The sequence below is a fragment of the Bradyrhizobium sp. BR14999 genome, assembly GCF_056106085.1.
Window position 1 is genome coordinate 1,240,847 of the sequence record NZ_CM148536.1, and the last position, 54,303, is coordinate 1,295,149.

58 protein-coding genes and 1 pseudogene (2 of these 59 only partly in view) are annotated in these 54,303 nt (G+C 61.8%); 23 read left to right on the forward strand and 36 right to left on the reverse strand.

What is annotated here, in order from left to right; genetic code table 11:
• From ACR9YP_RS05820 to ACR9YP_RS05830, 3 genes are all read left to right on the forward strand, one after another.
• Positions 1-236, forward strand: the 3' end of a protein-coding gene (locus ACR9YP_RS05820; RefSeq protein ID WP_474220999.1) for a papain-like cysteine protease family protein. The gene continues 244 nt to the left of window position 1, outside the view; the window shows 236 of its 480 coding nt (coding positions 245-480); its start codon lies off the left edge, out of view; it ends in the stop codon at positions 234-236.
• Between the two features lie 30 nt (positions 237-266).
• Positions 267-878 (forward strand): hypothetical protein, encoded by a 612-nt coding sequence (locus ACR9YP_RS05825; RefSeq protein ID WP_474219188.1) that lies wholly within the window; start codon positions 267-269, stop codon positions 876-878.
• Between the two features lie 489 nt (positions 879-1,367).
• Positions 1,368-1,658, forward strand: a complete 291-nt coding sequence (locus tag ACR9YP_RS05830; protein ID WP_474219189.1) for a hypothetical protein — start codon at positions 1,368-1,370, stop codon at positions 1,656-1,658.
• A gap of 131 nt (positions 1,659-1,789) precedes the next feature.
• Here the strand turns inward: ACR9YP_RS05830 and ACR9YP_RS05835 are convergent, their stop codons facing one another.
• Positions 1,790-2,056, reverse strand: a complete 267-nt coding sequence (locus ACR9YP_RS05835; RefSeq protein ID WP_234685091.1) for a hypothetical protein — start codon at positions 2,054-2,056, stop codon at positions 1,790-1,792.
• Positions 2,057-2,084: 28 nt separating this feature from the next.
• Positions 2,085-2,663, reverse strand: coding sequence for a hypothetical protein (locus ACR9YP_RS05840; RefSeq protein WP_474219191.1), 579 nt, complete (start codon positions 2,661-2,663; stop codon positions 2,085-2,087).
• Positions 2,664-2,979: 316 nt separating this feature from the next.
• Between ACR9YP_RS05840 and ACR9YP_RS05845 the strand changes: the two genes are divergently transcribed.
• Both ACR9YP_RS05845 and ACR9YP_RS05850 read left to right on the forward strand, forming a co-directional pair.
• Positions 2,980-3,771 carry a TnsD family Tn7-like transposition protein gene (locus tag ACR9YP_RS05845; RefSeq protein WP_474219192.1) on the forward strand — a complete coding sequence of 264 codons (792 nt, stop codon included), beginning with the start codon at positions 2,980-2,982 and terminating at the stop codon, positions 3,769-3,771.
• Positions 3,772-3,892: 121 nt separating this feature from the next.
• On the forward strand, positions 3,893-5,566 hold the full coding sequence (locus tag ACR9YP_RS05850; protein WP_474219194.1) for a TnsD family Tn7-like transposition protein: 1,674 nt from the start codon (positions 3,893-3,895) through the stop codon (positions 5,564-5,566).
• A gap of 593 nt (positions 5,567-6,159) precedes the next feature.
• Here the strand turns inward: ACR9YP_RS05850 and ACR9YP_RS05855 are convergent.
• The 4 genes and pseudogenes from ACR9YP_RS05855 to ACR9YP_RS05870 form a co-directional block, all read right to left on the reverse strand.
• Positions 6,160-7,446, reverse strand: coding sequence for a hypothetical protein (locus ACR9YP_RS05855; protein WP_474221220.1), 1,287 nt, complete (start codon positions 7,444-7,446; stop codon positions 6,160-6,162).
• A 54-nt stretch (positions 7,447-7,500) separates the two neighbouring features.
• Positions 7,501-7,962: pseudogene (locus ACR9YP_RS05860) on the reverse strand (TniQ family protein); the annotation flags it as partial.
• Positions 7,959-8,249, reverse strand: a complete 291-nt coding sequence (locus ACR9YP_RS05865; RefSeq protein ID WP_474219195.1) for a hypothetical protein — start codon at positions 8,247-8,249, stop codon at positions 7,959-7,961. The gene ACR9YP_RS05865 and the pseudogene ACR9YP_RS05860, both read right to left, overlap by 4 nt.
• Positions 8,250-8,309: 60 nt before the next feature.
• Positions 8,310-9,035 carry a TnsA endonuclease N-terminal domain-containing protein gene (locus ACR9YP_RS05870; protein ID WP_474219196.1) on the reverse strand — a complete coding sequence of 242 codons (726 nt, stop codon included), beginning with the start codon at positions 9,033-9,035 and terminating at the stop codon, positions 8,310-8,312.
• 376 nt (positions 9,036-9,411) lie between these two features.
• Here ACR9YP_RS05870 and ACR9YP_RS05875 point away from each other — a divergent pair, with 376 nt between their 5' ends.
• Complete coding sequence (locus tag ACR9YP_RS05875; RefSeq protein WP_474219198.1) at positions 9,412-10,059, forward strand: hypothetical protein; 648 nt, start codon at positions 9,412-9,414, stop codon at positions 10,057-10,059.
• An 89-nt stretch (positions 10,060-10,148) separates the two neighbouring features.
• On the opposite strand, the gene ACR9YP_RS05880 is transcribed toward ACR9YP_RS05875, so the two are convergent.
• Both ACR9YP_RS05880 and ACR9YP_RS05885 read right to left on the reverse strand, forming a co-directional pair.
• Positions 10,149-11,501, reverse strand: coding sequence for a transposase (locus ACR9YP_RS05880; RefSeq protein ID WP_091880269.1), 1,353 nt, complete (start codon positions 11,499-11,501; stop codon positions 10,149-10,151).
• Between the two features lie 132 nt (positions 11,502-11,633).
• Positions 11,634-12,266 carry a tyrosine-type recombinase/integrase gene (locus tag ACR9YP_RS05885; RefSeq protein ID WP_474219199.1) on the reverse strand — a complete coding sequence of 211 codons (633 nt, stop codon included), beginning with the start codon at positions 12,264-12,266 and terminating at the stop codon, positions 11,634-11,636.
• A 255-nt stretch (positions 12,267-12,521) separates the two neighbouring features.
• Between ACR9YP_RS05885 and ACR9YP_RS05890 the strand changes: the two genes are divergently transcribed.
• Complete coding sequence (locus ACR9YP_RS05890; protein ID WP_474219200.1) at positions 12,522-13,262, forward strand: hypothetical protein; 741 nt, start codon at positions 12,522-12,524, stop codon at positions 13,260-13,262.
• 154 nt (positions 13,263-13,416) lie between these two features.
• On the forward strand, positions 13,417-14,769 hold the full coding sequence (locus ACR9YP_RS05895; protein WP_091880269.1) for a transposase: 1,353 nt from the start codon (positions 13,417-13,419) through the stop codon (positions 14,767-14,769).
• A 251-nt stretch (positions 14,770-15,020) separates the two neighbouring features.
• On the opposite strand, the gene ACR9YP_RS05900 is transcribed toward ACR9YP_RS05895, so the two are convergent.
• The 3 genes from ACR9YP_RS05900 to ACR9YP_RS05910 form a co-directional block, all read right to left on the reverse strand.
• Positions 15,021-15,221 (reverse strand): DUF6494 family protein, encoded by a 201-nt coding sequence (locus tag ACR9YP_RS05900; protein ID WP_130220955.1) that lies wholly within the window; start codon positions 15,219-15,221, stop codon positions 15,021-15,023.
• Positions 15,222-15,453: 232 nt separating this feature from the next.
• Positions 15,454-15,831: a hypothetical protein gene (locus tag ACR9YP_RS05905; RefSeq protein WP_474219201.1), complete on the reverse strand. Its 378-nt coding sequence runs from the start codon at positions 15,829-15,831 to the stop codon at positions 15,454-15,456.
• Between the two features lie 114 nt (positions 15,832-15,945).
• Positions 15,946-16,155, reverse strand: coding sequence for a hypothetical protein (locus ACR9YP_RS05910; RefSeq protein ID WP_474219202.1), 210 nt, complete (start codon positions 16,153-16,155; stop codon positions 15,946-15,948).
• A gap of 182 nt (positions 16,156-16,337) precedes the next feature.
• Between ACR9YP_RS05910 and ACR9YP_RS05915 the strand changes: the two genes are divergently transcribed.
• A complete protein-coding gene (locus ACR9YP_RS05915) occupies positions 16,338-16,760 on the forward strand; it encodes a hypothetical protein (RefSeq protein ID WP_474219203.1) in 423 nt (140 codons plus the stop codon).
• 118 nt (positions 16,761-16,878) lie between these two features.
• Here ACR9YP_RS05915 and ACR9YP_RS05920 read toward each other — a convergent pair whose 3' ends face one another.
• From ACR9YP_RS05920 to sdhC, 6 genes are all read right to left on the reverse strand, one after another.
• Positions 16,879-18,231: a transposase gene (locus tag ACR9YP_RS05920; RefSeq protein WP_438111506.1), complete on the reverse strand. Its 1,353-nt coding sequence runs from the start codon at positions 18,229-18,231 to the stop codon at positions 16,879-16,881.
• Positions 18,232-18,298: 67 nt separating this feature from the next.
• A complete protein-coding gene (ku, locus tag ACR9YP_RS05925) occupies positions 18,299-19,171 on the reverse strand; it encodes a non-homologous end joining protein Ku (RefSeq protein WP_474219204.1) in 873 nt (290 codons plus the stop codon).
• A 483-nt stretch (positions 19,172-19,654) separates the two neighbouring features.
• Positions 19,655-20,437, reverse strand: coding sequence for a succinate dehydrogenase iron-sulfur subunit (locus ACR9YP_RS05930; protein ID WP_060734471.1), 783 nt, complete (start codon positions 20,435-20,437; stop codon positions 19,655-19,657).
• A gap of 24 nt (positions 20,438-20,461) precedes the next feature.
• Entirely contained in the window at positions 20,462-22,297 is a 1,836-nt protein-coding gene (gene sdhA / locus ACR9YP_RS05935; RefSeq protein ID WP_091882929.1) for a succinate dehydrogenase flavoprotein subunit, read from the reverse strand.
• Between the two features lie 3 nt (positions 22,298-22,300).
• Positions 22,301-22,705 carry a succinate dehydrogenase, hydrophobic membrane anchor protein gene (gene sdhD / locus ACR9YP_RS05940; RefSeq protein WP_128930603.1) on the reverse strand — a complete coding sequence of 135 codons (405 nt, stop codon included), beginning with the start codon at positions 22,703-22,705 and terminating at the stop codon, positions 22,301-22,303.
• Positions 22,702-23,100 (reverse strand): succinate dehydrogenase, cytochrome b556 subunit, encoded by a 399-nt coding sequence (gene sdhC / locus ACR9YP_RS05945; protein WP_128930604.1) that lies wholly within the window; start codon positions 23,098-23,100, stop codon positions 22,702-22,704. Before sdhC ends, sdhD begins: the two co-directional genes overlap by 4 nt.
• A gap of 507 nt (positions 23,101-23,607) precedes the next feature.
• Here sdhC and ACR9YP_RS05950 point away from each other — a divergent pair.
• Entirely contained in the window at positions 23,608-24,468 is an 861-nt protein-coding gene (locus tag ACR9YP_RS05950) for a sulfite exporter TauE/SafE family protein (protein WP_474219207.1), read from the forward strand.
• A gap of 277 nt (positions 24,469-24,745) precedes the next feature.
• On the opposite strand, the gene ACR9YP_RS05955 is transcribed toward ACR9YP_RS05950, so the two are convergent.
• On the reverse strand, positions 24,746-26,275 hold the full coding sequence (locus ACR9YP_RS05955; RefSeq protein ID WP_474219208.1) for a malonate--CoA ligase: 1,530 nt from the start codon (positions 26,273-26,275) through the stop codon (positions 24,746-24,748).
• An 86-nt stretch (positions 26,276-26,361) separates the two neighbouring features.
• Between ACR9YP_RS05955 and ACR9YP_RS05960 the strand changes: the two genes are divergently transcribed.
• The 4 genes from ACR9YP_RS05960 to ACR9YP_RS05975 all read left to right on the forward strand — a co-directional run bounded on the left by ACR9YP_RS05960 (position 26,362) and on the right by ACR9YP_RS05975 (position 29,626).
• Complete coding sequence (locus tag ACR9YP_RS05960; RefSeq protein ID WP_438103626.1) at positions 26,362-27,123, forward strand: SDR family oxidoreductase; 762 nt, start codon at positions 26,362-26,364, stop codon at positions 27,121-27,123.
• 342 nt (positions 27,124-27,465) lie between these two features.
• Positions 27,466-28,020 (forward strand): fasciclin domain-containing protein, encoded by a 555-nt coding sequence (locus tag ACR9YP_RS05965; RefSeq protein ID WP_091882949.1) that lies wholly within the window; start codon positions 27,466-27,468, stop codon positions 28,018-28,020.
• Positions 28,021-28,203: 183 nt separating this feature from the next.
• Positions 28,204-28,833, forward strand: coding sequence for a cytochrome b/b6 domain-containing protein (locus tag ACR9YP_RS05970; RefSeq protein WP_438103625.1), 630 nt, complete (start codon positions 28,204-28,206; stop codon positions 28,831-28,833).
• A 10-nt stretch (positions 28,834-28,843) separates the two neighbouring features.
• Entirely contained in the window at positions 28,844-29,626 is a 783-nt protein-coding gene (locus tag ACR9YP_RS05975; RefSeq protein WP_438103624.1) for a molybdopterin-binding protein, read from the forward strand.
• A gap of 98 nt (positions 29,627-29,724) precedes the next feature.
• Here ACR9YP_RS05975 and ACR9YP_RS05980 read toward each other — a convergent pair whose 3' ends face one another.
• A complete protein-coding gene (locus ACR9YP_RS05980; protein ID WP_438103623.1) occupies positions 29,725-30,924 on the reverse strand; it encodes a YbfB/YjiJ family MFS transporter in 1,200 nt (399 codons plus the stop codon).
• A gap of 131 nt (positions 30,925-31,055) precedes the next feature.
• Between ACR9YP_RS05980 and leuB the strand changes: the two genes are divergently transcribed.
• Entirely contained in the window at positions 31,056-32,168 is a 1,113-nt protein-coding gene (leuB, locus tag ACR9YP_RS05985) for a 3-isopropylmalate dehydrogenase (protein WP_091882962.1), read from the forward strand.
• A gap of 147 nt (positions 32,169-32,315) precedes the next feature.
• Here the strand turns inward: leuB and ACR9YP_RS05990 are convergent, their stop codons facing one another.
• Positions 32,316-32,699 carry a hypothetical protein gene (locus ACR9YP_RS05990; RefSeq protein WP_438103622.1) on the reverse strand — a complete coding sequence of 128 codons (384 nt, stop codon included), beginning with the start codon at positions 32,697-32,699 and terminating at the stop codon, positions 32,316-32,318.
• Between the two features lie 156 nt (positions 32,700-32,855).
• A complete protein-coding gene (locus ACR9YP_RS05995) occupies positions 32,856-33,653 on the reverse strand; it encodes a hypothetical protein (RefSeq protein ID WP_438103621.1) in 798 nt (265 codons plus the stop codon).
• Between the two features lie 116 nt (positions 33,654-33,769).
• Here ACR9YP_RS05995 and ACR9YP_RS06000 point away from each other — a divergent pair, with 116 nt between their 5' ends.
• Entirely contained in the window at positions 33,770-34,804 is a 1,035-nt protein-coding gene (locus ACR9YP_RS06000; protein WP_438103620.1) for an aspartate-semialdehyde dehydrogenase, read from the forward strand.
• Positions 34,805-34,954: 150 nt separating this feature from the next.
• On the opposite strand, the gene ACR9YP_RS06005 is transcribed toward ACR9YP_RS06000, so the two are convergent.
• Positions 34,955-35,599: a carbonic anhydrase gene (locus tag ACR9YP_RS06005; RefSeq protein ID WP_438110459.1), complete on the reverse strand. Its 645-nt coding sequence runs from the start codon at positions 35,597-35,599 to the stop codon at positions 34,955-34,957.
• Positions 35,600-35,702: 103 nt separating this feature from the next.
• Between ACR9YP_RS06005 and ACR9YP_RS06010 the strand changes: the two genes are divergently transcribed.
• Complete coding sequence (locus ACR9YP_RS06010; protein WP_370990641.1) at positions 35,703-36,584, forward strand: HpcH/HpaI aldolase/citrate lyase family protein; 882 nt, start codon at positions 35,703-35,705, stop codon at positions 36,582-36,584.
• Positions 36,585-36,772: 188 nt separating this feature from the next.
• On the forward strand, positions 36,773-39,565 hold the full coding sequence (locus ACR9YP_RS06015) for a UPF0182 family membrane protein (protein WP_474219211.1): 2,793 nt from the start codon (positions 36,773-36,775) through the stop codon (positions 39,563-39,565).
• Between the two features lie 191 nt (positions 39,566-39,756).
• Here ACR9YP_RS06015 and ACR9YP_RS06020 read toward each other — a convergent pair whose 3' ends face one another.
• From ACR9YP_RS06020 to ACR9YP_RS06035, 4 genes are all read right to left on the reverse strand, one after another.
• Positions 39,757-40,176, reverse strand: a complete 420-nt coding sequence (locus tag ACR9YP_RS06020; RefSeq protein ID WP_438103619.1) for a DUF6455 family protein — start codon at positions 40,174-40,176, stop codon at positions 39,757-39,759.
• A 227-nt stretch (positions 40,177-40,403) separates the two neighbouring features.
• Complete coding sequence (locus ACR9YP_RS06025) at positions 40,404-41,189, reverse strand: glycosyltransferase family 32 protein (protein ID WP_370990638.1); 786 nt, start codon at positions 41,187-41,189, stop codon at positions 40,404-40,406.
• Positions 41,190-41,268: 79 nt separating this feature from the next.
• Positions 41,269-41,874 carry a 3-isopropylmalate dehydratase small subunit gene (leuD, locus tag ACR9YP_RS06030; RefSeq protein ID WP_028174900.1) on the reverse strand — a complete coding sequence of 202 codons (606 nt, stop codon included), beginning with the start codon at positions 41,872-41,874 and terminating at the stop codon, positions 41,269-41,271.
• Positions 41,875-42,150: 276 nt separating this feature from the next.
• A complete protein-coding gene (locus ACR9YP_RS06035; protein ID WP_438103618.1) occupies positions 42,151-42,549 on the reverse strand; it encodes a metallopeptidase family protein in 399 nt (132 codons plus the stop codon).
• Between the two features lie 197 nt (positions 42,550-42,746).
• Between ACR9YP_RS06035 and ACR9YP_RS06040 the strand changes: the two genes are divergently transcribed.
• Together ACR9YP_RS06040 and ACR9YP_RS06045 are read left to right on the forward strand one after the other, a co-directional pair.
• A complete protein-coding gene (locus ACR9YP_RS06040; RefSeq protein ID WP_249761976.1) occupies positions 42,747-43,040 on the forward strand; it encodes a hypothetical protein in 294 nt (97 codons plus the stop codon).
• Positions 43,041-43,081: 41 nt separating this feature from the next.
• Complete coding sequence (locus tag ACR9YP_RS06045; protein WP_438103617.1) at positions 43,082-43,342, forward strand: hypothetical protein; 261 nt, start codon at positions 43,082-43,084, stop codon at positions 43,340-43,342.
• A gap of 10 nt (positions 43,343-43,352) precedes the next feature.
• On the opposite strand, the gene ACR9YP_RS06050 is transcribed toward ACR9YP_RS06045, so the two are convergent.
• Entirely contained in the window at positions 43,353-43,652 is a 300-nt protein-coding gene (locus tag ACR9YP_RS06050; RefSeq protein ID WP_474219212.1) for a DUF1330 domain-containing protein, read from the reverse strand.
• Positions 43,653-43,830: 178 nt separating this feature from the next.
• Here ACR9YP_RS06050 and ACR9YP_RS06055 point away from each other — a divergent pair, with 178 nt between their 5' ends.
• On the forward strand, positions 43,831-44,352 hold the full coding sequence (locus ACR9YP_RS06055; RefSeq protein ID WP_438103615.1) for a hypothetical protein: 522 nt from the start codon (positions 43,831-43,833) through the stop codon (positions 44,350-44,352).
• A gap of 38 nt (positions 44,353-44,390) precedes the next feature.
• Here the strand turns inward: ACR9YP_RS06055 and ACR9YP_RS06060 are convergent, their stop codons facing one another.
• From ACR9YP_RS06060 to ffh, 7 genes are all read right to left on the reverse strand, one after another.
• Positions 44,391-44,600: a hypothetical protein gene (locus ACR9YP_RS06060; protein ID WP_438103614.1), complete on the reverse strand. Its 210-nt coding sequence runs from the start codon at positions 44,598-44,600 to the stop codon at positions 44,391-44,393.
• Between the two features lie 95 nt (positions 44,601-44,695).
• Positions 44,696-46,102: a 3-isopropylmalate dehydratase large subunit gene (gene leuC / locus ACR9YP_RS06065; RefSeq protein ID WP_370990633.1), complete on the reverse strand. Its 1,407-nt coding sequence runs from the start codon at positions 46,100-46,102 to the stop codon at positions 44,696-44,698.
• A gap of 409 nt (positions 46,103-46,511) precedes the next feature.
• Entirely contained in the window at positions 46,512-46,892 is a 381-nt protein-coding gene (gene rplS, locus ACR9YP_RS06070) for a 50S ribosomal protein L19 (protein ID WP_091893038.1), read from the reverse strand.
• A gap of 109 nt (positions 46,893-47,001) precedes the next feature.
• The gene (trmD, locus tag ACR9YP_RS06075) at positions 47,002-47,757 is read right to left on the reverse strand and encodes a tRNA (guanosine(37)-N1)-methyltransferase TrmD (protein ID WP_438103613.1); all 756 of its coding nucleotides are present in this window, start codon (positions 47,755-47,757) and stop codon (positions 47,002-47,004) included.
• A 106-nt stretch (positions 47,758-47,863) separates the two neighbouring features.
• Positions 47,864-48,439 carry a ribosome maturation factor RimM gene (gene rimM / locus ACR9YP_RS06080; RefSeq protein WP_438103612.1) on the reverse strand — a complete coding sequence of 192 codons (576 nt, stop codon included), beginning with the start codon at positions 48,437-48,439 and terminating at the stop codon, positions 47,864-47,866.
• Between the two features lie 9 nt (positions 48,440-48,448).
• Positions 48,449-48,781: a 30S ribosomal protein S16 gene (rpsP, locus tag ACR9YP_RS06085; protein WP_035702960.1), complete on the reverse strand. Its 333-nt coding sequence runs from the start codon at positions 48,779-48,781 to the stop codon at positions 48,449-48,451.
• 85 nt (positions 48,782-48,866) lie between these two features.
• Entirely contained in the window at positions 48,867-50,414 is a 1,548-nt protein-coding gene (ffh, locus tag ACR9YP_RS06090) for a signal recognition particle protein (protein WP_438103611.1), read from the reverse strand.
• A gap of 436 nt (positions 50,415-50,850) precedes the next feature.
• Between ffh and ACR9YP_RS06095 the strand changes: the two genes are divergently transcribed.
• Positions 50,851-51,915 (forward strand): MBL fold metallo-hydrolase, encoded by a 1,065-nt coding sequence (locus tag ACR9YP_RS06095; protein ID WP_438103610.1) that lies wholly within the window; start codon positions 50,851-50,853, stop codon positions 51,913-51,915.
• 201 nt (positions 51,916-52,116) lie between these two features.
• Here the strand turns inward: ACR9YP_RS06095 and ACR9YP_RS06100 are convergent, their stop codons facing one another.
• Complete coding sequence (locus ACR9YP_RS06100) at positions 52,117-52,830, reverse strand: SIMPL domain-containing protein (protein ID WP_438103609.1); 714 nt, start codon at positions 52,828-52,830, stop codon at positions 52,117-52,119.
• Between the two features lie 5 nt (positions 52,831-52,835).
• Positions 52,836-53,603 (reverse strand): GyrI-like domain-containing protein, encoded by a 768-nt coding sequence (locus tag ACR9YP_RS06105; protein WP_438103608.1) that lies wholly within the window; start codon positions 53,601-53,603, stop codon positions 52,836-52,838.
• 215 nt (positions 53,604-53,818) lie between these two features.
• On the opposite strand from ACR9YP_RS06105, the gene dapF reads away from it, so the two are divergent.
• Positions 53,819-54,303, forward strand: the 5' portion of a protein-coding gene (gene dapF, locus ACR9YP_RS06110) for a diaminopimelate epimerase (RefSeq protein WP_091893052.1). Its footprint extends 391 nt past the window's final position; only the first 485 of its 876 coding nucleotides appear in the window; its start codon is at positions 53,819-53,821; the stop codon falls past the right edge of the window.

The window sequence follows — 54,303 nt, forward strand, 5'->3', positions numbered from 1 at the left end:
CAGCAGAAGTTCAACAGGAGACCGAGGCCGGGCGACCGCTTTGCGTACGTGTCGTTTGGCGTGGAGGAGGCGGGCATTTCCTGGCGATTGCTGGTTACGTCCGGGAAAGTCGCAGGCTTGTCATCAAGGACCCATTCTTTCAGTCAACCGAAATTGATTATGATCAATTTTGTACTCAGTACCAGAACGGGAGCGGGGTCTGGACGGACACATACTATACGACAGCCGCCAGTTAGAACCTATCTCGCGTACGCGGGGGCAATGAGATGCCAATCGAGTTGTGCGATATTCCTCCGAGCGCGTTGGAGGTAGTGAAGCAAGCGCTGTTGAATCCTGACGCCAGACCAAGATTGCCCAATCTTTCGCGCGCAGACATGGGGAAGGTTTCGCTGTCGATGCCGCACAAAATTGCTTTTCTCCAGCTAGACAGCCTTCGTCTTGGGGGACTCCTCCTCCGAGAGGCGGCGCACATCACCGGTTGGCGCTTTCTTGTGTATGAGTCCCGGAATGGGGACAAAGCCGCTAATGGCGTCCCTACCAGAACATCGGTGCCAATCGCGGTGGCAACGGCGATCAAAGACGGGGAAATGCAATACAAACTGGGCGAGTTGAACGAGGGGCCGCTGATAGAGCAAACCGCGGAGGGGATTCGGTATGCCGAAAATCTAGTGGTGGTCCAGAGAGGCACCTTTGAGATTCTCTTTCTCATGGCGCCGGCAGTCTACGTGGCAGCTCTGTGGCTGAAGAATCGCGAAGGCAATGCTGATCTCGTGATGGCGTTGCCGTGCTCGAATCCGCGCCTGCGCCCTTACGATCCGATCACGGCAGGTCGCTTCACAGAGATACTGAGAGAATTGGCCAGAGAAGTGACTATCTAACTGCTCGCATGTTTGGACGCTGCTCGCAGAAGGGAGGCGCGAGCAGTCGAAAAGGTGCGGATACCTGGTGACAGCCCTGGGACCCGGCACCGGCGCCCCTTCAGGCGGTCCGGAGAGATGGCCGAGTGGCTTAAGGGGCACGCTTGGAAAGGGTGTGCGGGAAGCCGCCCGTCCCCTGACGACCGAGGATCTCAGGACGGTCGTCGTCGGCGGCGGCGAAATGTCGCCCGAACTGCGCCGGCGGGTCGCAATCCACGAAGGCTCACATATTCTCATGGATGTCGTCCCCCACGGCGGTCAGAATATCGTCGCCACCATGACGCCATCCGGCGCGCGGGCAGGCGCCTCGTTCCGCTACGGCACGGCTTCGGGGCAGGGAACCGACCGCGATCTTGCGAAGCGGTTGGATGTCCTCCTTGCCGGGCGAGCCGGCGAGTGCTCATGCTCGGTGAGGCTTGCGACGGAGCGGGGGGACAGAAGGGCTCCGACTTGGCTATCGCGACCGCCACGGCAGCCACCATGGTCGGGTCCTTCGGACTGGCTGGCGACACGCCGCTCCTCTACCTCGATGCCGCGACCGACACCTCGCACCTTCTCTCGTTCGAGAGCGTGCGTGGTCAGGTGAACACGGAATTGGAGAAATCTCTCGCGCGGAGCACGCGCATTCTCCGTCGGCACAGGAACGCACTCGCCGCCATCGCCGGTCGGCTCATGCGCGATGGACGCATCGAAGGGCGGGAGGTCGAGGCCTTCATCGACAACCCGCCGACGCCGGAATGATATCCGGGTTCCAAACATTGATCGCTCCACTCGCGCGGACTTCATCGCATCCGCGAGGGCAAGGGAGCCGCCAGCCCGACTTCGGAACGTTGAATGACTTCTCTCCAAATGGACGACGCGGCCGGGGCTCCTCAGTGGTCTACCGGTGCGGTCTTCAGCACATCGACCCAAGTACACATGCCGGAGTCGTCCTTATAGCACACGGAGATATAGCCCGGTTTCGAGGATGGAGCATGTCCGCAAACCGAACCCGCGCGGGCACCGTGCTGCGCAAACTGCACGAAGTTCTCCTCCACATCGGAGAACTTGACCCGACGCTTCTTGTAGCCGAGTGCGAGCGCCGTCTTGAGGGTCCGCGGGATGCCGCGGTGCCGAACGGGAATATCGTCTTCCTTCATGAAATCTGCTCCTTGCAAAAGGCTTCGGTCAAGGCGTGCGTCCGCTGATCGCGTTGGCAACGGCGATGCCGATCGCGGCGGCGAGATCCTGGTTCTGTTGGTGCACAGCCGCGGCAGCCGCGGCGTCGTTAGGCGCAGGTCCAAGAGTCAGAACGAGATCCTGCGTGCGCGTGCGTTGCGCGTTGAAGAAGTTGCTACCCTGGTTGGCCGAAACGCGCACCAGCTTCCAGCCCGGCGTGGCGTTCCCACTGTACGACACCACGAAGGTAATCTGATTTTGCAGTACGTCCTTCTTGGCGACCTTTATTTCGTTCTGAAGGTTCTTGGCGAAGTCGCCCGTCACGCCGTTGTCGACGAAAGCAGTGCGCAATGACATGATCAGCCACTGTCGTATTTTCAGGTCGCCCTCGATGAGAACGCCGCCGGGATACTTGCATATCGACGGCAGCGTATCGCTTCCCGCAGCGACCGCCTGTCTCTGGAGCTCATCGTAGGTCCTCTTCGCCACGGCGAGTTCTGGAGTCAACTTCCTCAGAAGATCGGTGACTGGCTTCGCGGGCGGCTTCGCTCCTGTCCGGGCCAAGAAGGACGGCTTTTCGACGTCCACCTTCGTGAACTCTCTAAAGTCGACGAACCAGGAGACTACGGCCTTCCGCGTGGCGTCCGCGGAGCCAGTGGCGCCCAAGGAAACCGGAAAGCACGCATGCAAGTCCGATCGTTGCAGCTGCAACCTGCAATCTCCCCATAGCTCCGCTCCCCCGCAGTTGGCGGATTAAAGCCGTAAAACTCTACGTTGTGAAGTGGCGTCCGACAATTTATCTTCGGGAGCCGCTTTCATTGCCGACGAACTCGAGCTTCTTTGAAGGGAAGCCGAGCGGGCTTCGGGAGTGATGGCGACGTTGGCTTGCAGACTGGAGGGCAGGATGACCTCAAACATTTGCTCGCAGTATCAAAAAGCTGCAATGGCGATGGGCTATAGGGTAGGCATCGCAAAACTCAAGACAAACAAGTTGGCGAAGGAATTTGTCGGATTTTACGGAACTGCTTTTCTCGAGAAACTTGGCTGCCACTTATCAGAACGATCGATAAGCCTTCAGCGGGCTTTCTATCCAGCGGGCACACACCATCCACTGGTCCACATTCTGATCCAAATATTTCTCGAAAGCAAAATGGTGTCATCTCGATCGGTAGTGACGTCTCCGGGAATAGACCACGTACCTCGACGAGATTGGAAATGCCCTAACACTTACGCGAGGCACCACGAGAGCTTCAGAATCCCGAACATCTCCCTCCGGAAGAGTAGAGAAGGTACGACTTACTATCACGGAAGATGCACTTGCGGTTTCAATTTTGCTTTCGCGGAAAGCCAAAAAGGCGATCCCAGCAGACCGAAGGTCAAAAAGATTAGTGGCTATGGGATAGCCATGGAGAATGAAGCTAGACGCCTCTACAAGAGAAGGCGGTCAGTTAGGTATGTGGCAGACACCATGGGACTCTCTCACAGAGTTGCGGACCGACTCGTCAAGCGCCAAAAAAGCGGAAACGAACTCAACCGAGCGCGGATCGGCCGCATGCGAGCCGAATGGAGCAAAACAAAGTCAAGATCCGCCTATCAAGCGTTGATGAAATGGGATCGCGATTGGATACGGGCGTCCAGGCAAAAGACCAGCGGGCGGTCCATTAGAGCAGTCAAAACGACTGCCGAAGGCGCGTAAGGCAATCCAATGGCGTACCTTTCTCTTCCGCGCCCTTAAGGGCTGCAGATAGAGCCGGGTCCGATCCCGTGGATGCTCTTGGGTCCGCCGGACTGATCGACGTTTTTGCTGCGGTAGCTTTATGAACCTTGCCCTGCCCAAGCCCTATCCAGACGAATTGATCTACTCGGTTATTGCGAGACATTTTGCATACGTTCAACCGGAGATGCGATCTACAGCCCGGAAGTCAATCGACGGCTCCGCATGGTTCTCGACTAGGTATGTCAGGAATGCGGCCGAACTTTCTGAACGCACACGCCTGACTTGGCGGATGTCCGCCATGGAAATCCTTGATCGACACACGTTGCTTCCCTTCAACGGTGCCTACCTTAAACCAGACGTCCACCTGAGATGCATCGAATGTTTCGGGTCACTAAATCCGCACGGAGGTTCGGTTGCCCTCGGTATGGGAAACTCGAATGTGGACGAGCCAAAGTTCTTTCGGTTTTGCGTTTCCTGCCTCAATGAGGATCTACAGGAATTCGGGGAGACCTACTGGCGCCGAAAGCACCAACTTTCGGGCACGCTTTTTTGCGTCAAGCATGAAGAGATATTGCGTGACTCAACTGCTTTGATGTCGCCGCTTGATTTATCGACGCAGGATGCGACCCTGCATTGCAGCGTAGACGCTCAACCTGTTGCTTCGCTCACCAACGACGAAGCAGCCATCGCATACAAGATCGCGGCGCGCGCTGCCGAGATACTCGACGGAGGTCTTTCGCCATGGCTCAGTCCAAACACAGGAGATCGGTATCTTAAGGCTGCTGTCGAAGCGGGATATGGCTCAGGCGTCTGTAAACTTCAGACGCGGGTGATCGGCAGCGACTTCATAAAATACTTTGGCGATCCACTACTGAAGAAGCTCGGGTGCTTGGTGAACGAGCGCTCACGGCCCTTCCGCAAGATATTCTATAAGGATGGATGCAACCATCCACTGTTGCATATCTTACTCCAGATCTTTCTGAAGGAGGGACCGTCAACAACTCGCTCAAGGCCAAGCCGCGATGGTTTAGACGGTTCGTTCCGAAGAGCGTGGAAATGTCCAAATCCCTATGCCAAGCACGAAGAAGGGTTTCGAATTCCGGATGTCTATCTGAGGCGCTCCAAAGCGGATGACCAATACTTCCACGCAAGATGCCCTTGCGGGCACGTGTTCAACTTTTGGCAGGCACGGGAAGATGATCCGGCGATGCCGCTCGTTAAAAGAGTGAGTCTGTATGGCCCAGCCTTTGAAGCCGAAATGCTGAGGCTTTATCAACGTCATGGTACGATTGACCAAGTTTGCAAAGATCTGAATGTACACTGGAGGGTTGTCAGGCGCGTCATCGATGGCGTGCAATCGAAGTATCATCCCTCACCAGAGAAGATCGCTACTCTGCGGAAACGTTGGATTGAGGAGCAGAAGCAGAGAAAGGCGGGAGGGGTTTACCAAGCTCTGCTGAAGTATGACCGCGCCTGGGTGACCGATCGCCCCAGCCTTCGGGGAAAACGAGGATCACCACAAAAGCGCTCAGCGCGAGCGCAGGACTTCAGCTTAGCGAAGCGTATCAAGGCCGCCGCGCAACAACTTCGCAAGAGTGGCCAACGCGTGACAGTCTTGGGTCTTAGCCGGCAGTTGGATCAAAAGCTTAACGTGCGCGGCCTAAGATTGATGCCCAAGACGGCCGCGACTTTGGCGACGGTACTTGACGTCCACAGTCGAGCTTTGGAGCGCGAACGCAGGCAGGTCCTGGCTAACGGAACTCTGATCCAATAACCGACCCGCGGTCGGCGATAAACTGTGAGCCAATCAGGGAGCATCTTTGAGAGCCATTCTGGGTGGGTCTCTGGAAAGCACGGCATGAAGGGCGCCGATGCGCCGAGAGGGGGATCGAAAGAAGCGTTCTGCCGCCCGCAACGCCGGGGCCATCGCAAAGTTTGAATGGCACCGCAATCCCGTCGAACGGACAGACCGAAGGTCAGATTACGCGCCTCAAGATTGTTCGACGTCAAATGTACGGTCGCGGGAAAATCGATCTGCTTCAAGCCAGGTTGATCGGCTCAGAATTGTCGGCGCTGCACCAAACTTGCGTCAGAGCCCTTATTCCACGCCGAAACACACCTCGCCCCCCGCATCGACGGGCCGGACGAGCGGCCAAGGACTCTGACGTTTCGCCGACACGACCGAGCGGGACGATGTCGCCGTCGTCGGACGTGCTGCTTCAATGACGTGACCTCAAGAGTGTAGTGCATGACCCTGAGCTTTCGACGTTTCGTTCGGCCGCAGATCGGTCGTCCTATCCTCAAGATCCGTCGAAACGAGTTCTACGCCTTAATTGGCGCTACTTGTCCAACGGCAACGTGGTGGGTCTAGAGCACCGGCCAGGAAAGTAGCGACCCTTTCGCCGTCTCAGGGGAGCCTTCCGTGTTCACGAGGTCGGGGTCTTTGGCATGACGACCCCTCTTTTCGGCAATCGCGTCATTGTCGGCTTTCTTCTGCAAACCGACTGTCAGGTACATCGAATAACCAGCATACCAGCACATGAGCGCACCCAAGACGCACGTTGCGATCGACCAGAAGTTCCAGCCCCACGGATCGAGACCGCTCGAAACAGACCAGAAACGGTATCCCCGAAACACTTCGTGGAGCAGCAGAGACAGGACGACGATCTGCGCAAGGCCTCCGAAGAGGGTAACAGCGCATGAGAGTAGGAACGTCCAGAGGTAGCCGTGGTATCCGACGGAGTAGACTTTCGACGCGACGTCCTTTTCGAAGCTACCCCTCCTTAGAGCGACGTAGATGAACGGGGCAACCACGACGACCAACGAAAGCAAAAGGGCCGCGGCCGAATAGCCTGACCTGCTCGCATATAGAGTAAGATCCGGAAGGGCGCTCAAGCTAAGCGCGGTCGCAAGGACCCCACCTACGAGGGTCGTGGTCGATGTCCAGCTTTTGGCAAATTCCCACGCGGGGGAGCCCAGTTTGAACCACGGTGGTATCCAGGCGACGAAGAGGCCGATTGCGATTCCGGCAAAAATCGCGGTGCCGATGGAAAGCCAAAAACAGTACCACAGCGGAGTGACCACGGCCGATGTCACGTAACGCTGAACGAGCTTCAACTGTTTGAGTACGGTGTCGCCACCGTCGGTGCGCAGTTCGAGATAGCACGTCGCCGGCAGCATCACGTCGGCAACAGACAGGTGAACCACGGACATATTTCCCTGCGGAAGCTTGGCGATCGCCTGGGGCGGGACCTTGCCGCATCCGTTGTCCTTCTCGTCCAGAAGCTTCAACGAACCCGCTGCATCCACGCTTGCGGCGCTTCTGATCGGAATGTCGAATTCAAACCCGCCTGAACTGTTCGGCGACAGCGTGGCTGCGGCTCCGTCCACGAATACGAGGCTCGGCTTCGGGGTATCGCCGTATGCAGGGCACCTCCCGGCGACCAACATCAGCAGAATGACGGCAAGGGCCCTGCCTGGAATCGACACGGCGTGGTCGAAGGCGCTCGTTCTCACGTCCAGCCAAGAGGTGGGCGTGCCGGTCAATACAACAGCCGCTCGCTGAGCTATCAATCGCGCGAGATGAAATTCGTTTGCGCTCAACAAAACGTGCGGCCCAAACGCGGGGGTGCAATGTGCGGTCGCATCCAGCATGGTCGTTTCGTTTCTTTTTCCAAATCGGGCAGTCGAGTCTCTCAACAATTCACCATGGCGGATGCAAATAAGTGTTCCACTGAGTTGATGTTCTCGTCTCCAATAGGTTTCCCCAAGGCTCTCGATATCTTCACGCAAGCAAGAGGGACAAAATCTCAGAAATTGAGGTTGAGACACATTGGAATTACTCAGCCCAAGCGTAGTCGCCCCACCACGAGGGCTTTCGGCCATAAAACACAGGGTGCATCGCAAGTATGTTTCCGGATCGAGAAATGCTCCATAGAAGGGAAGCATTGTATGGCGCTCGATGATTTCCAGCCCCGACAACCCCCAACTGAGACGTGTCTTTTCAGCGAGGTTCGCAGCACCTCTCACGTATCGTGTTGAGAACCGCCTGTGACCGTCAATGGACCGATGCGCAGAAGCTATCTTCGTCGGCTGCAGATACGCGAAGTGCCGAGCGAACACCGAATAAATCAACTCATCGGGATAGGGCCGAGGCAGACCGAGATTCATACTGCCTCCTCTTCAAAGTCTGCAAAATAGCCTGCGGAAGACAACGCTTCGATCGGGTCGTGATTCTCTGCCTGTGCTTCTTGGAAAATCGCGACAAGCTTACTCGCTGTCGACGGTGACCGAGCCTTCCTATTAAGCGCCTCCAATTGTCTAGAGGCTATGTTGTCGATCTGAGGGCTCGAGAACAGTTTCTCGACAAGAGCCCCTACACATTTGGGGTCTTGGCCGACATGAAGCAGGTTGGACGTCAAACGCTTTCGCTCATCGTTGAAACGCTTCTCGGCCATCGTCGGTTTCCCTGATCAGCATACGCTCGACCAGTGCAGGTCCGTTATCCCGCGTGGATGTCACGCCAATTCTCCACGATAGAGAAAGTGCGAAGCGGGAAGATCCGCCAAACTTCCGACGCTAAGATCCACCCGGAAGGCTTTTTGGCTAAGCATCCGTCGGGCTGTGCTTAATGTCCGACCAGCCCGCAGCGCGAAGCGGCCGTCGATGACGCTACAAACGGTGCGCAGCGGAAAATTGCCGAAATCTGGAATCGCGCCGATCAAATATCCGCTGATTAGTCGTTCTTCATTGCGGTCAGTCCCGTCGTCGGGCAGGCAATCAAACATCCATTCGAGATTTGCGCTTACCTTGTTACGAACGCTTGATGCGGGAATGATGGACCACGGTACGCCCCTTTTTTCCCAATAGACCCTCTCAATGTCGAGCTTCTCCAGCGTTCGTCTGTCCACCAGTGCATCGTCGGGCTTAACCGCGTAGGCACACTCCATCGGTCCTGAGCCAGTCGACGACTTGACCAGCAGATCAGTCGTCATGACGATGCAGACGCCATTGGCTCTCGGATGCCTCACGCCGAGGTCGGCGGCGATCCTCAGCGTTTCCTGCCGCGGCAGCGGGAACTGCTCCCTGATGTCCAAGGTACTATCGTCGTAGCACATACGGAGAAACGCGTAGTACTCGTTGTCGGACAGCAGATGATGTTGGCGACCAGTTACCGACCAAAAGACGCGGTGGCTTTTGCCAAGGACCTTGTCGACTTGGGGAGTCCGTCGCCTGATGATCATGTGAAGATCACCCGTCCTCGGTGGCCCGGGTTTTCTGAGCGGCACAACTAGACGTCGGCGAATCGAGGAAGCGGCGCCAAACTTCCGTTCCGATTTTAGGTAGTATTCGAATTCTCGCGATCTTGTCGACGCTTAGTGCGGTGCGGACAGAAATGACGTTTTCGCGCAAGCGACACAGAACACCGGTGCGAGGGATGGAAACCGGATCCCGCTTAGCGATCTGAGGGGGCCCGGTTCGCGACAGCTGGTCCGGCAGAGCCAAGCGCGCCAAAAGGCTACCTTGCTGTATTTGTTGTTTTTATTCACACTCGCCCTCATAGGTTGCGGGAATAATCCTTCGCGTCTGCCCGCGGATGTGCGTAATCGGGGACGGTCCATGACCGGGGAAGAAGCCTACGAAGCGCGCTCTCGAATATTTGGCGGTTTTCGGTCGGACGGCAAGCCAGCCATTCAACGTATTGAAGACGCGCTTCGACTGATCGAATGCTGTGCTCCGCTTCACTATCGGCGGGTCAAGAACCACCTTTCAAGAATTTGGGTGCACCTCGTTCCGCACGGCGCAGGCTGCTATTTGCATTCCTTGAACGCTTGTATGCTGGATGAGCGTACCGTTACTTCTGAGACGACGACAGTTGAGTGGATCGCATCCGCTATTGTTCACGAGGCGACCCATGCGAGACTCGATAAGTTGGGCATCCGCTACGAAGTGGCGATCCGCCAGCGGATCGAACGAATCTGCGCTCTAAGAGAGCTCGATTTCGCTCGACATCTGTCGGGCGTCGATGCCTTGCAAGAAGAGATCATGTGGAGGATCGACCGGTGCAATGAAGAAAATGTGCTCTTCACCGACCAAAACATGTGGAAGACAATGGATGAAGGCAAGGCAGAGATACTCCGACATCTGGGAACGCCAGAATGGCTCATCACCCTGGTGTTTAGGGCGAGAGATCTAATTGGTGGAATCCGTCGCTTCACCCGACGCATAGCCGGGATTTTTGTTCTGCAATCAAATAGCCCGAAATGACCGCTATTGGCCGATTCCGTTGAAAAAGGCCGGCAGTATTTCGTTGTAATAGCTCCGTCGCGACGTGGCCGGAACTGCTCTTACTGACCCTATGCGAGCGTCGGGGTGGGCATCGGGATCAGCTTGGCCATCTTTCGAAGGTTTTGGGCGGTGGCTGCGAGGATGAACTCGTCGCGCGCGCCGTTTGGACCTCGTAAACGCAAACGGTCGAGCTTGAGAATGCGCTTGAGGTGCGCGAACAACATCTCGATTTTCTTGCGGAGCCGGCGCGAGGTGCCTCCCTCCCACGATCTCGCGATCTGGCGCGCCATGTCGCGAGCGCCCTCGTAGATCGAGCGGGGCACTCTCCGTGAAGCCTGCTTGGGGCAGCATCGGGGCTTCAATGCGCATCGATCACAATCGCGCTTGCTGGCGAGGTAAAGCATGGTAGCACCATCATTCACCAACGTTCCGGTCGTGGTAAGAATGTTGCCACCAGGGCAACGATAGATGTCCCCAGCATGGTCATAGGTGAAGTCGTCGCGCGAGAAGATCCCGTCTGTGCGGGCCGACTTGTCGAAGACTGTAACGTGCGGCTCGATCCCGTGCTCATAGACCAGCCAGGCGAGCATCTCGGCCGAGCCATAGCCGCTGTCACCGAGCAGCCGGCTCGGATAGAGATCAAACCGCTCCAGCGAGCGCTCAATCATGCGCTTGGCGGCCAATACCTCCGCCTGCCGGATTGCCGTCGTTGCCTCAACATCGACGATGATCGCGTTCTCGATGTCGACCAGATAGTTCGTCGAATAGGCGAAAAACGCTTGGCCGCCGTGCGCCCCCGTCCAGCGCGCCGCCGGATCGGAAGGCGATACGAACTTCGGGGTAACCTCGGTCGCGGCTCCGAAAGCGGCATCATCAAGGCCGGCCAGATACTCATCGATTGCTCGGCTGGCAGCCTCCGGCGGAAGTCCCTTATCGCCTTCGATCCCCTTCTGCCGATTGGCATCGGCCTTGATTAGGCTCGCATCGACTGCAAATCCCTCACCGCCGACCAGTCGTTCCTCGATGCAGCGGCGCAGCACGCTCTCGAACACGCGACGGAAGAGGTCGCTCTGCCGGAAGCGGCCGTGCCTGTTCTTGGAGAATGTCGAATGATCCGGCACCGTCCCGTCCAGACCGAGCCGGCAAAACCACCGGTAGGCCAAATTGAGGTGAACCTCATCGCACAGGCGCCGCTCCGATCGGATGCCGAAGCAGTAACCGATCAGGAGCATCCGGATCATCAACTCGGGATCGATCGAAGGCCGACCGATGCTGCTGTAGAAAGGCGCCAGGTCCCGCCGGACCTGTTCAAGATCGACAAACCTGTCAATCAACCGCAGCAAGTGATCAGTCGGGATATGTCTTTCGAGCGAGAACTCATAGAACAACGCGGTCTGTTCGACTTGCCGATGCCCCATCATGATCTTCAGTCCTGCCAATTAGACAGACTGAATCACTGATATCTCTGCGTCGCAACAGCCGTCTTTTTCAACAGAATCGGCCCGAAGCCGTCCGCGAGGGCAGAGCAGATCGCGTCCGCTCTGCCCCCGAACTCAGACGTCTACCTGTTCTGCTATCGCCAGGGCATCGTCAACTTCGATGCCGAGATAGCGGACGGTACTTTCAATTTTCGTATGCCCCAGAAGGAGTTGCACGGCCCGCAGGTTGCCGGTTCGGCGATAGATCAAGGTCGCCTTGGTCCGGCGAAGGGAATGGGTCCCGAACAGATGCGGGTCCAGTCCAATGTCAGCGATCCAGTGAGATAGGAGTCGGGCGTACTGGCGGGTCGTCATATGTCCACTCCGGCACCGGCCAGTGAACAGGTACTCTCCTGACTTTTTGCCAGTGACGTGTAGGTAATCATCGATTGCCTGCCGGGTCAATTCCGTCAGTTCAAATTTGACTGGCCGGCCGGTCTTCTTTTGTCGAACGTTCGCGCGGTCGGCCGCATATCCGCCCGGCGCGAGGTCATCGACTTTCAAGGCTACGACGTCACAGCCGCGGAGCTTGCTGTCGATGGCGACGTTGAACAGCGCCAGATCGCGCATTCGGCCTTCGACCTGGAGCTTGGTTCGGATTGACCAGACGTGTTTCGGACGGAGCGGCGGCTTTGCCCCGACGATCTTCCCCTTGTTCCAAGGAGCGTGTTTCGAGACGGCAGGGATGGTGCTTGGGATATCAGTCATGTTGACCTCCTCAGCTGGTGAGGCTGGCCATTTTCAGCTTGAAGCCCGTCCAATTCTCGCGTCCGCTTCGAGACGATTGGAGACTTACTTGCGTCCAATTCGAACGAGGAAGGGGCCGATGCTGACCCAGACCGGACAACCGGCACACTTTGATGTTTGGGGAAGGGCTGTTACTTTCCGCGGCCACCCGCCCTTGTCTGACTGATCCAAGTGCCGCGTGGAGAGGGCATCATGGCGGCTGGGGACAGGTCCAGAATGAGCTTTTCAATACGATCTTCTCTTTGGGCGGCATTCGGGATCGGAGTTTTTGGTCTGGCACCCGCTTGTGAGGCTGTTTTAGCTGCGCCCGACGACTGGGAGAGATTGCCCGACGGCCGGGTGATAATCCAAATAAAGGACGTTCGGCTCGCTCTTCCATCTGAAGGAGACGAAACCCAACTAATCCGGTTTACCGATCGCCTGCACATTAAGAACGAAATGACTCTGGCAGATGTCATACAAGCGCCCGAGGCAGCCCGCCGGATGTTTGCGAACGCCAGTTTGATGAATGTGAGTCTTCCAAACAAGTCGGATCGGAGCGGCCTGTTCTTGGGCAAGTATTCTCGTGCTGACTTCCGGTCGTTTGGTGCAGGCTTCGCCATCGGGAAAGGGGCACTGGCAGATTGCGCCCGTTGGGCTGCAACGTATGCGCGGCTCGCCGGTAGTCTTGCTCCGGGAGATCCCCGTTTCGAGTCCTCTGGTTGGGCGGAATTCAAAGTCGGTGATCGTCCACTTTTGATGGCCTATGTTCGCGCCTCACCGAACGAAGGGCACACATTCTCGTTGGGAATTTCGTGCAACTCTTTCAAATTCTGCGGTTCAACGAAATGCCTAGGTCCTGACATTGAGTTTTCGTATCATTTCTCGGGCAATGTCATTGCGCAACCCGACTGGCTTGCGGTCGATCAGAAGGTCCGTAACCTGCTGGACTACGTGCTTGTCGATCCGGTGAATTAGGCGACCGCAGATCGGATCTGCTCAACAGCGTCAGCTTGCAGCACCTGACAAGCTGCTCGTATGTCTGTTTGTGGCCGATTCTGTTGAAAAAGACGGCTGTTGCGACGCAGAGATATCAGTGATTCAGTCTGTCTAATTGGCAGGACTGAAGATCATGATGGGGCATCGGCAAGTCGAACAGACCGCGTTGTTCTATGAGTTCTCGCTCGAAAGACATATCCCGACTGATCACTTGCTGCGGTTGATTGACAGGTTTGTCGATCTTGAACAGGTCCGGCGGGACCTGGCGCCTTTCTACAGCAGCATCGGTCGGCCTTCGATCGATCCCGAGTTGATGATCCGGATGCTCCTGATCGGTTACTGCTTCGGCATCCGATCGGAGCGGCGCCTGTGCGATGAGGTTCACCTCAATTTGGCCTACCGGTGGTTTTGCCGGCTCGGTCTGGACGGGACGGTGCCGGATCATTCGACATTCTCCAAGAACAGGCACGGCCGCTTCCGGCAGAGCGACCTCTTCCGTCGCGTGTTCGAGAGCGTGCTGCGCCGCTGCATCGAGGAACGACTGGTCGGCGGTGAGGGATTTGCAGTCGATGCGAGCCTAATCAAGGCCGATGCCAATCGGCAGAAGGGGATCGAAGGCGATAAGGGACTTCCGCCGGAGGCTGCCAGCCGAGCAATCGATGAGTATCTGGCCGGCCTTGATGATGCCGCTTTCGGAGCCGCGACCGAGGTTACCCCGAAGTTCGTATCGCCTTCCGATCCGGCGGCGCGCTGGACGGGGGCGCACGGCGGCCAAGCGTTTTTCGCCTATTCGACGAACTATCTGGTCGACATCGAGAACGCGATCATCGTCGATGTTGAGGCAACGACGGCAATCCGGCAGGCGGAGGTATTGGCCGCCAAGCGCATGATTGAGCGCTCGCTGGAGCGGTTTGATCTCTATCCGAGCCGGCTGCTCGGTGACAGCGGCTATGGCTCGGCCGAGATGCTCGCCTGGCTGGTCTATGAGCACGGGATCGAGCCGCACGTTACAGTCTTCGACAAGTCGGCCCGCACAGACGGGATCTTCTCGCGCGACGACTTCACCTATGACCATGCTGGGGACATCTATCGTTGCCCTGGTGGCAACATTCTTACCACGACCGGAACGTTGGTGAATGATGGTGCTACCATGCTTTACCTCGCCAGCAAGCGCGATTGTGATCGATGCGCATTGAAGCCCCGATGCTGCCCCAAGCAGGCTTCACGGAGAGTGCCCCGCTCGATCTACGAGGGCGCTCGCGACATGGCGCGCCAGATCGCGAGATCGTGGGAGGGAGGCACCTCGCGCCGGCTCCGCAAGAAAATCGAGATGTTGTTCGCGCACCTCAAGCGCATTCTCAAGCTCGACCGTTTGCGTTTACGAGGTCCAAACGGCGCGCGCGACGAGTTCATCCTCGCAGCCACCGCCCAAAACCTTCGAAAGATGGCCAAGCTGATCCCGATGCCCACCCCGACGCTCGCATAGGGTCAGTAAGAGCAGTTCCGGCCACGTCGCGACGGAGCTATTACAACGAAATACTGCCGGCCTTTTTCAACGGAATCGACCCGTGGCTGACCTCAGCCCTGAGCGCGCCGGCGTCCGCTTCCGAGAGATGACCGACCAAGGGCATTCTGGCTGCTGAGGGCAGCCTTTGACCCGAAGCAGTCGTCGCTGGAAATCAACAGGATTGAATGCTCCACCAAGAGGGCGGCAATGCCGGGGCAGCCGGGACTTCGTCAGAGTGCGATTGTTTCCTCGACTACATGTTTCAGCGGCGTCCCCTCAGCGGACAGGGTCATTCGCAGTTTGAGCTTGCCACCTTTCACCGCCCCACTACGCACCAGGTTCTCAATTTCACGCTGCGATGTAACTCCGACATGCTTCAGAAATTTACGGATAGCCATATTGAAGCGGTCTTCATCGAACTCGGCGGTCATGGCTGTTCTCCCTAGTCGGGCAGGCGAAGTCTAACACGAGACGAGTAAAGACCAAACATCGAGGTCCAACTCGCGTCGCCGCCGGTTTTCCTCCTCAACCTGATTGCCTACAACGTCGGCCCGGAGCGAAGACTACACCGGAGGCTGCAAGGTCCGCCGTTTGAGGTGGTACCGGACACGGCTGGCGCTGTCCCCGACCGCCGCTTGGGACCCATCTGCGACATGGGCAGGTTCAGCCGACCAGCTGGCAGTGCCCGCTGATGACAGTACCGTCGCGTTTATGCGCCTTAAGCGTGCCGTCGACGCGGTTGATGAAACCTTGCCAGACAGCGGTCGGGTCGAACAGATGTTGCCAAATGTTGCCGAGTGTAAGCGCCGTCTCAAAGAACAAGTGCGTATCCGTGACGTGGACGGCCAAATTGCTTCCGAATGTCCGAGAGTGCATCGTCCCCTCGTCCAGATTAACGGTGATTTGCTCTCCGTTTATGTAGACCGAGTTGCGCTCGTCACCCGTAAGGCCTCGCGCCCAACATTTCAGATCGATCGTCTCGGCATGTGCAGCTAGTGCAGCTAGCAGCGCTGCGACGATGATGGTTGCTTTCAGCTTCACAGTTAGGTCGTCGCTTTGTGACGGCCCTGCCGGGGGGCGGACACGGCAGGGCATTCGATGACTTTGCCGAAATTTCGGTGTCGCCTTCGAAGGATGTGCAGAGGACTCAGTCGTTCAGAGATGAGCACGCGGCAATAGCCATCCCATGATCTTCTGATACGGATCGCGACGACTGCGGACGAATGCGTTCTCGTTCTGCTGAGCTGAGGTCCTGGCGAATTCAGAAATCCCCTCCATAGACTGCCGTTTATCCTTCGGAAGCTTCGCCCATTGGCGAATGATCTTTCGGCGGGCTTCGCGTTGCTTTTCCCTTACGTCAGGCATCGGGACGCTCCTTGAAGAGGATTATTCCGGTCGACCTAGTGTTGTTTGGGCTCACTGGAACTTCAACGTCCAATCAAGAACTCTTAGCCCTCTGATCGTGCAGCGTTACACACGGGAGCGAATCTCATGTTGGCTTTGCAGGCCCGACGCCCTAGAATCGCGGCAATCGCAGGACGAGCGAAATGCAGTATGTTTGCGATGCGCCGAAGGGTAAGACCTGGTTCCGTATCGAGACGGAAGGTGAAGCGGCGCATGAGTCGCGCCTGATGAACCACACAGTCGAGAAATATTTCCGCCACGAGCGGGAGAAGGCAGTCCAGTCCTGGCGTCCCGAGCGGCCCAACGCGATCGAGCGCGACATCGGCCTTGAGGCCCATGTACGGCGAGAGATGCCGCTTTTCCTCACGTTGCGCGACAGGGAGGGCAATGCACTGGCTACAGCGATGCTGCCACCCGGTGGCCAGGATCGCGGCAGGTTCCGGATCATTATCGTTGCCGCATCCAATGCCGATCCTTATCCTGAGCAGGACGCGGCCATCGCTGCACTGGGAGCGCATTTCGGTCTCACACTCGATCGCAACCGCTGCTTCCCCTACGGCCGCTAAGGAGCCTGACAAGTATCTGATTGGAGCGATGTCGGCTCATGGCCGATTCTGTTGAAAAAGGCCGGCAGTATTTCGTTGTAATAGGTCGTCGCGACGTGGCCGAACTGCTTTACCGACCCTATGCGAGCCTCGGGGTAGGCATCGGGATCAGCTTGGCCATCTTTCGAAGGTTCTGGGCGGTGGCTGCGAGGATGAACTCGTCGCGCGCGCCGTTTGGACCTCGTAAACGCAAACGATCGAGCTTGAGAATGCGCTTGAGGTGCGCGAACAACATCTCGATTTTCTTGCGGAGCCGGCGCGAGGTGCCTCCCTCCCACGATCTCGCGATCTGGCGGGCCATGTCGCGAGCGCCCTCGTAGATCGAGCGCGGCACTCTCCGTGAAGCCTGCTTGGGGCAACACCGAGCCTTCAGTGCGCATCGATCACAATCGCGCTTGCTGGCGAGGTAAAGCATGGTGGCACCATCATTCACCAACGTTCCGGTCGTGGTAAGAACTTTGCCACTAGGGCAACGATAGATGTCCCCAGCATGGTCATAGGTGAAGTCGTCGCGCGAGAAGATCCCGTCTGTGCGGGCCGACTTGTCGAAGACTGTAACGTGCGGCTCGATCCCGTGCTCATAGACCAGCCAGGCGAGCATCTCGGCCGAGCCATAGCCGCTGTCACCGAGCAGCCGGCTCGGATAGAGATCAAACCGCTCCAGCGAGCGCTCAATCATGCGCTTGGCGGCCAATACCTCCGCCTGCCGGATTGCCGTCGTTGCCTCAACATCGACGATGATCGCGTTCTCGATGTCGACCAGATAGTTCGTCGAATAGGCGAAAAATGCTTGGCCGCCGTGCGCCCCCGTCCAGCGCGCCGCCGGATCGGAAGGTGATACGAACTTCGGGGTAACCTCGGTCGCGGCTCCGAAAGCGGCATCATCAAGGACAGCCAGATACTCATCGATTGCTCGGCCGGCAGCCTCCGGCGGAAGTCCCTTGTCGCCTTCGATCCCCTTCTGCCGATTGGCATCGGCCTTGATTAGGCTCGCGTCGACGGCAAATCCTTCACCCCCGACCAGTCGCTCCTCGATGCAGCGGCTCAAGACGCTCTCGAACACACGGCGGAAGAGGTCGCTCTGCCGGAAGCGGCCATGCCTGTTCTTGGAGAATGTCGAATGATCCGGCACCGCTCCATCCAGACCGAGCCGGCAAAACCACCGGTAGGCCAAATTGAGGTGAACCTCATCGCACAAGCGCCGCTCCGATCGGATGCCGAAGCAGTAACCGATCAGGAGCATCCGGATCATCAGCTCGGGATCGATCGAAGGCCGACCGATGCTGCTGTAGAAAGGCGCCAGGTCCCGCCGGACCTGTTCAAGATCGACAAACCTGTCAATCAACCGCAGCAAGTGATCAGTCGGGACATGTCTTTCGAGCGAGAACTCATAGAACAACGCGACCTGTTCGACTTGCCGATGCCCCATCATGATCTTCAGTCCTGCCAATTAGACAGACTGAATCACCGATATCTCTGCGTCGCAACAGCTGCCTTTTTCAACAGAATCTGCCCTCGATCGACATCAGCATTTCCTTCTGGCCGGCTGCCGCCTTTCGCGGCTTCTTAGCGGGCTTTGCGGCCTTCGCCGGCGCGGCCTCCTTCCCGACGGATCGGCGCAGAGCCTCCATCAGGTCGACGACGTTGGTCGAGGCCGGCCGCTCCTTCGGCGTGATCGGCTTGCCGGCGCGCTTCTTGTTGATCAGGTCGATCAGCGCGGTCTCGTAGTGGTCCTCGAACTTCTCGGGATCGAACCGCCCCGCCTTCTGGTTCACGATGTGCTTGGCGAGATCGAGCATGTCCTTCGTGACCTTCACGTCCTGGATCTCGTCGAAATATTCCTGTTCGCTGCGCACCTCGTAGGGATAGCGCAGCAGCGTGCCGACCAGGCCCTTGTCCATCGGCTCCAGCCCGATGATGTGCTCGCGGTTGGTCAGCACGACCCGGCCGATCGCGACCTTGTTCATCTCGCGGATGGTTTCGCGGATCACCGCGAAGGCGTCGTGCCCGACCTTGCCGTCGGGGCGGATGTAGTAGGGGCGGATCAGGTAGCGCGGGTCGATGTCGGCCTTGTCGACGAACTCGTCGATCTCGATGGTCCGCGTGGATTCCAGCGCGATCTCCTCGAGCTCCTCTTTGGTGACCTCGATGAACTGGTCCTTCTCGAGCTGGTAGCCCTTGACGATGTCCTCGTTGGGCACCTCGTCGCCGGTGTCGGCATCGACCTTCAGGTACTTGATGCGATGGCCGGTCTGCCGGTTGAGCTGGTTGAACGAGATCTTCTCTGACTCGGAGGTGGCCGGATAGAGCGCGACCGGACAGGTCACCAGGGACAGACGCAGGAAGCCTTTCCAGTTGGCGCGCGGGGCCATGTTACGCTGAACTCCATGGGGGCGGGGCTTTGGATTCAAGACGAACGGCAGGCGCCAGTTCCGACATCCGCCGCGGCGCTGCGCAGATTTCTTGCATCATTCGCGATCCGTTTCTTAGGCCTATTTTCTTGAGGTTTCACAAGGTCCCCAGGGGGACGCCGATACCGCGACAAAATTCGCAATCGTGGCTTCGCGAGCGGGCCACTTGATCCGAGAGGAACGAACAGGGAACATACGAAATGCCTGCCGCACCCGACCTGTCGCGCCCGTCGAGGGCGACCTTGAACTCTCCGCCGACCAGGCCATCGAAGCTTGCGGCGGGGACGCGCGGGAGCAAGGCGGATCATCATAGGACCCGCCTTGCTTCGGCTCATTTTGGAAGTCCCCGAACTCGAAAGGACTATTTTGTCTAAGAAGAACTTTGTTGTCTAAGAAGAACTATTTTGTCTCCAGACAGGCCCGGCCGGGGCGGGAATATCCGTCTCAGATCTGGCGCTCGACCATCTTGAGCTTGAGCTCGGCGATGGCTTCGGCCGGGTTGAGGCCCTTCGGGCAGGCCTTGGCGCAGTTCATGATGGTGTGGCAGCGATAGAGGCGGAAGGGGTCCTCGAGATTGTCGAGCCGTTCGCCGGTCGCTTCATCCCGCGAATCGGACACCCAGCGGTTGGCCTGCAGCAGCGCGGCGGGGCCGAGATAGCGCTCGCTGTTCCACCAATAGCTCGGGCAGGAGGTCGAGCAGCAGGCACACAGGATGCATTCGTAGAGGCCGTCGAGCTTTTCGCGGTCCTCGTGGCTCTGGCGCCATTCCTTCTGCGGCGTCGGCGAGGTCGTCTTCAGCCACGGCTCGACCGAGGCGTACTGCGCGTAGAAATTGGTGAGGTCGGGGACGAGGTCCTTCACGACGGGCTGATGCGGCAGCGGATTGATCTTCACCGCGCCGTCCTTCACGTCGTGCATCGAGCGGGTGCAGGCCAGCGTGTTCTGGCCATCGATGTTCATGGCGCAGGAGCCGCAGACGCCTTCGCGGCAGGAGCGGCGGAAGGTCAGCGACGGGTCGATGTGGTTCTTGATCCAGATCAGGCCGTCCAGCACCATCGGACCGCAATCATTGGTGTCGACGTAATAGGTGTCGACGCTCGGATTCTTGCCGTCGTCCGGATTCCAGCGATAGACCTTGAACTCGCGGAGCTCGGTCGCGCCCGCAGGCTTCGGCCAGGTCTTGCCGCCGCTGATCTTGGAGTTCTTCGGAAGTGCGAATTCAACCATTTCGATAGGGCCTTCGCTGTTCGATCAATACACCCGCGCCTTCGGCGGAATGTACTGCACGTCGTTGGTCATGGTGTAGTCGTGAACCGGGCGGTAGTCGATCTTGACCTTGCCGGAATCGTCCAGCCAGGCCAGCGTGTGCTTCATCCAGTTCTTGTCGTCGCGCTCGGAGAAATCCTCGCGCGCATGGGCGCCGCGGCTCTCGGTCCGGTTGGCGGCCGAGTTCATGGTCACCACCGCCTGCGAGATCAGATTGTCGAATTCGAGCGTCTCGACGAGATCCGAATTCCACACCAGCGAGCGGTCGGACACCGCAATGTCGGTGATGCCGCTGTGGACCTTCGCGATCAGGTTCTGGCCTTCGCTCAAAACCTCACCGGTGCGGAACACCGCGCAGTTGTTCTGCATCACGTGCTGCATGCCCTCGCGCAGCTTCGCCGTCGGCGTGCCGCCGGAAGCGTAGCGGTAATGGTCGAGGCGGCCGAGCGCCATCTCGGCCGAGTTCGCCGGCAGCTCCGGCTGCTCGGCGTTGGGCGTCAGCTTCTCGGCGCAGCGCAGCGCCGCAGCGCGGCCGAACACGACGAGGTCGATCAGCGAGTTGGAGCCAAGGCGGTTGGCGCCGTGCACGGAAACGCAGGCGGCTTCGCCGAGCGCCATCAGGCCGGGGACCACAGCATTGTCGTCGCCGTCCTTCTTGGTCAGCACTTCGCCGTGATAATTGGTGGGAATGCCGCCCATGTTGTAGTGCGTGGTCGGCACGATCGGGATCGGCTCCCGCGTCACGTCGACATTGGCGAAGATCTTTGCGGATTCGGAGATGCCGGGCAGCCGCTCGGCCAGCACCGCGGGATCGAGGTGGTCGAGATGCAGGAAGATGTGGTCCTTCTTCTTGCCGACGCCGCGGCCCTCGCGGATCTCGATCGTCATCGCGCGCGAGACGACGTCGCGCGAGGCGAGGTCCTTCGCCGACGGCGCATAGCGCTCCATGAAGCGCTCGCCCTCGGAGTTGACGAGATAGCCGCCTTCGCCGCGCGCGCCTTCGGTGACGAGGCAGCCCGCGCCATAGATGCCGGTCGGGTGGAACTGCACGAACTCCATGTCCTGCAGCGGCAGGCCGGCGCGCAGCACCATGCCGCCGCCGTCGCCGGTGCAGGTGTGCGCCGAGGTGCAGGAGGCATAGGCGCGGCCATAGCCGCCGGTCGCCAGGATCGTGGTCTGGGCGCGGAAGCGATGCAGCGTGCCGTCGTCGAGCTTGAGCGCAATCACGCCGCGGCAGGCGCCCTGGTCGTCCATGATCAGGTCGATGGCGAAGAACTCGATGAAGAACTCGGCCGCATGGCGCAGCGACTGGCCGTACATCGTGTGCAGCATCGCGTGACCGGTACGGTCGGCGGCCGCGCAGGTGCGCTGCGCCTGACCCTTGCCGAAGTCCATGGTCATGCCGCCGAACGGGCGCTGATAGATCTTGCCGTCCTCGGTGCGCGAGAACGGCACGCCCCAATGCTCGAGCTCATAGACGGCTTCCGGCGCGTTACGCACCATGTATTCGATCGCGTCCTGGTCGCCGAGCCAGTCCGACCCCTTCACGGTGTCGTACATGTGCCAGCGCCAGTCGTCCCGGTGCATGTTGCCGAGCGCGGCCGAGATGCCGCCCTGCGCTGCAACCGTATGCGAGCGGGTCGGGAACACTTTTGTAATGCAGGCGGTGCGGAGGCCGGCTTCGCTGCAGCCGACCACGGCGCGCAGGCCCGCGCCGCCGGCGCCGACCACGACGACGTCATAGGTGTGGTCTTCGATCGGATAGGCTTTGCCGTTGGTGGCGGGAGCGCCGTTGCCCGAGCCATTCGTTGTGGTGGCCATGGGTTACACTCCGGATGACAGTTTCAGGATCGCGTAGGTCGAGGCGAGCGCCACGGCGACCGAGAAGAAGTTGTTGAGCATGATGGAGATGAGCTTCAGCTTCTCGTTATGGACGTAGTCCTCGATCACCACTTGCATGCCGATTTTCATGTGCCAGGCGCTGGCGAAGATGAAGAGGAGCAGGATCACCGCGACGGGAATGGAGCTGAGAATCTGCGCAGCGCCGATCTGGTTGCGGCCGAGCAGCATCATGATGATCACCAGCACCGGGATCATCAGCAGCGTCATGGCGACGCCGGTGATGCGCTGGCGCCAGAAATCGGACGTGCCTGAATGCGCGGCGCCGAGATTGCGGACGCGGCCAAGCGGGGTGCGCATGCTGCGCTTCGGCGTATCGGTTGCGCTCATCGTCCACCTCCGATCGCATAGGCGATGATCCAGATCAGCACCGTCAGCGCGATGCCCCCGATCAGGGCGCCCCAGGTCAGCGCTTCCCGCTCATTGGCCTTGAAGCCGTAGCCGAGATCCCAGACGAAATGCCGGATGCCGCTGAGCATATGGTGCATCAGCGCCCAAGTGTAGCCGAACACGATCAGCCGTCCGATGATGCTGCCGGCGAAGGCCTGGACGTGCGCGTAGGCGGCGGGGCCGGAAGCCGCCGCGATCAGCCACCAGACCAGCAGCAGGGTTCCGACATAGAGGGCGATACCGGTGGCGCGGTGGATGATGGACAGCGCCATCGTCAACGTCCAACGGTACACTTGCATGTGTGGTGAGAGCGGTCGTTCGATCCGTGCGGTCATGGGCTTTGATGTTGTATTGCGGCCCAACAGAAGGGCGCGCGGGGATCGGAAAGGTCGGCTCTATTTACGGAGTCGATTTCGCTGGCGCAATCACCAAATCGCCATAAATCGAACGACGGTTCAGCTCTAGAGCGTTGATGAAACAAGGCCAATCAGTGGCTTGGTATACCAGAGCGTCGGTCCGCCAACCAAGTAAAGAATTATTATTCATTTCTTCTGAGGGGCCCGAGATGCGTTGAAATTGCTATTGGAACGCCTCTAAACGGACCATCCCGTCCAAATCGGCCAGAGGTGGCCCAGTCGTCGCGCAAAAATCGTCCGCACACGCGGACGGGCCTTCCCATTCCGCTTCCGTTCGACCCCCTCGGATATGCGCACTCTGCATTCCACCCCAGCCGCGAGGTTCGGTGTGTCGACCGCGCGAATCAGATCGCCTAATGCTCCCTACGCGGCGTTCCGAAGCGACATCTCGGCGCCGCAGCGACCAGTCGCCGGGGCAGGTCAGAGGTGATTGCAGGGCTCGACATCAAGGAGATCGTGGAGCTTGCGCTGTTGCTGATCGCAACCGGCGCGCTCTCGGGATTTTTGGCCGGCGTGTTCGGCATCGGCGGCGGCGCGATTCTCGTGCCGGTGTTCTACGAATGCTTTCGCATCGCCGGCGTGCCGCTGGAGGTGCGCATGCCGCTCTGCGTCGGCACCTCGCTCGCGGTGATCATCCCGACCTCGATCCGTTCGTTTCAGGCGCACTACAAACGCGGCGCCGTCGACATGGCGATCCTGCGCGTGTGGTGGCTGCCGATCGTGATCGGCGTCATCGCCGGTAGCGTGGTCGCGCGCTACGCGCCGGAACGGCTGTTCAAGATCGTGTTCGTCGCCGTCGCCTGGTCAGCCGCGGTCCGGCTCATCTTCGCGCGCGAGACCTGGAAGCTCGGCGATGATCTGCCGAAGGGCCCATTGATGCGCGCCTACGGCTTCTGTGTCGGCATCCTCTCGACCCTGATGGGCATCGGCGGCGGCCTGTTCTCCAACCTGCTGATGACGTTCTACAGCCGTCCGATTCATCAGGCGGTCGCGACCTCGTCGGCGCTCGCGGTCTTGATCTCGATCCCCGGCGCGCTCGGCTACATCTATGCCGGCTGGCCGGCGGCGGCGAACTATCCGGCCGTCACGGCCCTGCAAATCCCATTCGCGCTCGGCTACGTCTCCCTGATCGGCGCCGTGCTGGTGATGCCGATGAGCCTCGTCACCGCACCGCTCGGCGTGAAAGCCGCGCATGCGATGTCGAAGCGGACGCTGGAGGTGGCGTTCGGGTGCTATCTGCTTATTGTCGGCAGCAGGTTTGTGATGAGCCTGGTCGGCGGGCAGTGATGGGCCTGGGCCGAAGCACGCGCCACACACTCCGCTGTCATCGCCCGACTCGATCGGGCGATCCAGTATTCCAGAGACCGCAATGATTGAGCCGAGAGGCCGCGGCGTACTGGATGCCCCGGTCCCGGCTCCGCCAAGGCTACGCCGGGGCCACAAGGGTGCTCGGCCGCCGAAGCTTTAGCGAAGGCGGCAAGCCGGGGCATGACAGCGCGTTGTGTGGTGGGTAGCTCTTCCCGATTAGAACAGAGTCGAAAGGACCGTCGCGACGAGCCCACGCCTATTTCTTCGCGTAGATATCCTTATACGTCTCGCGCAAAATGTTCTTCTGCACCTTGCCCATGGTGTTGCGCGGCAGCTCGTCGACGACGAAGACGCGCTTGGGCATCTTGAATTTGGCCAGCCGTCCGTCGAGCGCCTTCAGCACCGAGGCTTCGCTGACCTCGGCGCCCTTGTTGCAGACGAGGACGGCCGTGACGCCTTCGCCGAAATCGGCGTGGGGCACGCCGATCACGGCGGATTCGACCACGCCCGGCATGGCGTCGATCTCGCTCTCGATTTCCTTCGGATAGACGTTGAAGCCGCCGGAGATCACGAGGTCCTTGCCGCGGCCGAGAATGTGGACGTAGCCCTTGCTGTCGATCTTGCCGAGATCGCCGGTGATGAAGAAGCCGTCAGGTCGGAATTCGGCCTTGGTCTTCTCCGGCATGCGCCAGTAACCCCTAAATACGTTCGGGCCCTTCACCTCGATCATGCCGATTTCTTCGCGCGGCAGTTCCTTCGCCGTCTCGGGGTCGGTGACGCGCAACGAGACGCCCGGCAGCGGGAAGCCAACTGCGCCGGGCACGCGCTCGCCGTCATAGGGGTTCGACGTGTTCATGTTGGTCTCGGTCATGCCATAGCGCTCGAGCACCGCATGGCCTGTGCGCGCCGACCATTCACGGTGGGTCTCCGCCAGCAGCGGGGCCGAGCCCGAGATGAACAGGCGCATGTGCTTCGCGGTCTCGCGCGACAGCGCGGGGTTCTGCAGCAGCCGTGTGTAGAAGGTCGGAACGCCCATCAGCACGGTGGCCCGCGCCATCAGCTTGATGATCAAATCCGGATCGAGCTTCGGCAGGAAGATCATCGACGCGCGCGCGAACAGCGTCACGTTGGTCGCAACGAACAGGCCGTGGGTGTGGTAGATCGGCAGCGCGTGGATCAAGACGTCCTTGTCGGTGAAGCGCCAGTAGCCGACGAGGCTGAGCGAGTTCGACGCCAGATTGTCGTGGGTGAGCATCGCGCCCTTGGAGCGGCCCGTGGTGCCGGATGTGTAGAGGATCGCGGCGAGGTCGTCGCTTGCGCGCGGCACCGTTACGAATTCGCCGCTTGCCTTGTCGGCGGCGTCCGTCAGCGAGCCCTTGCCGTCAGGCCCGAGCGTTTCGACCTTGGCTTTTACCTTGGCGGCGATCGGGGCGAGGCCTTCCGCCTTGGAGGGATCGCAAACCACCAGCGACGGCTCGGCATCGCCGATGAAGTAGTCGAGCTCATTCAGCGTATAGGCGGTGTTCAGCGGCAGATAGACCGCGCCGGCCCGCACGGTGGCCAGATACAGCACGATGTTGGCGACCGATTTCTCCACCTGCACCGCGACGCGATCGCCGGGCTTCACGCCGCGTGCGACCAGCACATTCGCCATCTGCCCCGCGCGCGCGATCAGATCGCCATAGCTGATACGGGCGCCGTCATGCGTCTCGATCGCGAGGCGCTTGGGATCGTCCAGGCCGTCGAACAGGCGGGAAAACAGATTGGCGTTGGCAGCTTGGTTCATGCAACATTCCTCGCCGGCGAAGGCCGGTCAAAACCGAGGGCTGGATTAGCAAAAACCGCCCCGCAGAAGCAACGGAGACAGTTTGCATGACCAAAAACGGGAAACGCGTGGCCTGGGTTACGGGCGGCGGCAGCGGGATCGGCGAGGCCGGAGCTGAGACATTAGCTGCCGACGGCTGGACGGTAGTGGTGTCGGGCCGGCGCCAGTCAGCCCTCGATGCCGTGGTTGCGAAGATCAACGGCGCAGGCGGGACGGCCGAGGCCATTGTGCTCGACGTGTCCAACGCCACTGAAGCCCAGAAGGCGGCCGATCGGATCGTCGCCAGGCACGGTCGGATCGATCTGCTGGTGAACAATGCCGGCATCAATGTTCCCAAGCGCAGCTGGCAGGACATGGAACTGGAAGGCTGGGATAAGCTCGTCCAGATCAATCTCAACGGCGTGCTCTATTGCATGCGCGCGGTGCTGCCGACGATGCGCAAGCAGCAGGACGGAGCGATCATCAACGTCTCGTCCTGGGCCGGCCGCCACGTCTCGAAGATGCCGGGCCCGGCCTACACCACGACCAAGCACGCGGTGCTGGCGCTGACCCATTCCTTCAACATGGACGAATGCGTCAATGGCCTGCGCGCCTGCTGCCTGATGCCGGGCGAGGTGGCAACGCCGATCCTGAAGCTGCGCCCGGTGGTGCCGAGCGAGGAGGAGCAGGCCAGGATGCTGCAATCCGAAGATCTCGGCCGCACCATCGCGTTTATCGCGTCGATGCCGGCGCGCGTCTGCATCAACGAGGTGCTGATCAGCCCGACGTATAACCGCGGTTTTATTCAGACGCCGCAGAGCAGGGATTGAGGTGGGGCGCAGCCGCGAGTTCGTCATTGCGAGCCACCGGGTCCGCGCAAAAGCGCGGCCCGATGACAGGCTCCGCGAAGCAATCCAGGAATGTGTCCGCTGAGACAGTCTGGATTGCTTCGTCGCAAGGGCTCCTCGCAATGACGGTGGATCGACCACACGAAATCCCTCCCCCATAGTTTCACGCATCACAAAGAATTTTTGTTCGAAACCGCCCCGTAGACACTCCCGTAGTTCGGTCCAACGACGGCTCTGCTGCATCAGCCCACACGGTCGCAGTCGCCGTTGTTGCCAACTCAAACGCCGGCCATCGCCGGTCTCAATTCAATCGGGAGATTCTCCATGTCGAAGCGCATTGCCTATCTCGCTGCAGCCGCCTTCAGCGCCCTCGCCATCACCGCGACCGTCGTCGCGCCCGTCAGCGCCGAGGAAAAGACCGTCATGGTCGGCGGCGCCGCGATGTTCCCGTCCAAGAACATCGTCCAGAACGCGGTCAACTCCAAGGACCACACCACGCTGGTCGCGGCGGTGAAGGCGGCGGGCCTGGTGCCGACGCTGGAAAGCAAGGGCCCGTTCACCGTGTTCGCGCCGACCAATGCCGCCTTCGGCAAGCTGCCGGCCGGCACCGTCGACAACCTGGTCAAGCCCGAGAACAAGGCGACGCTGACCAAGATCCTCACCTATCACGTCGTGCCCGGCAAGCTCGCGGCCTCCGACCTCACCGACGGCAAGAAGATGAAGACCGCCGAGGGCGAGGAACTGACGGTGAAGAAGATGGACGGCAAGACCTGGATCGTCGATGCCAAGGGCGGCACCTCGATGGTGACGATCTCCAACGTCAACCAGTCGAACGGCGTCATTCATGTGGTCGACACCGTGCTGATGCCGGCGACGTAAAACCGCCCACCCCTGTTTCATCCCCCGAACAGGAGGCCTCGAGACGGCGAGCCGGGGGTGCCCGGCTCGCTTTCTTGTGACCGTGATAGCCCGCCGGTATCGATTTGATGCCGGACGGGGCGTAACGAAAGCGGAAGCATCGGCGTATAATTGCTGTCAAACGACGTTCAGGACGGAACCATCATGGCGAGCCTCACAGTCACCGAAGAGCAGGTCAGGGCCACTCCGGCCAAAGTGATCCAGCCGGTCTGGGTCCGGGTCATGCATTGGGTCAACGCCCTCGCCATGATCCTGATGATTCTGTCGGGCTGGCAGATCTACAACGCCTCACCGCTGTTCGGCTTCAGCTTTCCGCGCGAGTACACGCTCGGCGGCTGGCTCGCCGGCGGCCTGCTCTGGCATTTTGCGGCGATGTGGCTGTTGATGATCAACGGCCTCGCCTATCTCATCACCGGTTTCGCCACCGGCCGCTTCGCTAAGAAGCTGCTGCCGATCACGGCGTCCGGCGTGCTTCACGACGTCAGGGCGGCGCTGACCTTCAAGCTCGGCCATGACGATCTCACCGTCTACAACTACGTGCAGCGCCTGCTCTATGCCGGCATCATCGTGGTCGGCGTGCTGATCGTGCTGTCGGGCCTCGCGATGTGGAAGCCGGTGCAGCTCTATTACCTGGTGATGCTGTTCGGCGATTATCCGACTGCGCGCTACGTGCACTTCTTCTGCATGGCCGCGATCTGCGCGTTTCTCGTCGTTCATGTCCTGCTCGCGCTGCTGGTGCCGAAGAGCCTGCGCGCGATGATCATCGGTCGCTGAGGAGGAGAACATGGCGAAGCGCTCATTCCTGATCCCCGGCGTCGACAAGCGGCTCTTGATCAAGGACTCCATCAAGGCGATGCCTGACGTCACCCGCCGCCGCTTCATCGCGGGCGGCGCCAGCTTCGGTGCGCTGACGCTGCTCACCGGCTGCGACGTCGTCGACTCGTCATCGGCCGAGGAGATGCTGAAACAGGTCTCGAAATTCAACGACGCGGTGCAGGCCTTCATCTTCAATCCCGATGCACTGGCGCCGACCTTCCCCGAGAGCGCGATCACAAAACCGTTCCCGTTCAATGCCTATTACGATCTCGACGACGCGCCTGATGTCGATGGCAACGACTGGAAGCTCGAGGTCCGCGGCCTCGTCGACAACAAGAAATCGTGGAGCCTTCCGGAGCTGTACAAACTTCCTCAGGTCACGCAGATCACCCGCCTCATCTGCGTCGAGGGCTGGAGCGCGATCGGTAGCTGGACCGGCACGCCTTTACGCGACTTCCTCAAGCTGATCGGCGCCGACACGCGTGCGAAATATGTCTGGTTCCAGTGCGCCGACAGGGACGGCTACAACTCGCCGCTCGACATGCGCAGCGCGCTGCATCCGCAGACCCAGATGACGTTCAAATACGCGAACGAGATTTTGCCGCGCGCTTACGGTTTTCCGATGAAGATCCGCGTGCCGACAAAACTCGGCTTCAAGAACCCGAAATACGTAGTCTCGATGGAGGTCACCAACGACTACAAGGGCGGCTATTGGGAAGACCAGGGGTATAATTCGTTTAGCGGCAGCTAGGCCCGCTGCCGTAGGGTGGGCAAAGGCGCGTAGCGCCGTGCCCACCATGATTGTCACGGCGGATAAAGCGTTGGTGGGCACGCTTCGCTTTGCCCACCCTACGGCACCGATGATTTCTTCGTCCCCACCTTGCGCTGGCACAACGCCGCCACCGCCCCGAGCGCCAGCAGCGCCGCCGAGACATTCAACGCGTAACTCAAGCTCCCCAGCGCATCCGTGATCGCACCGACCACGATCGGGCCGAGCGTCTGGCCGACGCCGAACGAGATCGTCATTGCCGCAATCGCGGTCGGCCACACCTCGGGCGGATAGTTGAAGCGGACGAAGGCGGTGGTCGAGCCGACCACCGCGAAGAAGGCGACGCCGAACACCACCGCAGAGACCGCGAGCCACGCCGGCGAATGTCCGAGCATCGGCAGGGCGGCACCGAGGGCGTTGGTGCCGAGGATGATGGCGGTGGCAAGTCCGCCGCGGTCGAGCGCCAGCACGCCGCGCCAGGCCCAGGGCGTCACGAAGGCGCTGAGCCCGATCAGGCTCCAGAACGCGGCCTGCGCTGCGGCCCCGCCGCCGCCGTCGCGCACATAGGCGATCATGAAGGTCATGTAGGCGATGTAGCCGGCGCCGAACAGGAAGTAGCCGGCGAGATAGATCAGCACGGGCAGAATCGCGAACGACGCGTGGCTGCCTTCCGAGAAGCGGACGCTGCTCTCGATGCGGATCAGGAACAGCGGAATCGTCATCGCGACGGACAGCAGTGTCAGCGCCCACCAGACGATCCACCACGAGCCCGGTCCGAAATATTGCAGCGTGAACGGGGCGATCAGCCCCGAGGCGAGAATGCCGATGCCGGGCCCGGCATAGAACAGGCTCAGCAGGAAATTGGCCCGCTCCGGGCGCAACTGCGCGATGGTCGCAGCCAGCGCGCCGCCGGCGACGAAGCCGGCTGCAGCCCCCAAGCCCAGCACGAGGCGCGCGAGGCTCAGCGCGATGAAATCGCCTGTCAGCGCGCAGGTGGCGAGCGCGGCGACGCAAGCCAGGGTTCCCAGGCGGATCGCCGCCGCCCAGCCGATACGCTGGATCAGGCGGGAGGCCACCAGCGCGCCCACGAGGTAGCCGACGGCGTTGATGGTGTTCATGAAACCGGCCGCCGAGTAGGACCAGCCGAGGGTCTCCCGCATATCCGGCAGCACCAGCGCATAGGCAAAGCGGCCGATGCCGAGCCCGACCGTCGCCGCCAGCGACAAGGTCAGGATCAGCCGTGCGGGATGCGGGATGGGGGGACGGTCAGGGGCGTGCAAAGGGTACTCCGGCTGTGGGAGTGTGGCAGGCTCCATCCGCTTTGCACAGCCGGCTCCCCGGCAATGGTGTCTTGCCAAGCGCGCAACGCCGCTCTAGCACTCCGGCCGAATTCGACCTGAGAGGAACGACCATGGCGACCCACAAACTGCTGCTGCTTCCCGGCGACGGTATCGGCCCCGAGGTGATGGGCGAGGTGAAGCGGCTGATCGACTGGCTCAATTCGGCCGGGATCGCCAAGTTCGAGACCGACACCGGCCTCGTCGGCGGCGCGGCCTATGACGCGCACAAGGTGTCGATCTCCGAGGGCGACATGGCCAAGGCCAAGGACGCCGACGCCGTGATCTTCGGCGCGGTCGGTGGCCCCAAGTGGGATGCGGTGCCCTATGAGGTGCGCCCCGAAGCCGGCCTGCTTCGTCTGCGCAAGGATCTCGCTCTGTTCGCCAACCTGCGTCCTGCCGTGTGCTACCCGGCGCTGGCGGATGCTTCGAGCCTGAAGCGCGAGGCGGTCGAGGGCCTCGACATCGTCATCGTGCGCGAGCTCACCGGCGGCGTCTATTTCGGCGAGCCCAAGACCATCACCGATCTCGGCAACGGCCAGAAGCGCGCCATCGATACCCAGGTCTACGACACCTATGAGATCGAGCGCATCGCCCGCGTCGCCTTCGAGCTTGCCAAAAAGCGCAAGAACAAGGTGACGTCGATGGAGAAGCGCAACGTCATGAAGTCGGGCGTGCTTTGGAACGAGGTCGTCACGCAAGTCCACAAGCGCGAATACCCCGACGTCACGCTCGAGCATCAGCTCGCCGATTCCGGCGGCATGATGCTGGTGAAATGGCCGAAGCAGTTCGACGTCATCGTCACCGACAATCTGTTTGGCGACATGCTGTCCGACATCGCGGCGATGCTGACGGGGTCGCTCGGCATGCTGCCCTCGGCCTCGCTCGGCGAGGTCGACGTCAAGAGCAAGAAGCGCAAGGCGCTGTACGAGCCGGTGCACGGCTCCGCCCCTGATATCGCCGGCAAGGGCCTCGCCAATCCGATCGCGATGATCTCGTCCTTCGGCATGGCGCTGCGCTACTCCTTCGACATGGGCGATCTCGCCGACAAGGTCGATGCCGCCATCGCCGCCGTGCTCGCCAGCGGCCTGCGCACCGCCGACATCAAGTCGGAAGGCACCACCGCCGCCTCGACCACGCAGATGGGCGAAGCGATTCTGAAGGAATTGCAGAAGCTGCACGGGTAGAGCCGTAGCCCGGATGGAGCGCAGCGAAATCTGGGGTTCTCGCCTCGTGGATAGACTTCCCGGATTGCGCTTCGCTCCATCCGGGCTACGCGACAAAAAATGGCCGGGCGTGAGCCCGGCCATTTTGATTCGATGCCTGCGTCCGATTCAGTACAGCGGGAAATTCTGCGGGTAGCCGCCGACATCAGCGGGCGGCGAGAGCGGCTGGCGATCGATCGGGCGGTTCAGGTTCTCGCGGGCGAAGGACGGATAGCCCACCGCCGGCGGGAAGGCGTAGTCGCTGAACTTGCGGTCGCCCGGATTGACCTCGGTGCCGCCGTCGAGCCAGGAGCGCTTGCTCACATAGATGCGGGTGCGGCCCTGCTGATAGACCGCGTTGGGGCCGCTCGGTCCGTAATAGGGCCGGCCGCGCTCGTCATAGCGCTTGGTCCTGGTGTCGGCCGAAGCCGGCGACGCGAGCGACAGGGCAATGACGGCGCCCGCCGCAAGCCAGGTCGCCAATGTGTTCGCCGCAGAGAATTTCAAGCTCATCACGTCCCCTTCAGGCGGCAGGCCGCCAGTCGATTTCACCCCATACTAGCCCGGCCGGGGCGGATGCAACTAGGTCAATTGGGTCACACCAGCCCGGAATAATCGTGCGCGCCGGCAAAAGTTGCATCAATACCAGCCACTTGAGCTTGATGCGGCCTAGAGCGTCCCGCGCAATTGCGCGTTCGCGGCGCCCAGCATCCAGTCCGATGGTCCTGACGATCCCTGGGAATCGCAGGCGCGGCGCTTCAGCTCGGCATGGGCGAACAATTCCGCCAGCCTGGGTTCGTTGCCCGAGGTCAGCAGCGTCAGCCGGTTCAGCGTGCAGGCGATCGCCGCGCGCCAGGCGGGCAGGGTGTCGCCCTGGCAGGTGAAGCCGGAGATCTGGAGCGCCGGCTCCTCGCTGCGCTTGAGAAAGCCGAGGCAAGCCCGCGTCCCCTCCGCCGCGCCGACCGGCCGGAACAGGGCGACGGGGCCGAATTTGGTGTCGATCAGACCGGCCTGCTCGAGCGTGGTGGCCGCGCTCAAGCCCATCTGGACGGCCAGGTCCGCAGTCGCCGGACGGGCTACGTCGAACTCGCCGCCTTCCCGGTAGATTTCGAGCTGGGCCACGGGCTGGTCGGCCTCGCTCGCCCAGCGCAGCACGTCCCGGCGGCCTCCTTCGGGATGCCTTAGGATGATGTAAGAAGCTGTTTTCTCTGATGAATCGAGCCGGCTGACGACGAAGGCCGGATGCGAGCGGTCGGCCGCGCTCCAGCCCGGCTTGTCCGCCGGTTCATCGTCGCGCAAGTCAGGCAGCTGGCCGAGCGCCGCGAGCGCGAGGATGGCAAACAGGGCGAGCGCCCCCACATAGGCGATCAGGTGCGCCAGCGTGCCGATGACCTCGTCGGCAAAGGCTGCAAGCGCCAGATGGATCTGAGTAGGGCTAACGGCCGTGCTGGCCTCAGGCGATTGCATCCACGGCCTTCAGGCATGGTCCAACGTTGTCTTGAGGCCGGTTCTCGCATAGAAGCGCTGCTCTTCCTGTCTAAGCGTCAGCTTCGGGAACGGGCTTTTTCATCGGAGAGTGAACGATGGGTTACAAAGTCGCAGTCGTCGGCGCGACCGGCAATGTCGGACGGGAAATGCTCAACATCCTGGATGAGCGCAAATTCCCCGCGGACGAGGTCGTGGCCCTGGCGTCACGCCGCAGCGTCGGCGTCGAGGTCTCCTATGGCGACCGTACCCTGAAGGTCAAAGCGCTCGAGCATTACGACTTCTCCGACGTCGACATCTGCCTGATGTCGGCTGGCGGCTCGGTCTCGAAGGAATGGTCGCCGCAGATCGGCGCCGCCGGCGCGGTCGTGATCGACAATTCCTCGGCGTGGCGCATGGATCCGGACGTGCCGCTGATCGTGCCGGAGGTGAACGCGGGCGCGACCGAAGGCTTCAAGAAGAAGAACATCATCGCCAACCCGAACTGCTCGACCGCGCAGCTCGTCGTTGCGCTCAAGCCGCTGCACGACAAGGCGACGATCAAGCGCGTCGTGGTCTCGACCTATCAATCGGTGTCGGGTGCCGGCAAGGACGCGATGGACGAATTGTTCTCGCAGACCAAGGCCGTCTACACCAACGACGAGCTGATCGCGAAGAAATTCCCCAAGCGCATCGCCTTCAATGTCATCCCCCACATCGACGTGTTCATGGAGGACGGCTACACCAAGGAAGAGTGGAAGATGATGGCGGAGACCAAGAAGATCCTTGATCCCAAGATCAAGCTCTCCGCCACCTGCGTGCGCGTGCCGGTGTTCGTCGGCCACTCCGAGGCCGTCAACATCGAGTTCGAGACCCCGATCACAGCCGATGAAGCCCGCGAGATCTTGCGCAAGGCGCCGGGCTGCCTCGTCATCGACAAGCAGGAGCCCGGCGGCTACGCCACGCCTTACGAAGCGGCCGGCGAGGACGCCACCTATATCAGCCGCATCCGCGAGGACGCGACGGTCGAGAACGGCCTCGTGCTGTGGTGCGTGTCCGACAATTTGCGCAAGGGCGCCGCGCTGAACGCGATCCAGATCGCGGAAGTGCTGATCAACCGCAAGCTGATCAGCGCGAAAAAGAAGGCGGCCTAACGAGCTGCCGTAGGGTGGGCAAAGGCGCGCTCTTCGCGCGCCGTGCCCACCATTCTTTCCGATTCCGACAGGTGGTGGGCACGCGGAGCCTGTCATCGGGCGCGCGTACGCGCGACCCGGTGGCTTTGCCCACCCTACGAGAGCGGTGGCTTACGCCACGCTTCGCGCGTTCTTGAATTCCTTCGCGACCTTATCCAGCACGAACAGCGATCCCTCTGCGACGCCGAAATAGGCGCCGTGGGTCTGCATCTGGCCGCTCTCCACCGCCTTATGCACGAACGGGAACGTCATCAGGTTTTCGAGGCTGCGGAACACCGCGGCCTTCTCGATGCGCTCGACGAACTGCGCCATGGTCTCGTGGTTGCGCTGCTCGACCACCTCGCCGGGCTTGATGAACATCTGCATCCATTTGCCGATGAAGTCGCCCGGCGTCAGCGGCTCGATCTTGTCGACGAAGGCGCGGATGCCGCCGCATTGCGCGTGGCCGAGCACCACGATGTGCTTCACCTTCAGCACCGTCACCGCATATTCCAGCGCCGCCGAGACGCCATGTGCGTTCTCGTCGGGCTGGTAGGTCGGCACCAGATTGGCGATGTTACGAACGACGAACAATTCACCGGGGCCGACGTCGAAGATCACCTCGGGCGAGACGCGGCTGTCGCAGCAGCCGATTACCATCACTTCCGGCGACTGTCCCTTCACCGACAGCTCGCGGTAGCGGGTCTGCTCGGCCGGCAGCCGCTGGGTGGCGAACGCCTCGTAGCCTTCCAGCAAATGCTTCGGGAATGTCACCATACCCATGCCTAATCATAGACCGCAGGGGCGAACAAGCCTTTCGAATAGGCAGGCCAAATGCTATCGGCTTCGGTCAGAAGACTGACGAGGAAGGAACGCTTGCATGACCCGCCCGCGCCGCAGCCATCTGTTCATGCCCGGCTCCAATCCCCGCGCGCTGGAAAAGGCGCGCAATCTCGCCGCCGACGGCCTGATCCTCGATCTCGAGGATTCCGTCGCTCCTGATGCCAAAGCGGTGGCGCGCGACGGCATTGCCGCCGCGATCGCGGCCAAGGGTTTTGGCAAACGCGAGATCCTGATCCGGACCAACGGCCTCGACACGTCCTGGTGGGCCGACGACGTCGCGATGGCCGCCAAGGCTTCGCCGGACGGCATCCTGGTTCCAAAAGTTTCAAGCATCGAAGATCTCGGCGCGATCGACCGGAAGCTGGCCGAGCTTGGCGCCGCGCCGACCGTGAAAGTCTGGGCCATGATCGAGACCGCGCGCGCCGTGCTCCATGCCGAGGAGCTGGCCGCCGCCGGCCGCGATCCATCGAGCCGCCTTTCAGGCTTCGTGTTCGGCCCGAACGATATTTCGCGCGAGACCCGCATCAAGATGCTGCCGGGCCGCGCCGCGATGATCCCGATGATCACCCATTGCATCCTGGCAACGCGCGCCCACGGCCTCGAAATCCTCGACGGGCCCTATAGCGACATCGCCAATTCCGACGGCTTTGCCACCGAATGCGCGCAAGGGCGCGATCTCGGTTTCGACGGCAAGACGCTGATCCATCCCTCGCAGATCGATGCCTGCAACGCGATCTTCACCCCACCCGAAGAGGAAGTCGCGCGCGCGCGGAAAATCATCGCGGCGTTCGAATTGCCGGAGAACGTCTCGCGTGGCGCGATCCGGCTCGACGGCGCCATGGTGGAACGCCTGCACGCCGACATGGCTCGGCGCACGATCGAGATCGCAGACGCGATCGCGGTGATGGGGAAAGGCTAGGGCGCACGCTCAAAAAAGCGGCGTTGCTTCAGGGGACAACACGCAGCTCCGCAAGACTTCGCGCGTCCTCCCGAGGTCGGCGCGCAGCCTGTTGCGGGTATCCGCGTGTTCTAGGACTGCGGAGCAAAAAGCAGGTGCGGCGCCCCGTGACAGGCGCGCCACGTCTGTCGTTCTGCTATAATGTTACTATGACGATCGGGATTTCCGGACCCGAACGGAAGGCACCAGGGCGAAGCGCCGTGGTGGGATTCATCATCGCGGCCATCATCGCCGCGATCGGCCTGATCCTGCTCGCTCTCGTCGGCGACTTCCTGGTCGACTGGATGTGGTTCTCGTCGATCGGCTACGAACAGGTCTTCTGGACCACAATCGGCGCGAAAGCCGCCGTCTTCCTCGTCGTTTTCGCGGCGACCGCCGCCATCTTGTGGGCGAACGCGCGCCTTGCACTTGGCCTTGCCGGGCGCCGAACCCGGTTACCCGCGGCCTTCGACCCGAGGCTTGTGGCCGCTACGGCGCTGCCCGATCCGCTTGAATTCCTGCGCGAGCGGCTGCGGTGGCGCAGCATGATCGCCGCTAGTAGCGGCCTCGTCGCTCTGCTTGTCGGCTGGGGAGAAGCCGGCAACTGGAGCACTTTTCTGCGCTTCATCTATCAAGTGCCCTACGGCACCAATGATCCCTTGTACGATAAGGATATCGGATTCTACCTGTTTTCCCTGCCCGTCTTTGTGGCCATTAAGAATTGGGCGTTGCTGACACTCGTCATGAGCGCGCTGCTCGCCGGGCTTATCTACTGGGTGCACGGCGACATCGAGGACCGGGCGCAGCGAGTATCACCAGCGGCGATCTCGCACGGTTCGGCGCTTCTCGGCCTCTTCTTTGGCGTGAAGGCGTGGTCCTACAGTCTCGACCGCTATCTCCTGCTGTACGGCGACAACGGCGTGGTGGTCGGCGCAGGCTTCACCGACGTCAATGTGGAACTGCCGGTCCTGTGGCTGCTGATCGCACTTTCGATCGTCGCCGCTGTGGCGGCATGCGCGAACCTGTGGGTGCGTACCTACCGCCTCCCCACCGCCGCGATTGTGCTGCTGTTCGGCGGCGCTTTCCTGCTATCGGGCATCATCCCCGCAGTGTTTCAGCGCTTCTACGTCGGGCCGAACGAGTTGGCGTGGGAGCGGCCTTACATGGAACGCAACATTGCCCTGACGCGGGAGGCCTACAATCTCAATCGGATCGTGCCGAAGCCGTTCCCTGCGGAACAGAACCTGACCTTGAGGGCGCTCGAGGCCAACAAGGCTACCATTGAAAATATAAGGCTGTGGGATTGGCAACCATTGGCCGACACTTACGCTCAACTGCAGGAGATTCGCACCTATTACAAACTGCGCGACCTCGATGTCGATCGTTACTGGTTCGGCGATACCTACCAAAGCGTGATGATCTCAGGCCGCGAGTTGAATTCCGCGCTGCTGCCACCCAACGCGCAGACCTGGGTCAACCGCCACATCCTGTTCACCCACGGCAATGGTGCGGTGATGAGTCCGGTCACCCAGAAGAGCGGCGAAGGACTTCCGCTTCTCTATCTGGACGACATTCCTCCGGTCGCACATGGAGGTCCCGCGATTCGCGAGCCGCGCATCTATTACGGACTGCAGACTGAGGACTACGTCATCGTCAAGGGAACCGTGCCGGAATTCGATTATCCCAGGGGAAAGGACAATGCCTACGCGTCCTATGACGGCTCCGGCGGCGTGCCGCTGTCGGGCATGGTGCGGAGGCTGATCTTCGCCCACCATTTCAACGATGTGAACCTGCTGCTGTCAGACTACATCGGCGATGACAGCCGGATCATGATCCGGCGCAACATCCAGAAGCGGGTGGGCACGATCGCCCCGTTCCTCTCTCTCGATCGCGATCCCTATCTGGTCGTCAGCGAGGGCAGGATGTTCTGGATGCAGGACGCCTACACGACCAGCGATTATTTTCCCTACGCACAGCCTGCGCCCGGCTACAACCTCAATTATATCCGCAATTCAGTGAAGGTCGTGATCGACGCCTATAACGGCACCGTCGATTTTTACCTGATGGACCCAGCCGACCCGGTCGCCGCGACCTATCAGCGAATCTTCCCGGACCTGTTCAAGCCGTTCGCGGCCATGCCGTCCGATCTTCAGAAGCACATTCGTTATCCCGAAGACCTCTTCCTGATCCAGGCGCGACTTTTCCAGACCTACCACATGGAAGCTGCCGATGTTTTCTATAACCGGGAGGACCTCTGGCAATTTCCGCGTCAACCGGCCGGTGATGGCGTCTCTTCAATGGACGGCATCACCACCATGGCCCCCTATTACATCATCATGCGGCTGCCCGGAGAGGCGCAAGCCGAGTTCTTCATCATGATCCCGATGGTGCCGAGCCGCCGCGACAACATGATCGCTTGGCTTGCCGCGCGCTGCGACGAGCCCGGCTATGGCAAGCTGATCGTGTACGAATTTCCCAAAGAGAAGCTGGTCTACGGGCCGTTCCAGATCGAGGCGCGAATTCATCAGAACACGGAGATCTCCCAGCAGATATCGCTGTGGAACCAGATGGGGTCGCGGGTGATCCGGGGAAATCTGCTCGTGATCCCGATCGAGAATTCGATTCTCTACGTGTCGCCGCTGTATTTGCGGGCCGAGCAAGGACATTTGCCGGAGCTCAAGCGAGTGATTGCCGCCTATGGTGAGCATGTCGTCATGAAGGAAACGCTTGCCGAGGCCCTGTCGGCACTCTTCGTGGACAGCGGCCCTTCCCCGGCAGCGTCGGCTGTGACCGCGGAAACACCCGCCGAAGCCTCCACGGCAGCGCGCGCGCAGGAGGCGCTCACGCACTACGACCAGGCCATGGAGCGGTTGAAATCCGGTGATTGGGCAGGCTTCGGCAAAGAGATCGATGCGATGCGCGGTATTTTGGAAGATATCCGCCGGCAATCGGGTAGCCGCTGAGGTTCGCGAGAAACGCTATTTTCTGACTTGCCGGTGCAACTGCCCGCCCCGACGAGGCGATCGAATAGGATAGCGATGTCGGCCTTGAGCCCCAGCTCGGACCTCTGAACGAGGTCTGCTATAGGCTGCAGCAGAGCTCCACGCCCTCGATCTCGTAAGTACACACCCCAGCGAGATCTCCCGCGCTGGCGTCAGTGTGGCGCGACGTCGGCGCGGTCGAGCGACTCCAGCGTCGCGGCGTTGGCGCAGTAGCCGTGATAGTTCTCCGCGGCAGTGCCTTCAGCGAGATCGCGGTCGCACTGACCCTTCTGGTTGCAGAGCGAGCAGACCCGCTCCATGTCGCGCAGCAGCAGCGGCTGTGCGCGGCCGAGCCCTTCGGCGTTGATGCCGAGTTGCTCCAGCATCTTCGGCAATTCGTCGGCGGCGTGCTTGCCGTGGCGAACGAGCTCCTCCAGATCGTCAGGCGCGATCCTGAGATCGCTGGCGATCCGGTTGAAATCGGCGCGATCGAGCTGCCGCATCTCGTTCATCTCGCGGCGATGCTTCAGCCAGCCGGCAAAGGACTCGATGAGGTCCTGGACGATGGGATAGGGCCTGCTTGCGGTGCTCATGGAAAGCTCCGTTGGGGTCGTGGAGTTGGAGCAAGATTAGGCACAATGGTGCAGGAGCGCGTTGCGCTGGATCAAACTGGAAGCTCGGGGTGCTTAACCTCTCCCGCTTGCGGGAGTGGTCGGCGCGTCCCGGGCGATGCGAAGCATCGTCCGGCGCGCTTGTGGAGACACCCTCTCCCCAACCCTCTCCCGCAAGCGGGAGAGGGAGCGCACTGCCTCCGCGGCAACTACCCGAACCGCTCCGTCGCCCACGCATACAGGCTGCCCGGAATCGGCTTTTCGCCGCCGCGGCCCTTGGGCGAGATGTGCAGGCCGATGATCTCGGGGTTGGTGACGAGGCCGAGATAGCTCGAGGGGTCGAAGAACAGTTTTGGTTCGGCATGCACGGCGTAGAACGACTGCTTCGGCAACGCGCAAGCCAGCTCGCCGGTGCGGCGCGCGAGCGCGGTGAGCGCTGCCGGCCCGTAGATCGCAACGCGGATGTCGGAGAGGCGGTTCGAGCCGCCGCGCAGACGGCGCATCATGAAGGTGATGCGATGGCGCACGGACAGCCAGTTCGGCGTCAGCTCCTCCTGCTCCATCAGCTCCTCGAAGGCGGCGACGATGCCGTGCTCCGGCGGAAGGTAGATCACGGAATTGCCAAGCTGGCGCGGCCGCTCCCAGGCGAAATAGGGCTTTGCCGGATCGATCTCGACGGGCCTCAGCAGCAGCACGTCGGCGTCGAGCCACAGGCCGAGGCCTTTCGCCATCAGCTTCATGCGGAAGAAGTCGCTGAACTGCAGCGTGGTCCAGTCGCGCCAGCTGCCGTCCGGCTGCGGCGGCCGCAGCCTTTCAGAGAACGCGTGCGGCAGGATCGCCTCGGCATCCGCATTCGCGATGCCCGCGGGCAGACCGGGAATGGTGTCGAAGCTATAGACCGTGACCTTGTGGCCGGCAGCCAACTGCGAGCGCAGACAGGTCTGGCGCAGGGCGTCCATCGGGCCATGCCAGAAGGTGACGATGTCGGGCAGCATGCGCGAGCTATAAGGATAGTCAGAGCAAAGAAAAAGCCCCGGCGCCGTCAGCACCGGGGCTCGAACCAGAAACGCGATCTCAGGCCCAGGCGCGCTCGCGCTTGAGCTTGTCCTCGTAGGTGTCGATCGAGGCCTTCTTCTCCATGGTGAGGCCGATGTCGTCGAGGCCGTTGATCAAGCAGTGCTTGCGGAAGGGGTCGATCTCGAACTTGACCTTACCGCCGTCGGGGCCGCGGATCTCCTGGTTGGGCAGGTCGATCGTCAGCGTCGCATTGGCGCCGCGCTCGGCGTCGTCGAACAGCTTGTCGAGGTCTTCCTGGCTGACGCGGATCGGCAGAATGCCGTTCTTGAAGCAGTTGTTGTAGAAGATGTCGCCGAACGAGGTCGAGATCACGCAGCGGATGCCAAAGTCGAGCAGCGCCCAGGGCGCGTGCTCGCGGCTCGAGCCGCAGCCGAAATTGTCGCCGGCGACCAGCACCTTCGAATTGCGATAGGCGGGCTGGTTGAGGACGAAATCCGGATTCTCGCTGCCGTCGTCCTTGTAGCGCTGCTCGGAGAAGAGCCCCTTGCCAAGGCCGGTGCGCTTGATGGTCTTCAGGTACTGCTTCGGAATGATCATGTCGGTGTCGACATTGATGATCTTCAGCGGCGCCGCGACGCCTTCCAGCGTGGTGAACTTGTCCATGGTTGCGCTTTCCCGGATGGGTCTAGGGGAACAGGTGTTTATCGCGATCGGGGCCCGAATCCTAGGCCGAATTCGGCAGGGCTGCCTTACCTCTCCGGCTTGCGAGGGTTGAGGCTGGACTGGTGCGGGGTCGGGACTTCACCTCTCCCGCTTGCGGGAGAGGGTTCTCTCCTCTGGGGGAGTGTCCCGTTGAGGAGACACCCTCTCCCCGGCCCTCCCCCGCAAGCGGGGAGGGAGCGCACCGCCGCTGTGGTGACGCGATCAATCCGGCTCGCTCTAGTCCGCCCGAGCCTCAATCGCGGCCATATCGTCGTCCGACAGACCGAAATGGTGGCCGATCTCGTGGATCAGGACATGGCGGACGATGTGGCCGAGGGTCTCGTCGTGCTCGGCCCAATAGTCCAGGATCGGCCGGCGGTAGAGCCAGACCATGTTGGGCAGCCGCGCCACGTCGCCAAGGCTCTGCTGCGGCAGGCCGATGCCCTGGAACAGGCCGAGCAGGTCGAACTCGCTCTCGCACTCCATCTCGTCGAGGACCTCCTCGGTCGGGAAGTCGTCGACGCGGATGATGACGCCCTCGCAGAGCCTGCGAAACTCCGCCGGCAGGCGCTCGAAGATGTCATGCGCCGTCGCTTCCATCTCGGCCAGCGAGGGCGCTTTCAATTCCGTCCACATGGGCCTCTTCTAAAGCGTTTCCGAGCGACGTGGGTACGGTTCGCGTAAACTAGCGCGGGTTCCGCAGCGATGCATCCCGCTTTATAAGCGCGGCGAGGTTGACGAGCGCCGTCAAAACGGGGAGCGTGGGGCCTTAAATGGGAATGTTTCGGGTGGGCGGAAAAATGCGAGCGAAAACAGCGCTGACGCTACTGTGCATGGGGTTGTTTTTGCAGTTTTGCGTTGGCGCCCAAGCCCAAACTCAAGTCCAGACCGCTGGCCCCGAGATCCGTCTCGCCCAGGCGGCCTCACCGGACGACGTTCCCCCGCCACGCAGGCGGCCCCCGGCGCGCTTGCGCGTCACGCCCTATTACAGCCCGGACGGCGTCTATCCGCGCTACAATCCCGGTCCCGACGCAGTCCGCGTGTGCAACGCCACCTATGTGCAGGAGTACCGGCCGAGCGGCACGGTGATCGTGCCGCGTGTGAGCTGCTACTGGCGCCGCGGCTGAGGCCCGCGCCGGCGAACAACGCGGTGCCTTGTAGGATCGTCATGGCGAGATGGATCATATTCGTTGTTGCCGTTGCGCTCGCCGCCGGCCTGCCTCGCGCTTCCGCGGCGTCAAGGGCGACGATACCGGAGGCCTCGGCGGGGATCGCGGTTTTCGATGTGCGACAACAAGCGCGCGCCCATGACATTGCGCGGCCTGCTGCACGCCATGATCCACGCTATTACGCACGGCCGGTCTACTACCGTCCCTATCCCTACGGCGTGCCCGCCCCGTTCGTGTTCGGCTACGGGCCCTTCTGGTGACGCCGCCGCGTTAGCCAGCAGGCGCAAATCCCCTGACCAGCAGCACCGTCGCCTGCGCACCCGCTTTGCGATCGCGCGAGATGTCCTCGTAGTCGGGCGCATTCGAGAAGGCGAGGAACGCAGCCACATCGGGGAACGACATCATGACAAGCTTGTCATGCGGCCATACGCCTTCGAGCACGCGCGGCTGTTCGTCCGTCGCGAGCAGCTTGCCGCCATACTTCTTGAACACGTCGAAGAACCGCGCCTGATAGCGGTCATAGGCCGCGCGGTCCGTCATCTTCAATTGCGCAATCGCATAGACAGTCATTTCCAAAAACTCCTGACCTCGCGGCACTGCGTCGCATCGCGGAGCCCAGCGTCGTTCATTCATGGGGCGTTCACATCGCTCTCCTCAGTTTAATCTAGGGAGCGACCGCAATTGAACAGCGTTTGGCGCGGCCGAGACGTCGCGTCGCAATGCGCTGTCCAGATTCAGGGAGGATTCCATGCTGAGGATATTGGGTCTCAAGGCAAGCCCGATGCGCTTGCTCGGGATCGCGGCCGCCACGACATTGATGCTGTCGGCCGGCAGTGCGCGCCGTGCTGAAGCACTTACCTTGATCAATCCGGCGACGTCGCCTGGGACGAAGGCTGCGGCCGACGATCTCGTCACGCAGGTTCGCCACGGCGGCGGCGGGCACGGCGGACATGGTGGCGGTTTTCATGGCGGAGGTTTCCGCGGTGGCGGCGGACATTTTGGTGGCTTCCATGGCGGCGGCTTCCGCGCCGCGCCGGCCTTTCACGGCGGTGGCTATCGTTACGGCGGATTTCGTCACTATGGCGGCTATCATCGCTACGGGATCTATCGCCCCCATTACGGCTATCGTCACTTCCACCGGCGCTATTATTACGGCGGCTATTATCCCTACTATCACTATCCGCGCCGCTGCCGGATCATCTGGACCTATTACGGTCCGCGCCGCGTCTGCCGCTGGCCTCGCTGGCACTATCCGTACCGCTATTGGTGAGCACGATCGAAATGCAAAGGGCGCCTCAGCGGCGCCCTTTAAAGCCAATCCTTCAACTTCCACGACGCGGATTTCCACCGCATCAAATTCTCGAGCTTCCATTGCCTGAACATCGCCGGCGGCCAGCGGCTGAGCTTTGAGGCTTCCTCGACCTCGGGCTTGGCGACGACGCGCAGCGGCGTTGCGCGCCGGCGGTGCTGGCGCGTGGCCTCGCTGATCAGATCGACATATTCCGGCTTGTTGGCCATGGCTTGCGTCCTCGCGAAACCGTCGCGAGGACGAGAATGTGGGCGACGCGGATTAACGGCGGCTTGCCGTAATCGCTACAATTGCAGGGAGCAGCTTACCGCCAGTCCCTGACGTCGACGAAGTGACCGGCGATCGCGGCCGCCGCCGCCATTGCCGGCGACACCAGATGCGTGCGGCCCTTGAAACCCTGGCGGCCCTCGAAGTTGCGGTTCGAGGTCGAGGCGCAGCGCTCTTCCGGCTTCAGCTTGTCCGGGTTCATGGCAAGGCACATCGAGCAGCCCGGCTCGCGCCATTCGAAGCCGGCCTTGATGAAGATCTTGTCGAGACCCTCAGCTTCGGCCTGCTCCTTCACGATGCCGGAGCCCGGCACCACCATGGCGTTGACGTTCGCTGAAACGGTCTTGCCTTCAGCAATCTTCGCTGCCGCGCGCAAATCCTCGATGCGGCCGTTGGTGCAGGAGCCGATGAAGACGCGATCGAGCTTGATGTCGGTGATCTTCGTGCCCGCCGTCAGGCCCATATACTTCAGGGCGCGATGCTTGGAGATGCGCTTGGCTTCGTCCGCGATCTTGTCGGGGTCGGGCACGATGCCGGTCACGGAGATGACGTCCTCGGGGCTGGTGCCCCAGGTCACGATCGGCGGCAGCTTTGCGGCGTCGAGGCGCAGCTCGTGGTCGAAATGCGCGCCCTCGTCGGAGCGCAGTTTCTCCCAGTAGCGCATCGCCTCGTCCCAGGCCGCGCCCTTTGGCGCCTTCGGGCGCTCGCGCAGGAAGTCGTAGGCCTTCTGGTCGGGTGCGACGAGACCGGCCCGCGCGCCGCCTTCGATCGACATGTTGCAGACCGTCATGCGGCCTTCCATACTGAGCGCACGGATCGCGTCGCCCGCATATTCCAGGACGTAGCCGGTGCCGCCCGCGGTGCCGATCTCGCCGATGATGGCCAGGATGATGTCCTTGCCCGTCACGCCATCAGGCAATTTGCCATCGACAGTGACGCGCATGTTCTTGGCCTTCTTCTGGATCAGCGTCTGCGTCGCCAGCACGTGCTCGACCTCGGAAGTGCCGATGCCGTGCGCGAGCGCGCCGAACGCGCCATGCGTCGAGGTGTGGCTGTCACCACAGACGATGGTGGTGCCGGGCAGCGTAAAACCCTGCTCGGGGCCGATGACGTGGACGATGCCCTGGCGCTTGTCGAACTCGTTGTAATATTCGATGCCGAATTCCTTGGCGTTCTCGGCCAGCGCCTTGATCTGCTCGATGCTTTCAGGATCCGGGTTCGGCTTGGTGCGATCGGTGGTCGGCACGTTGTGGTCGACGACGGCGAGCGTCTTCTCGGGCGCGTGCACCTTGCGACCCGTCGCGCGCAGGCCTTCGAAAGCCTGCGGCGAGGTCACCTCGTGCACCAGGTGGCGATCGATATAAAGCAGGCAGGTGCCGTCCTCGGCTTCGTGCACCAGATGGTCGTTCCAGATCTTGTCATACAACGTGGTCGGCTTGGACATGAGCTTAAGCTCCGAAGAATGTGTAAGCGGATGTGCGCGCCTGGCGCGCGGGCAACAAATCGTCAGCGCAGCTTTTAGGCTGCGCGCGTAAGCTCTGACGTTGCCGAGGTCGCGAAGCGTCCGAAGAACCGGCCAGGCAGCCGCGAGCGATCGTCGATGACGATGCGCTTGACGGGGGCGAGGCTGGTCAGATCTGGAAACATTCTAGAAGCTATATAGCATGCAGCGGTAAAAGCGCGAGAGTTTCGAATTCGTCATTGCGAGCGCAGCGAAGCAATCCAGAAATGCATCTGCGGAGACAGTCTGGATTGCTTCGCTGCGCTCGCAATGACGAGGACAGACAGCCGGGCAAAACAAAAAAGCGCGGAGCCGAGCCCCGCGCTTTCTAGAACTTGCCTGGTGGCGATGCTTACTCGCCGACGGCAGCCTGGCGGTCCTGCTTCTCGACGATGCGGGCCGACTTGCCGCGAAGGTTGCGGAGGTAATAGAGCTTGGCGCGACGCACCTTGCCGCGGCGCACCACCTTGATCGAGTCGATCATCGGGGAGAGCAGCGGGAACACGCGCTCGACGCCCTCGCCATAGGAGATCTTGCGCACGGTGAAGCTCTCGTTGAGGCCACCGCCGGAACGGCCGATGCAGACGCCCTCATAGGCCTGCACGCGGGTGCGGTCGCCTTCGACGACCTTCACGTTGACGATCACGGTGTCGCCGGGGGCGAATTCCGGGATGTCCTTGCTGGCGGACAGCTTGTCGAATTGCTCCTGCTCGAGCTGCTTGATCAGGTTCATGGGTAAATCTCCATCGGCGCGCCCAGCCTTCGAAACGGGGGCTGCGCGAAATTCGTCTATCCAGCCATTGCGGATGTGGCCGCTCCTATAAGGCAAGCCGGAGCGTTTGTCACCCGTCTGTCTTGTTTTTTGGCGTTTTTTGGCGGCCGGCCCGATTCGGGGTCTTGCTCGGGATCTGGGCCCACAAATCGGGCCGCCGGGCCGCCGTCAGGGCCTCGGATTCAGCCCGCCGCCAGCTGGCGACCTTGGCGTGGTCGCCGGAGGTCAGGATCTCCGGGATCGGAGCCCCCTCGAACAGCTGCGGGCGAGTGTATTGGGGGTATTCGAGCAGGCCGTCCGAAAAACTTTCCTCGGTTCCAGAGGCCTCCTTGCCCATCACCCCCGGCAGCAGCCGGATGCAGGCGTCGATCAGGGCCATGGCCGCGATTTCGCCCCCGGATAGCACGTAATCGCCGATCGAGACCTCCTCCAGGCCGCGCCCGTCGATCACCCGCTGGTCCACCCCCTCGAACCGCCCGCAGACGATCAGGGGGCCGGGTCCCCTGGCCAGCTCCACAACCCGGGCCTGGGTCAATGGCCGACCGCGCGGGCTCATCAGCAAGCGCGGCCGCTGCGGGCTGATTTCAGCGGCATCGATGGCCGCGGCCAGAACATCCGCCCGCAGCACCATGCCCGGCCCGCCGCCAGCCGGGGTGTCGTCGACGCTGCGGTGGCGGTCGGTGGCGGAGGCCCGGATGTCCCGTGCCTCAAGCTGCCACAGCCCGCCCGTCAGCGCCCGGCCAGCCAGGCTCACGCCGAGCGGCCCCGGAAACATGTCCGGAAACAGCGTAAGCACCGTCGCGCGCCAGGGTGAGGGGGTGGTCATTCGATCTCAGTCGTTGTCGTCCCGGCGAAGGCCGGGACCCATAGCCACCGCACTCAGCTTTGCGACGGCTGGAGCTGCCAGCTTAGCCAAAAACCAAAGCCTGTGGTTATGGGTCCCGGCTCCCGTGCGCTTTGCGCACTAGGCCGGGACGACCCGGAGGATGGAGGTCGCTTTCGTCCTCGCCCTCAATCTCCTGCGGCAGCGCGATCACGACACGGCCGCCGGCAAGATCGACCTCCGGCACCACCGCGTTGGAGAACGGCAGCAGCAGCGTCGGGCCTTTGGGCGGGGCGATTTCGATGATGTCGCCGGCGCCGAAATTCTGGATCGCGACGACGCGGCCGAGCGGCTCGCCATCCGTGGTGACGGCGGCGAGCCCGATCAGGTCGGTGTGGTAATATTCGCCCTCGTCGGTCGCCGGCAGCTTGTCGCGCGGAACGTAGAGCTCGATGCCGTTGAGGCGCTCGGCCTCATCGCGGGTCGTGACGCCCTTGAACGTTGCGACCAGATGACCTTTGGCCTCGCGCGCCTGCGCGACTTCGAACTGGCGCTTGCCGTCCTTGGACAGCAGCGGACCGTAGCGTCTGATGGCAAAGGGATCTTCGGTGAAGGTCCACAATTTGACCGCACCACGCACCCCATGCGCGGCGCCGATCCGCGCGACGCAGACCAGCGCCGACATGGTCTGGCCTTACGCCTTCGCGGCGGCTTCGGCCTGCGCCTTGCGCTCCTTGCGCGGCACGGCCTTCTGCGGGTTGTTGCGCGCTTCGCGCTTCTTGACGCCGGCGGCGTCGAGGAAACGCGCCACGCGGTCCGACGGCTGCGCGCCCTTGGCGACCCAGGCCTTCACCTTCTCCATGTCGAGCTTGAGGCGCGCCTCGTTGTCCTTCGGCAGCAGCGGGTTGAAATAGCCGAGACGCTCGATGAAGCGGCCGTCGCGCGGAAAGCGCGAATCGGCGACGACGACGTGATAGACGGGACGCTTCTTGGTGCCTGCGCGGGCGAGGCGGATAACGACGGACATTCAGTTCTCCTTCAAAGTACGGTTTGTTCGGTTGATTGGTATTCCGCGTTGCGTGGGACCGATGCGGTCCCCCGCGACGAATTCCTCATTTCTTTTTGCCCGGGAAACCGCCGAGGCCCGGCAGCGTCGGCTTGCCGCTCAGTCCGGTCAGACCAGGAAGGTTCGGTAGGCCCTGGCGCAAGCCCGCAGGGAGATCCTTCGGCAGATTGGGCAGACCCTGTCCGCCGCCGCTCTGCATCTTTTCCTGAAGAGCCTTTATCTCTTCGGGAGACGGCATCTTCATGCCGCCGCCAAAGCCCATCGCCTGCGCGATGCCGGCGAGCGGACCGCGCTTGCCCGAGCCCATGGCCTTCATCACGTCGGCCATGTTCCGGTGCATCTTCAGGAGCTTGTTGACGTGCTCGACGCTCTGGCCAGAACCCGCGGCGATGCGCTTCTTGCGGCTTGCTTTCAGCAAGTCGGGATGACGACGCTCGTCGCGCGTCATGGAATCGATGATCGCGACCTGGCGCTTCAGGATCTTGTCGTCGATCCCAGCGGCCGCGATCTGGTTCTTCATCTTGGAGATGCCGGGCATCATGCCCATCAGCCCGCTGATGCCGCCCATGTTCGACATCTGCAACAGCTGCTCGCGCATGTCGTTGAGGTCGAACTGACCCTTGCGCATGCGTTCGGCGGTGCGCGCGGCCTTCTCGGCGTCGATGTTGGCGGCGGCGCGTTCGACCAGCGAGACCACGTCGCCCATGCCGAGGATACGGCCGGCGATACGATCGGGATGGAAGTCCTCCAGCGCGTCGGTCTTTTCACCGGTGCCGATCAGCTTGATCGGCTTGCCGGTGACCGCGCGCATCGACAGCGCGGCGCCGCCGCGGCCGTCGCCATCGACGCGGGTCAGCACGATGCCGGTGAGGCCGACGCGCTGATCGAACGAGCGCGCGAGATTCACGGCATCCTGGCCGGTGAGGCTGTCTGCGACCAGCAGCACTTCATGCGGGTTGGCCGCGGCTTTGATCGCGGCTGCCTCCGCCATCATCTCTTCGTCGAGCGTGGTGCGGCCGGCGGTATCGAGCAGCACGATGTCGTAGCCGCCGAGCTTGCCGGCTTCCAGCGCGCGCTTCGCGATCTGCGGCGGCTGCTGGCCCGTCACGATCGGCAGGGTCGGAATGTCGAGATCGCGGCCGAGCACGGCCAGCTGCTCCATCGCCGCCGGGCGGTAGACGTCGAGCGAGGCCATCAGCACCTTGCGCTTGTCGCGCTGGACCAGGCGGCGGGCGAGCTTGGCGGTGGTGGTGGTCTTACCCGAGCCTTGCAGGCCGACCATCATGATCGACACCGGCGGCACGGCATTGACGTCGATGGTCTGGCCTTCGGCGCCGAGCGTGTTGATCAGCTCGTCATGGACGATCTTGACCACCATCTGGCCGGGTGTGACCGACTTGACGACGGTGGCGCCGATCGCCTGCTCGCGCACGCGCTCGGTGAAGCTGCGCACCACCTCCAAGGCGACGTCGGCCTCCAGCAGCGCGCGGCGCACCTCGCGCATCGCGGCATCGACGTCCTTTTCGGTCAGCGCACCGCGCCCCGTCAGACGATCGAGAATTCCGCCAAGCCGTTCCGACAGATTGTCGAACAATGCCGTTGTCCTTTTTTACCTCTCCCCGCCTGCGGGGAGAGGTCGCCGCGTACTTGCGCGGCGGGTGAGGGGGTACGGGACCATCTACGCGCATCACACGCGGAGAGAGCCCCTCACCCCGACCCTCTCCCCGCAAGAGCGGGGCGAGGGAGAAGAAAGTCCAAACACCTTTGCGCCCGAGGGCGCACAGCGCTGTCGGGCGTTGACCTCCGGCCTCCAGGGCCAGTCGGCGGGTCGAAAAGAAAGCCTTTCCGAGAAAGTGGCGGGGTTAAACGCCGCTCACGCCCAAAAGTCAAGGAAAGTTAGGGTGCCGGGACGCTCCTGCCAGGGCAAGGTCCTGAAAATGTGACCCTTTTGCCGGCCGGTTCCTTTTCCCAGGGCTTCGCCCATATAGAAGGCGATGACCTTTCTCCGCTACCATCCCTAAAAGCCCGCCGTGCCGATCACCCGCCGCCGCGTGTTCGGACTGCTTGCCGGTGCCGGCGCGCTGGTCGGTGTTCCGTCCCTTTGGATGTCCCGCATGAAAACCTATGATGGTCCCGCCTCCGACCATTTCAACGGTCTGCACTTTTTCGATCCCGACGGTGCACCGCCGAAATCGCTTCGAGAGGTGCTGCGCTGGCAATTCGGCGGCAAGCGGCAGCGCGCGAGATGGCCGGATTGGGTTCCCAGTCCACACGCCGACACCCCGCCGGCGCGTGTCGACGGCGACAAGGTGCGGCTCTCTTTCGTCGGCCATGCCAGCTGGCTGATCCAGACCGGCGGCCTCAACATCCTGGTCGATCCCGTCTGGTCGGTGCGGGCCTCGCCCGTCGCCTGGGCCGGGCCGAAGCGGCACAACGATCCCGGCATTTCTTTCGATCATTTGCCGAAGATCGATGTCGTGCTGGTCTCGCACGGGCACTACGATCATCTGGACATCGCGACGCTGTCGCGGCTCGCCAAGAATTTTGCCCCGCGCGTCGTCACCCCGCTCGGCAACGACGTCACGATGCGCAGCTCCGATCCTGCGATCAAGGTGGAAGGGTTCGACTGGCACGACCGCGTCGAACTCGGTGGCGGCATCGCCGTGCATCTGGTCCCGACCCGGCACTGGACCGCGCGCGGCGTGTTCGATCGCAACAAGGCCCTATGGGCGAGCTTCGTGCTGGAGACGCCGGCCGGCAAGATCTACGTCGTCTGCGATTCCGGCTATGGCGATGGCAGGCATTTTCGACGCGTCGCGGAGAAGCATGGGCCGTTGCGGCTCGCGATCCTTCCCATCGGCGCCTACGAGCCGCGCTGGTTCATGCGTGACCAGCACATGAATCCGGAAGATGCCGTGAAGGCGCTCGCGGATTGCGGCGCGCAGCAAGCGCTCGGGCATCATCACGGCACGTTCCAGCTGACGGATGAGGCGATCGATGCGCCGGCAAAGGCGCTGGTCGAAGCGCTCGATGCCGCGAAGATCCCGCAACAGCGGTTCGTGGCGATGATGCCCGGGCAGGTGGTGGAGATTTAGCTCTTGCCACGCATAAAACTCGTCGTCCTGGACAAGCGAGCGGAGCGAGCGCTGATCCAGGACCCATTACCACAAAGAGTGGTTTGGCGAAGACTCGTTGTTACCAGCTCGCGCTGCAACTACGCCCTGGGGTAATGGGTCCTGGCTTTCGCCAGGACGACGAATGAAATTGCTGCGGCAGTGTGCCCTTTACGAAGCTCGCTACTGCCCCGGCTTGATCGCCCAGCTCACATTCACCGTCACCGACAGCGTCTCCTCGCCGGGCGCGACGGCTGCGGGTGCAGCCATCGGAGCCGCCGCCATGCGGCCCTTGAACAGCGGCACCGGGCCGCCGCCCTCGGTGACGCTGAGCGGCGCACCCAGCGTCACGCCAGCAGCCTTGGTGTAGATCTCCGCCTTGCGGCGGGCATCGGCGACCGCCTGCTCGCGCGCATCATCGAGTAGTTTTGAGGCCTGCGTCACCTCGAACGAGATATTACCGATGTCGTTGGCACCGGCGCTGACCAGCGTGTCGATAATGCCGGCGACCTTGGTCACGTCGCGAATTTTCACGGTGACACGGTTGGAGGCGCGGAAGCCGACCACGGGCGAGGCGCCGGTGGATTTGTTCTGGCCGTATTGCGGCTGCAGCGACAGGCGCGAGGTCTGATAATCCTTCTCGGCGATGCCGGCGCCCTTCAACGCCAGCAGCACCTTGCCCATCGCCGCGTTGTTGGCGTCGGAAGCCTCCTTCGCCGACTTGGCGTCATTGGCGACGCCGGCGTCGATCTGCGCGAGATCGGGCGCCGCGGAAATCCTGGCTTCGCCGCTCACCGAAATGACGGACGGAAAATCGTCGGCGCGTGCGGGGGCCAAAAGCAGCGTGGTGGTGAAGACGGCGACAAGGGGCGTCAAAAGGACGGCAGGCTTTTTCATCATTCTCACTTCAGCGGCACGAAAACATTGATCACGAGCTTGTCCTCGGCCGTCTTCAGCGGATCGGTGAGGTACTCCTCGATGAAGGTGTCCTTGGCTTCCAGCCTCTTGTCGTCGAGGTGGTTGGTGATCGCCTCATAGGTGTTGTCCATGTTGTCGTAGGAGCCGCGATGGACGAATTTCAGCGCCTTGCCCTCCGGCGATTTTCCGATGCTCATATCCTTGGGCAGGTTCTTCGGATCCTGCTCGACCGGGATCTCGGCGAGGAAGGTGAAGCCGGTGTCGTCGGTGGAGGTGTAGACGATCATCGAATTGCCTGATGGCTTGATGCCCTGCTTGTCCAGGAGCGCGTTCAGCGCCTTGAAGGCCTCGATCAGTGTGTCGAAGGCCGAGTCCCAATTGGCAGTGCCCTTGACCATCACGACCTTCTTGGGCTCGAGCACGGTCTCGAGGCCAAAGGGATCGGCGGTCTGCACCGGGGCGGGGGTGGCGGCTGCCGCGGGTGGGGGCGCCGCCGGGCTGGGTGAGGCACTGGCGGCAGGCGACGGTGTTGCCGCGGGCGCGGGTGAGGCGCTGGCCGCGGGGGAGGGGGTCGCAGCGGGTGCGGGCGAGGCGCTCGCGGCAGGGGAAGGCGAAGCCGATGGCGCCGGCGAGGGGCTTGCCGACGCCGCCGGCGCCGGGCTCGGTGTTTGCGCCAGAACTCCGGACAGGCCAAACGACAAGGCCGCTGCCGGGATCAACGCGGCCAAAGCGAGACGACGAAAACTGATCATTTTACTCTCCCCAAGACCTTGCGTCCCAAGGCCTAAATCCGTCCTGCACCCCCGCCGCGCCTCCCGGTCGCGCGAGCGGCGCAGTTCTAACACGCGAGCGCCAAATTCGTCCCATGACAGATGCGTCATGGGCGGCCTCCAGGGCGCTTCGCAGCAAACCGCTGGCCAAGCCGGCAAGGATCGCCATATAAGACGGGCGAAATTCGGGAATTTTCATGAGCGCGCTGGCCAACCACGCATTTGCCAAGATGAACGGCATCGGCAACGAGATCGTCGTTGTCGACATGCGCGATTCCGCAAGCCGGGTGACGCCGGACGACGCGCGGGCGGTGGCGTCCGCCAACGGCGGCGTGGCGTACGACCAGCTCATGGTGCTGCAGAAGCCGCGGCTGGCCGGCACCGAAGCCTTCATCCGCATCTACAATAATGACGGCTCCGAGGCCGGCGCCTGTGGCAACGGCATGCGCTGCGTGGTGCGCCGCATCTTCGAGAAGAGCGGACAGACCACCGCGACATTCGAGACGGCAGCGGGCTTGCTCAATTGCTGGCAGGGCCCCGCGCCCGACCTCTACACCGTCGACATGGGTGTGCCGAAGTTCGGCTGGCAGGACATTCCGCTGGCGGAAGAGTTTCGCGACACCCGCTACATCGAGTTGCAGATCGGGCCGATCGACAATCCGATCCTGCACTCGCCGTCCGT

What these genes read in the sequence shown, in the direction of transcription:
- ACR9YP_RS05855 (WP_474221220.1), bottom strand. Translation starts at nt 7,446, where the DNA reads ATGCTGGATGCGACCGCACATTGCACCCCCGCGTTTGGGCCGCACGTT.
- ACR9YP_RS05920 (WP_438111506.1), bottom strand. Translation starts at nt 18,231, where the DNA reads ATGATGGGGCATCGGCAAGTCGAACAGGTCGCGTTGTTCTATGAGTTC.
- ku (WP_474219204.1), bottom strand. Translation starts at nt 19,171, where the DNA reads ATGGCCCCGCGCGCCAACTGGAAAGGCTTCCTGCGTCTGTCCCTGGTG.
- ACR9YP_RS05885 (WP_474219199.1), bottom strand. Translation starts at nt 12,266, where the DNA reads ATGACTGATATCCCAAGCACCATCCCTGCCGTCTCGAAACACGCTCCT.
- ACR9YP_RS06060 (WP_438103614.1), bottom strand. Translation starts at nt 44,600, where the DNA reads ATGGCCAACAAGCCGGAATATGTCGATCTGATCAGCGAGGCCACGCGC.
- ACR9YP_RS05995 (WP_438103621.1), bottom strand. Translation starts at nt 33,653, where the DNA reads ATGCAATCGCCTGAGGCCAGCACGGCCGTTAGCCCTACTCAGATCCAT.
- ACR9YP_RS06105 (WP_438103608.1), bottom strand. Translation starts at nt 53,603, where the DNA reads ATGATCAGTTTTCGTCGTCTCGCTTTGGCCGCGTTGATCCCGGCAGCG.
- leuD (WP_028174900.1), bottom strand. Translation starts at nt 41,874, where the DNA reads ATGGACAAGTTCACCACGCTGGAAGGCGTCGCGGCGCCGCTGAAGATC.
- ACR9YP_RS06035 (WP_438103618.1), bottom strand. Translation starts at nt 42,549, where the DNA reads ATGTGGACGGAATTGAAAGCGCCCTCGCTGGCCGAGATGGAAGCGACG.
- ACR9YP_RS06010 (WP_370990641.1), top strand. Translation starts at nt 35,703, where the DNA reads ATGACCCGCCCGCGCCGCAGCCATCTGTTCATGCCCGGCTCCAATCCC.
- ACR9YP_RS05845 (WP_474219192.1), top strand. Translation starts at nt 2,980, where the DNA reads ATGACCTCAAACATTTGCTCGCAGTATCAAAAAGCTGCAATGGCGATG.
- ACR9YP_RS05825 (WP_474219188.1), top strand. Translation starts at nt 267, where the DNA reads ATGCCAATCGAGTTGTGCGATATTCCTCCGAGCGCGTTGGAGGTAGTG.
- rimM (WP_438103612.1), bottom strand. Translation starts at nt 48,439, where the DNA reads ATGTCGGCGCTGGTCTGCGTCGCGCGGATCGGCGCCGCGCATGGGGTG.
- ACR9YP_RS05890 (WP_474219200.1), top strand. Translation starts at nt 12,522, where the DNA reads ATGAGCTTTTCAATACGATCTTCTCTTTGGGCGGCATTCGGGATCGGA.
- ACR9YP_RS06045 (WP_438103617.1), top strand. Translation starts at nt 43,082, where the DNA reads ATGGCGAGATGGATCATATTCGTTGTTGCCGTTGCGCTCGCCGCCGGC.
- ACR9YP_RS05965 (WP_091882949.1), top strand. Translation starts at nt 27,466, where the DNA reads ATGTCGAAGCGCATTGCCTATCTCGCTGCAGCCGCCTTCAGCGCCCTC.
- leuB (WP_091882962.1), top strand. Translation starts at nt 31,056, where the DNA reads ATGGCGACCCACAAACTGCTGCTGCTTCCCGGCGACGGTATCGGCCCC.
- ACR9YP_RS05910 (WP_474219202.1), bottom strand. Translation starts at nt 16,155, where the DNA reads ATGCCTGACGTAAGGGAAAAGCAACGCGAAGCCCGCCGAAAGATCATT.
- leuC (WP_370990633.1), bottom strand. Translation starts at nt 46,102, where the DNA reads ATGTCCAAGCCGACCACGTTGTATGACAAGATCTGGAACGACCATCTG.
- sdhA (WP_091882929.1), bottom strand. Translation starts at nt 22,297, where the DNA reads ATGGCCACCACAACGAATGGCTCGGGCAACGGCGCTCCCGCCACCAAC.
- ACR9YP_RS05850 (WP_474219194.1), top strand. Translation starts at nt 3,893, where the DNA reads ATGAACCTTGCCCTGCCCAAGCCCTATCCAGACGAATTGATCTACTCG.
- ACR9YP_RS05960 (WP_438103626.1), top strand. Translation starts at nt 26,362, where the DNA reads ATGACCAAAAACGGGAAACGCGTGGCCTGGGTTACGGGCGGCGGCAGC.
- ACR9YP_RS06040 (WP_249761976.1), top strand. Translation starts at nt 42,747, where the DNA reads ATGGGGTTGTTTTTGCAGTTTTGCGTTGGCGCCCAAGCCCAAACTCAA.
- sdhC (WP_128930604.1), bottom strand. Translation starts at nt 23,100, where the DNA reads ATGACCGCACGGATCGAACGACCGCTCTCACCACACATGCAAGTGTAC.
- ACR9YP_RS06100 (WP_438103609.1), bottom strand. Translation starts at nt 52,830, where the DNA reads ATGAAAAAGCCTGCCGTCCTTTTGACGCCCCTTGTCGCCGTCTTCACC.
- ACR9YP_RS05915 (WP_474219203.1), top strand. Translation starts at nt 16,338, where the DNA reads ATGCAGTATGTTTGCGATGCGCCGAAGGGTAAGACCTGGTTCCGTATC.
- ACR9YP_RS05970 (WP_438103625.1), top strand. Translation starts at nt 28,204, where the DNA reads ATGGCGAGCCTCACAGTCACCGAAGAGCAGGTCAGGGCCACTCCGGCC.
- ACR9YP_RS05955 (WP_474219208.1), bottom strand. Translation starts at nt 26,275, where the DNA reads ATGAACCAAGCTGCCAACGCCAATCTGTTTTCCCGCCTGTTCGACGGC.
- ACR9YP_RS05870 (WP_474219196.1), bottom strand. Translation starts at nt 9,035, where the DNA reads ATGATCATCAGGCGACGGACTCCCCAAGTCGACAAGGTCCTTGGCAAA.
- ACR9YP_RS05930 (WP_060734471.1), bottom strand. Translation starts at nt 20,437, where the DNA reads ATGGTTGAATTCGCACTTCCGAAGAACTCCAAGATCAGCGGCGGCAAG.
- ACR9YP_RS05975 (WP_438103624.1), top strand. Translation starts at nt 28,844, where the DNA reads ATGGCGAAGCGCTCATTCCTGATCCCCGGCGTCGACAAGCGGCTCTTG.
- ACR9YP_RS05880 (WP_091880269.1), bottom strand. Translation starts at nt 11,501, where the DNA reads ATGATGGGGCATCGGCAAGTCGAACAGACCGCGTTGTTCTATGAGTTC.
- ACR9YP_RS05900 (WP_130220955.1), bottom strand. Translation starts at nt 15,221, where the DNA reads ATGACCGCCGAGTTCGATGAAGACCGCTTCAATATGGCTATCCGTAAA.
- ACR9YP_RS05835 (WP_234685091.1), bottom strand. Translation starts at nt 2,056, where the DNA reads ATGAAGGAAGACGATATTCCCGTTCGGCACCGCGGCATCCCGCGGACC.
- ACR9YP_RS05990 (WP_438103622.1), bottom strand. Translation starts at nt 32,699, where the DNA reads ATGAGCTTGAAATTCTCTGCGGCGAACACATTGGCGACCTGGCTTGCG.
- ACR9YP_RS06005 (WP_438110459.1), bottom strand. Translation starts at nt 35,599, where the DNA reads ATGGTGACATTCCCGAAGCATTTGCTGGAAGGCTACGAGGCGTTCGCC.
- rplS (WP_091893038.1), bottom strand. Translation starts at nt 46,892, where the DNA reads ATGAACCTGATCAAGCAGCTCGAGCAGGAGCAATTCGACAAGCTGTCC.
- rpsP (WP_035702960.1), bottom strand. Translation starts at nt 48,781, where the DNA reads ATGTCCGTCGTTATCCGCCTCGCCCGCGCAGGCACCAAGAAGCGTCCC.
- ACR9YP_RS06015 (WP_474219211.1), top strand. Translation starts at nt 36,773, where the DNA reads ATGACGATCGGGATTTCCGGACCCGAACGGAAGGCACCAGGGCGAAGC.
- ACR9YP_RS06025 (WP_370990638.1), bottom strand. Translation starts at nt 41,189, where the DNA reads ATGCTGCCCGACATCGTCACCTTCTGGCATGGCCCGATGGACGCCCTG.
- ACR9YP_RS05865 (WP_474219195.1), bottom strand. Translation starts at nt 8,249, where the DNA reads ATGGCCGAGAAGCGTTTCAACGATGAGCGAAAGCGTTTGACGTCCAAC.
- ACR9YP_RS06050 (WP_474219212.1), bottom strand. Translation starts at nt 43,652, where the DNA reads ATGACTGTCTATGCGATTGCGCAATTGAAGATGACGGACCGCGCGGCC.
- ACR9YP_RS06020 (WP_438103619.1), bottom strand. Translation starts at nt 40,176, where the DNA reads ATGAGCACCGCAAGCAGGCCCTATCCCATCGTCCAGGACCTCATCGAG.
- ACR9YP_RS05875 (WP_474219198.1), top strand. Translation starts at nt 9,412, where the DNA reads ATGACCGGGGAAGAAGCCTACGAAGCGCGCTCTCGAATATTTGGCGGT.
- ACR9YP_RS06055 (WP_438103615.1), top strand. Translation starts at nt 43,831, where the DNA reads ATGCTGAGGATATTGGGTCTCAAGGCAAGCCCGATGCGCTTGCTCGGG.
- trmD (WP_438103613.1), bottom strand. Translation starts at nt 47,757, where the DNA reads ATGACCACCCCCTCACCCTGGCGCGCGACGGTGCTTACGCTGTTTCCG.
- ACR9YP_RS06000 (WP_438103620.1), top strand. Translation starts at nt 33,770, where the DNA reads ATGGGTTACAAAGTCGCAGTCGTCGGCGCGACCGGCAATGTCGGACGG.
- sdhD (WP_128930603.1), bottom strand. Translation starts at nt 22,705, where the DNA reads ATGAGCGCAACCGATACGCCGAAGCGCAGCATGCGCACCCCGCTTGGC.
- ACR9YP_RS05895 (WP_091880269.1), top strand. Translation starts at nt 13,417, where the DNA reads ATGATGGGGCATCGGCAAGTCGAACAGACCGCGTTGTTCTATGAGTTC.